Raw genomic sequence first — 55,728 nt, 5'->3', positions numbered from 1 at the left:
GCGTCTGGACGAAGGCGTTCAAACCGTATGGCGTGTCGTTGGCGATGCGCACCGCTTCTGCCTCGCTGCTGAACTTCATCAGGGACACGACCGGGCCGAAGGTCTCCGTTTGGGCCAGCGGGGACGCGTTGTCCACGCCGCCGAAGACCGTCGGCTCGATGTAGTACCCCGCCGCCAGCTCACCGCTCAATCTGCTTCCGCCGGTGAGCAATTCACCCGCCTTGCTGGCCACCGCGTCGTCGATCTCGGCGATGATGCGATCGGCGGCGGCGCGGCTGATGACGGGCCCGAACACCACGCCGGGGTCCAGCGGGTCGCCCGCCTTGGCGTTTTTGACGACGCCGACGAGCCGCTCGGCGAACGCGTCGTAGACGGATTCGTGCACCAGGACCCGGCTCGCGCAGGCGCAGCTCTGTCCCGACTGGATCAGCGGGCCCTGGTGCGCCGACAGCATGGCCGCCGCGTCGAGGTCGGCGTCGTCGAAGACGATCATCGCCGACTTGCCGCCGAGCTCGGCGACCACCGGCGTCAGGTTCGCCGCCGCCGCCACGAGGACCTTGCGGGCGGTCGCGGCGCCGCCGGTGAAGTGCACCTTGCGGATGCCCGGGTGCCGGACCAGGGCGTCGCCGCCCTCGGGTCCGGCGGGCACCACGTTGACGAGCCCGGCCGGGAGGCCGGCCGCGATGCACAACTCGCCGAACCGCAGCGCGGCGAACGGCGCCACCTCCGACGGCTTGAGCACGACGGCGTTGCCCGCCGCCAACGCCGGGGCGACGCATGACGCGATCACCACCAGTGCGCCGTTCCACGGGGTGATGACGCCGACGACGCCGTAGGGCTCGCGTTCGACGAGGTTGACGTCGAACGATTCGGCCACCGGCGTACTGATGCCGTGCGGTTTGTCGACGTAGCCCGCGAAGTGGCGCAGAAATCTTTCGAGCAGAATCGCGTTGCCGGCCAGCGAGATCGGGACGGCGTAGTCGTGCACGTTGAGCCGGGCCAGCTCGTCGAGGTCGTCATGCACGGCGTCGGCCAGATCGATCAACTTCTCCCGCCGGCGATCGGCGGTGAGCGACATCCATTCTCGATGGGCCCGCCAGCCCGAGGCGACGGCGTCGTCGATCTCGGCGGTCCCCGCCAGTTGCACGCTCGCGTTGGGTTGGCCGGTGGCGGGGTAGATGTGCTGGTGGGCGCCGCCGGAAGACCGGGTGACGCGGTCGCCGGCGATCAACAGCCCCCCGGACAGCGGCGAGTTCACGTCGCGGTGGCTTCCGCGTGCCATTCGGCCGAGACGCGCTGCTTCTGCTCGCCGATCACCTGGCTCAGGTGGGCGGCCTTCGGCCAGCCGTAGTAGGCGGCGAAATGCAGGGCCAGTTCGTCCATCTCGTCGAAGGAGACGTCGCGGCTCTTGAGCGCGGCGTAGACGTGGCTCAGTATCGGGATGGGCGCGTCCTGGATGGCCACACAGGCGACCGTCACCAGGCGCCGCTCCTTCATTCCCAGTCCCGGCCGCAGCCACATCTCACCGAACACGAAGTTCAAAATCCCCGCACCGGAGTAGGGGTTGTCCCGAATCGGCACGAACGGAATGCAATTGACCGCCTTGAAGCATTCCTCCCCGCTCGCCAGCCGGCTCTCCGGATCGCTCGGCGTGACCAGCGGTAGCAGCGGCTCGGGCGGCGGCACCGCCAGGCCGCGCTCGCGATGGATCCGCTCCCACTGCGCGTCGACGGCCATGTTGAACCGGGACGCCTTGGGCCACCCGGCGTATACCGCGAAATGCAGCACAGTTTCGCGCATCTCGGTGATGGTCAGGTCGCCGCTGTTCAACGCCGCGTACACGTGGTCCTGCAGGGGCCCTTCGGCGTCGGCGGCCGCGACGCAGGGCAGCGTGACGAATCGCCGGTCCCTGCGGCTCAAGGTCGGCCGCGACCAGACTTCGGCGAAGACGAACTCGATCAGGATCCGGGTCGTCGGGGTCGGATCCTCCGGCGCGGGCACCGTCATCACATCGGCGAACTGACGCAGCCCCCGCTGTGAACGTTCTGTCATGAAACCTGCTCTCCGCGTTGGGGTGTGACCGCCTAGCGCAGCGTGACGCCGGCGTCCACCTTGAACTCCAGTCCGGTGACGAACCGGGACTCGTCGGACACCAAAAACAGCACCGCGTTGCTGATGTCGATCGGTTCGGCCATCAGGGTGGGCAGGGCGTTGAGGAAGATCGGGACCAAGTCGGGTCGCTGTTCGGCGAGGAGCGCGTGCATCGAATCCGGGCGCATCCCCGTCTCCACGCCGGTGGGGTGCACGGTGTTGACGCGGACGCTCTGTGCGGCAAGCTCATTGGCCAGCGCGCGGCTCAACCCGACGACGCCGTGTTTGGACGCCGTGTACGGAAGGTGCAGAGGGGTGCCCTTCAGCCCGGCCGATGAACTGACGAGGATCAGGCTGCCGCCCTGGCCGACGAGGTGGGGGAGCGCGGCGGCGCAGGTGTTCCAGGTGCCGATGAGATTGACGTCGACGACGGTGCGCCACTGCTCCGACGTCGTGGTGTCCCAGGTGCCGACGGTCAGCACCCCGGCGTTGGCCACGGCGGCGTCCAGCCGGCCGAGCTCGGCGACGCCGTCGTCGACCGCCGAGGCCAGGGCCGCCGCGTCGCGGATGTCCACCACGCGCAGGACCGCGCGCCGGTCCTGCTTTTCGACCAGCCGCGCGGTCTCCTCCAGATCCGCGCGGGAGGCGAGGGGATACTCGATCTCCGGCAGCGAGGCGCAGATGTCGACCAGGATCAGGTCGGCCCCCTCCTCGGCCAGCCGCACGGCGTGGCTGCGGCCCATTCCCCGCGCTGCGCCGGTTATCAGCACCCGCTTGCCGGCGACTCGCCCCGTGGCACTCATAGTTTGTTGCAGAAGCCGGCGTCGACGGGGAACGTCACCCCGGTGACGTACTTGGCGGCGTCGGAGACCAGGTAGGCGATGGCGGCGCTGATGTCCTCGGGCTCCAGCAGGCCGACCGGCATCGGGTTCTGCAGGTGCGGGCCGCCGTCGGGATAGTTCTCCAGGAATTCGGTCATGGCGGGGTTGACCGCCATCATGGTGTTGACCGCCGTCGGGTGCACGGTGTTGACCCGAATGTTCAGCGGCGCAAGCGCATTGGCGAGTGCCCGCATCAGCCCGACGATGCCGTGCTTGGACGCCGCGTAACCCAGGCCGCCGCCCTGCAGGCCGCCGAAACCCTTCAGCCCCGCCGTCGAGCTGGTGAAGATGATCGCCCCGCCGCGGTTACCGGCGAGCAGGTGCGGAATCGCCGCCCACGCGGTGTGATACGCGCCGTCGAGGTTGACCCCGGTCGCCGCCTTCCACTGCTCCAGCTCCTCCTCGATGGTCAGCTCGCGGAACGCCATCGGGGCGATGCCCGCGTTGGCCAGGACGATGTCGAGGCGACCGAACTGCTCGACGCCGGCGTCCACGGCCGACTTGACCTGATGGAAGTCGCGGACGTCGGCCACCAGCCCGAGCATCTTGGCGCCCTCGGCCTCGACGAGGGCCACCGTCTCGTCGAGCTCGCCGCGGCTGGCCATCGGGTAGCCGTTCGCGGGAATGTCTTCGCAGATGTCGATTCCCACGATGTTGGCTCCGTCGCGCGCCAGGCGAATCGCGTGGCTGCGGCCCTGGCCGCGCGCGACCCCGGTGATGAAGGCGACCTTGCCTTCCAGTTGGCCCATAGTTGCTGCCCTTCGGTAACGTCGTTACTCGGACGATACAGTAACATGGTTACCGTGGTTGCAGAAGGGGGTGGCCCGCCGGATCCGATCATCGAGATCGTGGTCGAGCTGCTGGACACGCAGGGCTACGAGGCCGTGCAGCTCCGCGAAGTGGCCAGGCGCGCGCGGGTGTCCCTCGCGACGATCTACAAGCGCTACGCGACGCGCGACGAGCTCATCGTCGCCGCGCTCGATTGGTGGATGGACACCCATCGCTATGCGAACCTGCCGTCACCGGCCACGGGCGCGGGCGGCGAATCGCTTTACTCCGACCTGATGGCTGTGATGCGGACGATTTTCGAGCCGTGGGAGCGGCACCCCACGATGCTGCGATCGTACTTCCGTGCGCGATCGGGGCCGGGCGGCGACAGATTGATTCAGCGCGGCGTGGACGCGGTGTTTCCGGTCGCCAAATCGATTACAGCCCAGGTAGATTCGGATTACGCGAAGGATCTCGAGCTGATCCTCACGGGCGTTGTATTCGGGTTCCTGGGGCGCTTTACGCAGGGCGAGATCGAGGTCACCGAGATCATGCCGGGGATCGAGCGCGCCGTGTTCTGGCTGACGGCGGCCTACGAGAACCGTGCCGTGACGCAATAGTTCAAGTGCCGCAGAACGTTTGGTACGCGCCGAAATCCTCCGGCGCGGGGTTGGCGTAGCGCTCGAAGCCCGGTCGTTCGTCGTAAGGGGCGGTGACGGCGGCGAGCAGGCGCCCGAGTGGATCGAGATCGCCGGCCGTCGCCGCGGTCAGCGCCTCCTCGACGAGGTGATTGCGCGGAATGTAGACGGGGTTGGTGCGGTCCATCGATTCGGCGTCCGGGCCGAGGGCCCGCCAGCGTGACATCCAGTCGTCGAAGCCGGCGAGGTTGACGAACAGGCCGCGCGCGCCTTCCGATTCGCCCCGCGCCGCCCGCCCGAGGTGGCGGAAGAAGGACGTGTAGTCGACGTCGCTCTCGTTCAGCAGCGCGAGCAACTCGTCGACCAGCGCAACGACGACGTCGGCGTCGATGTCATCGGACAAGCCGAGCTTGGCGCGCATCCCGGCCGACCAGACCGCGTCGTAGCTCGGCCGGAAGACTCCGAACGAATCCTCGGCGAGCGCCACCGCCTCTTCAATGTCGTTGGAGAGCAACGGAATAAGCGACTCCGCGAACCGGGCGAGGTTCCAACCGGCGACCACCGGCTGGTTGCCGTAGGCGTAGCGCCCCCAGAAATCGATCGAGCTGAAGACCGTGTCCGGGTCGTAGGCCTCCATGAAGGCACATGGCCCGTAGTCGATGGTTTCGCCGGAGATCGTCGTGTTGTCGGTGTTCATCACGCCGTGCACGAAACCGATCAGCATCCATCGGGCGACCAATTCCGCCTGGACGGCGACCACCGCTTCGAACAGGGCCAGGTAGGGCCGCTCGGCCTCTGCCGCCCCGGGATGGTGGCGCGCGATCGCATGGTCGGCGAGGCGCCGCAGCAGATCGACGTCGCCGGTGGCCGACGCGTATTGGAAGCTGCCCACCCGCAGGTGGCTGCTCGCGACGCGGGCGAGCACGGCGCCGGGGAGCACCGCCTCGCGCTGCACCGGCCGCCCGGTGGCGACGACGGCCAGCGATCGCGTGGTGGGGACGCCCAGCGCGTGCATCGCCTCGCTGACGATGTACTCGCGCAGCATCGGGCCCACCGCCGCCAGGCCGTCGCCGCCGCGCGCGAACGGCGTCGGGCCGGAACCCTTCAGGTGGATGTCGCGCAGGCGCCCGCCGTCGTCGACCAGCTCGCCCAGCAGCAGCGCGCGCCCGTCGCCCAACCGCGGGACGTACCCGCCGAACTGGTGCCCGGAGTAGGCCTGGGCCACCGGAGTGGCGCCGCTGGGGACGAGGTTGCCCGCCAGGAACCGCAGCCCGTCGGGACTCCGCAGCCAGCCGCCGTCGAGGCCCAGCTCGGCGGCCAGTGGGTCGTTGATCGCGAGCGGCCGCAGGTCGGGGGTCGGCTCGGCCTGCCAGCGGACGGCCATTTCCGGCAGCTGGCGAAAGAACCGGTCCTGCAGAGCAACGGTGGTGTCCGGCGCAACGCTCACATCACCGAGACTACGGAAAAGCCGTGCGCTATCCGATGGCCTTGCCGATCAGGTCCCGGGCGCGGTCGAGCATCGAGGCGAACGGCCCGACGGCGAAATTCAGCTTCGCCGATTCCACGCCAGGATGCGGGCGGGTCGGCGCTATCGCCTCGGCCGCACGCACTGCGGAACCCATCCGCTTGAGGTCGTTCGTGTCGACTTCCCGCTGCAGCACGGGGAACTCCTCGTCCTCCTCGTGCCGCGCGTGGTCGAGCACGGCGTCGCGAAGCTTGGTCAGCTCGTCGACGAACTCCTGCGAGGTGCAGTCGAGTTTCTCGATCTGCGACAGCAGTTCCTTGGCTTCGTGCTCTTCTTTCAGGCGGGCGTCGACGATCGCGTCGCCGTCGTCGCCCTCGCGGCGCATGCGGGGATGCACCACCATTTCCTCGGCTGTCTCGTGCACCGCCAGCAGTTGGCGCAGCTCCACGAACGGCTTCTCGCGTGCCTTGGGGTCCGACGCGTGCAGCACCTCGTCGAACATGTCCTCGATGAGGTTGTGCTGCGCCTTGAGGAACGCGACGACCTCCTCGGGTGATTGGACAAGCATCTCGGCCATGGCCGATACCTCCAGTGATAGGGGAATTGAAGAAATACCCGGTGGGGGACCCGGTAAACCGCGAGGCGCCCCCGCCAGACGCACGACGCACCTGACGGGGGCCTCGGCGGAAACGGCTAGACGCCGCGCCCGGGAGTCGTGGTCGTCCCCACGCGGGTGATGGTGTCGGTGTCCTTGCGGCGCTTCAGCCCCATCAGTCCGCCCAGGCCGAGCAGGCCGAGCAGCCCCCACAAGCCGGTGTTGTCGCTGTGCTGATCATTGTTCTGGCCATTGTTGTTGTCCGCCAACGTCGTTGTGCTCGATGACGGCGCCGGGGCCCCCTCGACGGTGGCGTTGGCGACGCCCGCCCCACCGAACAGCAGTGCCCCGGTGGCAGAAATGACCGCAATTGTCTTACGCATGTTTGCTCCTGAATTGAGTTCGAGACCAGTCGCCGCTAGCCCCAACGAAAAGCGACGCGAGAAGAGGGCCCGAAGCGTCGCAAGACATGGGCTACCCGGTGTCGGGGCAATGAAACGGCGACGCCGGATTTGCGAAGTGAGATCATTTGCTGATGGATCAGCAGGACCCGCAACAGCGCATCGCCGAGCTGGAGCTTCAGCTCGCGCAGCAGAAGCGCATCGCGGATCTGGAGCGTCAGCTGGCCGACGCCCGGGCCGCCGCAGGCCAACCCGTCGAGCGGCCGGCCGAGGTCTCCGCCGCACAACTGGCCGCCATCGACGAGCACGCGCGCCGGCTGGCGCAGGCGCTGCAGGCCGACCGCGGCCAGCCCTTCGGGGGACCGGGCGCGGCACCGCTTCGCGAGGCCCTTCAGCGTGCCGTCGTCGACGCGGGCTTGTCGCAGCAGCAGTACCGGGACGCCCTGGACCGCGCCGGCCTGCGCGCCGGCGGCACCGTCAAGGTCGGGGGCCAAGTGGTTTTTCAGCGTTGCGACCCCTCCGATCCGGTTTTCCTGGCACCTCGCCCGCGCGGCGGATTTTCGGCGCCGCCTCGGCGTTCCGGGCCGGGCCATGTGGGAGTGATCGTCGGCCTGCTCGGCGGGGCGGTCGGCCTCTGCGTCGGCATCGCGGCGGCGGTGACCGCCCTCATTCCGTCGAGCGCCCTGTGGATGAGCCCCATCGTGTGCCGCGGCGGTTACGCGATGGCGTACAACACCTCGCACTACAGCTACAAGCCGGGCCAGTCGGGGACCACGGTGAGCTTCCAGTGTGTCGGCGACGGCGACTTCTATGACGTCAACGACCTCGCGGTCTTCGCGCTGCAGTCGTTGCTCGCCGCGCTGCTGGTGTTCGTCGCCCTGGCGGTGGGCGGCTTACTGTGGCGCCGCTCGCACAAGCCCGCGTGACCGGTGGTTTGCCTGGCGGCTACGGTTTAACAAAGACGAATCCGCACCCACGGAATGAACATGGCGACAGATCAGATGTATGAACAGGTCGACGACCAGGCGCCGGATCCCTCCGACATCGGCTGGCGCATCGACCCCGTTCTCGCCCGCAGTTGGCTACTGGTCAACGGCGCGCACGCCGACCGGTTCCAGGCCGCGGCGCATTCCCGCGCCGACATCGTCGTCCTGGACATCGAGGACGCGGTGGCGCCGAAGGACAAGCAGGCCGCCCGCGACAACGTGGTGCGCTGGCTCGGCGGCGAAAACACCGACTGGGTCCGCATCAACGGGTTCGGCACCCCGTGGTGGGCCGACGATCTGGCGGCGCTGGCCGGCACGTCCGTCGGCGGGGTGATGCTGGCGATGGTCGAATCGGTGGACCACGTCACCGAGACCGCCCAACGGCTGCCGAACGTGCCCATCGTGGCGCTGGTCGAGACGGCCCGCGGCCTGGAGCGCATCACCGAGATCGCCGCGGCCAAGGGCACCTTCCGGCTCGCGTTCGGGATCGGCGATTTCCGCCGCGACACCGGGTTTGGCGAGGACCCGAGCACCCTGGCGTACGCGCGCTCGCGCTTCACGATCGCGGCGAAGGCGGCCAACCTGCCCAGCGCGATCGACGGGCCGACGATCGGCTCCAACGCCTTGAAGCTCATCGAGGCCACGGCCGTTTCCGTCGAATTCGGGATGACCGGCAAGATCTGCCTGACGCCGGATCAGTGCGCGGTGGTGAACGAGGGCCTGTCGCCCTCGCAGGACGAAATCTCCTGGGCCAAGGAGTTTTTCGCCGAGTTCGAACGGGACGGGGGAGAGATCCGCAACGGCTCCGACCTGCCGCGGATCGCCAGGGCCACGAAGATCCTCGAGTTGGCCCGCGCGTACGGCATCGAGGTGTCGGAATTCGACGACGAGGAGAGGGTGCACTCGCCCGCGCCGTCGGATACGTATCACTACTAGGCCAAGGAGCGCGTCCGATGAGCGGGACCGTGGACTTTCACTTCGACCCCATGTGCCCGTTCGCCTACCAGACGTCGTTGTGGATCCGCGACGTTCGTGAGCAGCTCGGCATCACCGTCAATTGGCGGTTCTTCAGCCTCGAGGAGATCAACCGCTCGGAGGGCCAAAAGCACCCGTGGGAGCGGGAGTGGTCCTACGGCTGGTCGCTGATGCGGATCGGGGCGCTGTTGCGCCGAACGGACATGTCGCTGCTGGACCGGTGGTACGCCGCCATCGGACGCGAACTGCACACCCTGGGCGGCAAGCCGCACGATCCGGCGGTGGCGCGAAAGCTGCTGGGCGACATCGGAGTCGACGCGGCGATTTTGGATGCGGCGCTGGACGATCCCACCACCCACGACGAGATCCGCGAGGAACATCAGCGCGTCATCGATGCCGGCGGGTTCGGTGTGCCGACGCTTTTCCTGTCGGGGCAATGCCTGTTTGGGCCCGTGTTGGTGGACCCGCCGACCGGTCCGCCCGCGCTGACGCTGTGGAACGTCGTCACCGGGATGGCCGAACTGCCGCACGTCTACGAGCTGCAGCGGCCCAAGGCGGCCGCCGATCTCGATCTCATCGGCCGAAGCCTGCGCCCGTATCTCGATGGGCGCGACTGGGTCAGCATCAATCGCGGCGAGGTCATCGACCTCGAGCGCCTAAGCGGCGTGTCGAGCCAGGGCGACGCCGATTCGTAGTTCAGCATCGCTGAACACGATCGTCGGCGCGCGCGGCGGTGCCGTCGACCGGTAGGTCTTGCCCGTCGGCGTGGTGAATTCCGTTGTGTGCGTGTGGTTTTCGTCCGTGCTGGTGCGGACCCGCCACCCGGCGGCCTCCTTGGCGTAGTTGCACAGCTCGCACATGCCCAGGCCGTTGTCCGCCGTGGTCTGCCCGCCTTCGGCCCACGGCTGCGCGTGGTCGCGGTGCCGGATCGGCGCGTCGCAGTAGGGCGTGCGACAACGTTGGTCGCGCAGCTCGATGAAGGCGGCCAGGCCCCGCGGGAACAGGCGCGCCCGGGACTCCATCGCCACCAGCGCCCCGGATTGCGGATGAGCGTAGAGCCTGCGCAACGTGGCCCGGGAGCGCCGGTCGGCGAGCGTGCCGGCGACCATCGCCCGGGCGACCGCCGCCGGAATGGGGCCGTAGCCGCAGAGGTCGGCCGGCGCGTCGTCGCCGCCCAGCAGCGTTGCGTCGGTCAGCACCAAGTTGACCGCGATCGGGGTTGGGACCGCCGCGTCGCGTCCGGTGACCCGTTCCACGAGGGTGTCCGCCATGACCTGGCCGCGTGAGCGCCCGTCGCAGCGGGTGTCCGCCTCGCGGCGCAGCGCCGCGTACACCGAGACTCCCTGCGTCACCGGCAGCAGCGCGGTCACATACGTCATGGTGTCGGGCGCCGGCCGGATGGTGACCGTCCGCTCGTTCTCGGCCTTGGCCGCCCGCTCGACCACCGCGTGCGGGTCCAGCCGGTAGGCGATCGCCTTGGCGGCGGCGGCTACCCGCGCGTCGCCCATGCCGTCGAGGCTGTCCGGGTCGGCGCACAACTCGGCGTCCAGGGTGCGGCGATCCTCGACGGCCAAACACGCGCTCTCGCGCACGATCAGGGTGGCCCGCCATTCCGACAGCGCCCCGCATTCCAGCGCCGCCAGCGTGTGAGGCATCTCGTGGACCAGCGCCTTGGCGAAGCCCAGGTGCCGGCCACCCCGCGCCGGGGAATCCCGTCGGGCCAGGGCGATCTCGCTGGCCAGCCCGCGGCCGCGCTGTGCCGCCGGCACGCCGGCGTCGGCCTCGTTCGAGCGGCGCAGCGCATCGAGCGCCACGGCCAATCGCGCCTGGCCCGCGGCGGCCGCCGATTTCTCCCGCTCCAGCTGGGCGATTCCCGAGATGAGCGCGGCCTCGTCGGCGTCGCATTCGAACATGTGTTCGAGTATACCCGAGCCACCGACACGATCGCTAGCCTGAGCCCATGAGCGCCAAGAACCGCATTCGGGTGGCGCGCGTGTATGACGATCTCGATCCCGACGACGGGCAGCGCGTGCTGGTGGATCGCATCTGGCCACGGGGGGTTCGCAAGGACGACCCCCGCGTGGGCATCTGGTGCAAGGACGTCGCGCCGTCGAAGGACCTGCGCGAGTGGTACCACCATGACCTGGAACGGTTCGACGAATTCCAGGCGCGCTACACCGACGAGCTGCATGACAGTGCGGCCCTGGCGGAGCTGCGAAAGCTGGCCGGACGCGGCGTCGTGACTCTGGTGACCGCCGCTCGCGAGGTCGACGGCAGTCACGCGGCGGTGCTGGCGAAGCTTCTCAAAGGCAATTGAAATGCGGTTGGGATTGCACGCGCTGGGAATCGGAACCGGTGCCGATCGGGCGGTGATCGATGCCGTCGCATCCGCCGCGGACAGTTGCGGCTTTTCCACGCTCTGGGCCGGTGAACACGTCGTCATGGTGGATCGACCCGCGTCCCGTTACCCCTATTCCGACGACGGCGTCATAGCCGTTCCAGCGCAAGCGGATTGGCTCGACCCGATGATCGCGCTGAGCTTCGCCGCCGCCGCGTCGTCCCGGATCGGCCTGGCGACGGGCGTGCTGCTGCTCCCCGAACACAACCCGGTGGTGGTGGCCAAGCAGGCCGCCAGCCTGGACCGGCTGAGCGGTGGGCGGCTGACGCTGGGCGTGGGCGTCGGATGGTCCAAAGAGGAATTCGCCGCGCTCGGGGTGCCGTTCGAACACCGCGCCGCGCGCACCGCCGAATACGTGTCGGCGATGCGCACGTTGTGGCGCGACGACGTCGCGTCGTTCGACGGCGAATTCGTCCGCTTCGATGCGATCCGGGTCAACCCAAAGCCGTTGCGGCGCATCCCAATTGTGCTCGGCGGCAACAGCGATGCGGCCCTGCGGCGCGTGGCCGCCTGGGGCGATGGCTGGTACGGGTTTAACGTCGACGGGCCGGCCGCCGTACGCGAACGCATGGACACGCTCGAGCGGCTGTGTGCCGAGGCGGGGCGCGACCGCGCGGAGCTGTCGGTGTCGGTGGCGCTGCGCGATCCGGGTGTCGACGACATCGGCGCGCTCGCCGAAGCCGGCGTCGACGAACTGGTCCTGGTGGCGGCGCCGCCTGATCGCCCGGACGCCGTCGCCGGCTGGGTTTCCGCGCTGGCCGACAAGTGGATCGGGGCGCTTGGGTAGGCTGCGCGTTTGATATGAGCGAACCCGAAGTGATCCTCCCGCGGGAACTGACCGATATCAGCGACGAGGTGCGTCGCGTGCCGGCGCCGCCCGGCGTCGCCGAGGTCCCCGCACCATACGCTTTCCGGCTTGCCGACCCGGACGCCGACGCCGAGATGATCTCGGAGTGGATGAACCGGCCCGCCCTCGCCGAATCATGGGAATACGCGTGGCCGGCCCAGCGGTGGCACCGATACCTCAGTGCGCAACTCGACGGCAGTTATTCCCGGCCCTTTTTCGCCAGCCAGGACGGGCAAGACCACGCTTACATCGAATTGTACCGGGCCGCAAAGGATTCCATTGCAACCCGCTACGAGGCAGACCCCTACGACTTGGGGATACATGCCGCCATCGCCGACGAAGAGTTCGTGAATCGGGGGATCGCCGGGTACGTGCTGCCCCACTTCGTGGCCAGCGTGCTCGGCCAGGAACCGCGGTGTCGCCGGATCATGTTCGATCCCGATTACCGGAACAAGGCGGCGCGGCGATTCTGCGAGCGCGCCGGTTGCGTATTCCTGGGCGAGCACGACATGTCGAATCGCCGGATGGCGCTGTATGCGCTGCCCCGCACCCCCGACGACGTGCCCAAGCTCCGCGAGGCCTGAGCGCCGGGCTCAAACCTGCGACGCCACCCACTGCCCGAGCACCACGGCGGCGATGCCAAGCGCGGCGCTGACGACGATGTTGGCCAGCGCCGTCCACGTCTGGCGCTCCTCGCCGAGGCGCTGCGTTTCGAGCATCCACGTGGAAAAGGTGGTGTACGCGCCCACGAAGCCGGTCCCCGCGACCAGCGCCGCGTCCTTGCTCAGCGTCAGCTCCCCGAGGAAACCCAACAGGAAGGCGCCGCTGATGTTGACCGCCAGCGTCCCGAACGGAAAAGCCCGGGCCGCCCGGCGGGCCACCGCGCGGTCGATCACGAACCGCAGCACCGAGCCGATGCCGCCGACGAGCGCGACGCCGGACCAGACCAGGACGGTCGTCATCTGCGCACCCGCACTCGGCGAACGAAAGCAGTGGCGAGGTAGACGGCCAGGAACCCCAGCACGATGCTGCTGATGGTGTAGGCCGCGGCCATGACCCAGTGGCCGTGCTCGATCATCCGCACGGTTTCGACCTGCATCGTCGAGAAAGTCGTTAAGCCGCCACAGAATCCGGTGCCGAGCAGCGGGCGGCGGTAACTCGACACCGGCAGCCGCTCCAGCAGCCGGGTGGTGAAGTAACCGACCAGCGCGGCGCCGACGATGTTGACGATGAACGTGGGCCACGGCCACTGGCCGGTGTCGCGGACCAGGACGGTGCTCAGCGCCGCGCGGGCCAGGGCGCCGATCGCGCCGCCGACGAAAACCGCGGCCAGCTCGCGATAGTCGGGTCGTGCCACGCATCGCTTCCTTTCCAGCGGATGAACGCTTCGCAGCATAGAGGGACACGCGACTGCAGCAACGCGCAGAATTGATAACCATGGCCCACCCGCGCGCCGGTCAGCCGGCCCAGCCCGAAGACCTCGTCGACCTGCCTCACCTGGTGACGGCGTATTACTCGATCGAGCCCGACCCGGACGACGTTGCGCAGCAGGTGGTGTTCGGCACATCGGGTCACCGCGGGTCGGCGCTCAACGGCGCATTCAACGAGGCGCACATCCTGGCCATCACCCAGGCCATCGTCGAATACCGCGCCGCTCACGGCACCACGGGACCGCTGTTCATCGGCCGCGACACCCACGGACTTTCGGAACCGGCGTGGGTGTCGGCGCTGGAGGTACTGGCCGCCAACGACGTCGTCGTGATGATCGATTCGCGCGACCGCTACACGCCGACGCCGGCCGTCAGCCACGCCATCCTGACCCACAACCGCGGCCGCACTGACGGGCTGGCCGACGGGATCGTCGTCACGCCGTCGCACAACCCGCCGCCCGACGGCGGTTTCAAGTACAACCCCCCCAACGGGGGCCCGGCGGACAGCGACGCGACCAACGCAATCGCCAAGCGGGCCAACGAGATTCTGCGCGCCAGGGGTGCGGAGGTGAAGCGGGTCCCGCTGTCCCGCGCGCTGGGAAGCGTCGAGCGCTACGACTATCTGGGCACCTATGTCGACGACCTACCCAACGTGGTGGACGTCGCCGCCATCCGCGAGGCCGGGGTGCGCATCGGCGCAGACCCGCTCGGCGGCGCCAGCGTGGACTATTGGGGCGAGATCGCCCAGCGGCATGGCCTGGACCTGACCGTCGTCAACCCGTTGGTCGACGCGACGTGGCGGTTCATGACCCTCGACCACGACGGCAAGATCCGGATGGACTGCAGCTCGCCGGACGCGATGGCTGGGCTCATCCGCGTCATCGCCACCTCGGACCGCTACCAGATCGCCACCGGCAACGACGCCGACTCCGACCGGCACGGGATCGTCACGCCCGACGAGGGGCTGCTGAACCCGAATCACTATCTGGCGGTGGCGATCGACTACCTCTATACCCACCGCCCCTTGTGGCCGGACGGCATCGGCGTTGGGAAGACGGCGGTCAGTTCGTCGATCATCGACCGGGTGGTGGCCGGCATCGGCCGCAAGCTCGTCGAGGTGCCGGTCGGGTTCAAGTGGTTCGTCGACGGCCTCATCGGCGGCACCATCGGCTTCGGCGGCGAGGAATCGGCGGGGGCGTCGTTCCTGCGGCGTGACGGCTCGGTGTGGACTACCGACAAGGACGGCATCATCCTGGCGCTGCTGGCCTCGGAGATCCTGGCGGCCACCGGTTTGAGCCCGTCGCAGCGCTATCGGGAGCTGACCGACGAGTACGGCACGCCGTTCTACGCGCGCGTCGACGCGCCGGCCGACCGGGACCAGAAGGCGCGCCTTGCCAAGCTCTCGCCGGACGAGGTGACCGCCACCGAGCTCGCGGGGGAGCCGATCACCGGCAAGCTGACCAGCGCCCCCGGCAACGGTGCGCCACTGGGCGGGCTGAAGGTGACGACCGCCAATGCATGGTTTGCTGCGCGGCCGTCGGGCACCGAGGACGTCTACAAGATTTACGCGGAATCGTTCAACGGATCTGAGCATTTGGCCGAGGTGCAGGAAGCCGCGCGCGAGGTGGTTAATAAAGTCATTGGGTGACTTGTTCCCTCCGACTTGCCCGCCCGGGGGGACGCGGCTCTTCTTCTGCGCGGCTTCCGCGCGAAGTCTGGATCCTCAGCTGGGCCAACATCATGGTGGCACTGGGCTACGGCGTCATTTCGCCGGCGATGCCCACCTTCGCCCGCACGTTCGGGGTCAGCATCGAGGCGGTGACTTTCTTGGTCACCGTCTTCTCGTTGACCCGACTGTGTTTCGCACCGATAAGCGGACTGTTGGCACAACGGTTGGGCGAACGGCGGATCTACATCGGTGGTTTGCTGATCGTGGCGGTGTCGACGGCCGCGTGTGCGTTCTCGCAGGCGTACTGGCAACTGTTGCTTTTCCGCGCCATCAGCGGCGTGGGGTCGACGCTGTTTTACGTCTCGGCGCTGGGACTGATGATCCACATCAGCCCGCCCGATGCGCGCGGGCGAATCGCGGGCATTTTCACCAGTTCGTTCATGATCGGCGCGGTCGGCGGGCCGGCGGTCGGCGCGCTGACCGCGGGCTGGGGGCTGACGGCTCCGTTCATCGTCTACGGCGTCGCACTGTTGGGTGTGGTGGTGGTGCTGTTCTACGGGTTGCGGAACTCGGCGCTGGCCGCGCCCCTGCCGCCGACGCGATCGACGGTGACGATCCGTGAGGCGTTGGGGTTCCGCGCGTATCGGTCGGCGCTGTTGTCGAATTTTGCGATGGGATGGTCGGCGTTCGGGCTGCGCGTCGCGCTTGTCCCGCTGTTCATTTCCGACGTCATGGGCCGAAGCGTCGGCGTCATCGGCGTGGTGCTCGCCGCGTTCGCGGCCGGCAACGCCCTGGCGGTCATCCCCAGCGGCTACCTGTCCGATCGGATGGGGCGGCGCACGTTGTTGATCGTCGGCCTGGCGGCGTCCGGTGTGGCCACCGCCGGGCTGGGCGTCGCGACGTCGCTGCCGGCGTTCATGGCGGTCGGGTGCCTGTCCGGTGTGACGACGGGCATCTTCATGTCGCCGATGCAGGCCGCCGTCGCCGACATCCTCGGCAGGGAGGCGCGCGCGGGCACTCCGGTGGCCGCGGTGCAGATGGCGTCGGATCTGGGCGCGATCGTCGGCTCGATAGCGGTCGGCTGGGTCGCCGAGCGGCTGAGCTACGGCTGGGCGTTCGCAATCAGCGGGGTTGTCCTGTTGATCGCCGCCGTCGCCTGGGTGCCGGCGCCGGAGACGCGTACGGCGCTCGAGCCCGTCTGACCAGCAACTTTGAAGGACGGTAGCGGGTGGTGTAGCTTCGATGGGCACGACTTGGGGCTATGGCGCAGCTGGTAGCGCACCACACTGGCAGTGTGGGGGTCAGGGGTTCGAGTCCCCTTAGCTCCACCAAGCAAGACAGCATTCATTCGGGCGCTCGTTGACTGACGGAGTGGCCCTTCGCGCCCCGCTCCCACCAGCTCGTCAGGCCGAGGTGAGGCGAATCGGTAGGTGAGTTGGTCCGCGCAGGGAGCTGTGGCTCGACCATTGTCGGGCCGTCCGGGGTGATTCGGGCGACGCGCTGCCGGGCACATGTGCGCGCCGGCCGACAAAGGCGATGCCTGGGCTGTCCGGCAACGAGGTCACGCCGCAATCAGCCTGACCGGCAGCGCCTCGAGCCGCCGAATCACGTTGTTGACTGCCCACTTTGGAGTCCCGTCGACCTCGATGCGCTTGACGCGTTCGAGCATCGCGGAGAGGATGGCGGCGGTCTCCATCCTGGCGAGACCCTGGCCGGCGCAGGCATGAGCGCCGTTGCCGAACCCGATGTGCCGTCCAGCGTCACGGCGGATGTCGAACACCTCAGAGGTCTCCCATTCGCGTTCGTCGCGGTTGGCCGAGGCATACAGCACCAGTAATCGGGTTCCGGCGGGGATGTTCGTTCCGGCTATAGAGGTATTGCGGGCGGTCTTCCGCGTGAACGCCCGCACAGGGGATTCGTACCGCACCACCTCGTTGATCGCGTTCGACAGCAACTCTGGTTCTGCTCTGAGGACTTCCCACTGCTCGGGGTGGGTCGCGAATAGGTGGATCGCGCTGGAGATGGCGCTGATCGTCGTGTCCAACGACGGTGCGATGTAGTCGATTACCAGCGGCGGCACGTCCTCGAACGACAGATTGCCTTCATCGACGGCAGCCAAGAGTTCGTGAGCCATGCTGCCGGGCAGGACGTTTCGGTCACGCACTACAGCACGCGCGAAGCGCAGCATCTGCATGCTGCGCGGGATGGCTCGGATCGCCTGACGGTTGAGCGGTCCGAGGAGGTCGAAGGTCGCGGCGGCCCAAGGAATCAGGTGCTCGCGTTGGTCCTGCGGCCAGCCGACCAGATCCGGGACCACAGCCAGCGGCAGCGCGGTCGCCAGATCGGCGACACCGTCGACCCGGCCCCTGGTGAGCGCGACGTCGACGATGGCGCCCGCCGCGGCTTCCACAGCGGCGGATACTCCACGCAGCGCCCTGGGCATCAGCCGGTGGGCAACGAGCTTGCGACGCCGGTCGTGGTCGGCGCCGTCGCTGTTGAGCGTGGTGCCGCGGGACAACCGGTTGGCAGCAGCGTTGGCGGCGACGCCATGTCCGGAGAGGTACGCGTCGTCGGCTCGCAGGGTGGCCTTGCACTCGGTGTACCGGGGCAGAGCGATCATCCGGCGGCGAGGTAGCCAGACGAGGGGGCCAAGTCGTCGCAGAGTCCGGTAGTGCGGGTAAGGGTCGAGGATGGCCGAGGTGCTGTAGACGTCAGGCCGGTATGACGGAATGTCGCGAGGTCGGTGCACCACAGATCGCCTTAATTGTTGAGGTCGATGCCCGCCCGCGTGCACGGACAGGACGAGGGTGCTGCGTAGGTCGCACCCGGATGACGAAATCGTCACATACGACTATATCGTCAGTCAAGGCTCGCTGACGAGGGATAACGACGCCCCAGGCTCAGGGATGTAGGTTCCACTGACCGCAATCGTCGGCAAGGACGTCGTTGACGTCGACTTCGAGTCCGCCGACTACTGGGCCAGGGTTCGACGCCGTGCTCACCACCCGTTGGTAGAGGACCGCGGCGGGGTCGACCTGACCGTGGGACCAGGCCTTCGTCTGCCACGCCCACCGGCGGCCGGGGGTCCGCGAATTACCGATGACGCCGTCCTCGGCGGCCCATTTGCAGACATCGAGACCGCCGTAGACGCCGGTGCGCTGCACTCCCAGCACCGAATTGATTCCGCGAAACCACTTGAGTGCCAGGTTGTTCCAGGTGTCGTGGTTTATGTCCTCGTCGACACTGAAGAAGATCGGGGCACTCTGACCGCCACCCGCCGCGGTATGCAGCTTCCAGGCGGTGCGAGCATCGGCGACGCCGCCGTCGAACCCGCGTCTGAAGTCCGATGGTGCTGTCCCGCCTGGCTTGCCGTACTGGTAATTGCTGACGATCATCAGCCCGGCAGCGGTCAGCTGCTCGGCGTAAGGCCGGGTGATCGGCTTGGCACCCATGGACGAGCCGGGGCGCGACAGCGAAACGTAGTTGATGACGCCGGCGTAGCCGGCAGCTCGAATCTGCTCCGCTGGAACTTGGCGCATGGCGAAGTCGATCAGTTTGGGAGTGGCGACGGCCGCCGTCGGGACGGCAGCCGCCGTCGGGACGGCGTAACCTGCCGCCGCCGCGGACAATCCTGGCAGTGCGGACATGGCGATGGTGTAGCGCAATACGTCACGCCGGGAAATTGGGCGCGGCCGCCGGAGGTTTAGACACGCCGACAAGTCCATCGCGTGATGTTAACAACGTGACTGGTGTTAAAAGATGGCGTGTTTGAAGTGATATCAAACCGCGTCCGTGTCGTGCACCGGACAGCGGCTAGCGTCGCAAGACGTCACGCGGGCGCCGCTCAAAAGCCCCGCTTGGCGGCCCGCACCTCGGCGACCACCTCGTCGTCCCCGCTGAAGTCGACGTGGACGGCGTTGCGGCCGAACGCGAAGAGCAACAGTTCTTGCGGTTCGCCGGTCACGGTTACCGGCGAACCGTTACCGACCGCCACCACCGTCTGACCGTCGGGGGTGTTCAGCGTCAGGCGAGCGGGCAGCGCTGCCATTGACTTCGACAGCCCGACCCGGCTGACCCAAGGGATGCGCCGGCGCACCGCGGCTGTGGTTTTTGCATCGAGTTCCCTTGGCTCCCAGCCGGTTTGCGCACGGCGGAGGTCCTCGTGATGGACGAACATCTCGTGGATACTTGCCAGCGGGTCGAGCGCCTTGAACAGCGAAAGAACCGGCGGGCCCGAGGCAAGCAGTTCGACCAGGTCCTCGTATGGCGTGGTGGCGGCCAACCGGTCTTGCACGCGCACAGTGTGTGACGCCAGCGGCCCGAACACGAGGCCGGGCAACGCATCAGGGCGGCGCTCGCGCACGACCAGGTGGGCGGCAAGGTCGCGGGTGGTCCACCCCTCGCACAGCGTGGGAGCATCCGGTCCCACCGCCCGCATGATTCCGACGATGGCGGAACGTTCGCGCTGGGCTATCGACATCGCCCCACGATAGGCCGAGGGCCTCGTCGATCACAGTGACGCAGAAGTTTCCGAACGTGCCACCGAGGTCCAGCGCTGAGGTCGGCACGCAGGAAGACCGAAAACCGCTGTCTGCAGACACTTTCACGTGATTCCCGCCCGTCAGGTCGGCGAGCTATGGAATCTCGTACACAACCATCTTGTCGGCGATGCCGCGCAGGGCGGCCTCCTTCCGAACCGGTCGGATCGCCTCCTTCTCCAGGATGGTGGCGACGCCCGGCGCGTCGATCACGGGACCGGTGAGGTGGATCTCCTGCGCGGTCGACAGGCTCTGCACCCGCGCCGCGATGTTGACGGTCTGGCCAAAATAGTCCTGCCGCTCGTTCAGCATCACCGCGAGACACGGCCCCTCATGGATGCCGATCTTTACGATCAGGTCGCGCTTGCCGCGCTCGGCATTGAGTTTGTCCATTGCGGAGCGCATCCGTAAGGCCGCGGCGAGCGCGTGGTCCGGCTGGATAAAGGTCGCCATCACGGCGTCCCCAATGGTCTTGACAACGGCGCCCTTTTCGGCCGCGATGATTTCCAGGAGCGCATGAAAGTGCGCGCGCACCAAGTCGAACGCCGCGAGGTCGCCAACCCGCTCATAAAGCGCAGTCGACCCCTTGAGATCGGTGAACAAAAAGGTCAACGAGGTGATTTTGAGGCGCTGATCGATCGTGAGATTGTCGGCCTTGAACACATCGCGAAACGTCTGGTTCGACAGCATCCGCTTGGCGGTGAGGAACGGCCTGCGCTTGGCCAGCACATCGTGGAGCGCGTCGGCGACGAAGACGGTGGGCAGTGTCCGCACGCTGCACCGATTGTCGAGTGCGAGCCGCAACGGACCTGGTCGCAAGGTGATCGACTCGGTCGGCGGATGGGCTTTGTCGAAGGTCAGCCCGAGTTGCTGAGTTTCCTCGATCGGCTCGCCCTGGACGTCGATGAAATGTGCGGTATGCGTCACCGGCTCGAAAACGATGATGAATTGCGGCGGAAGATCCAACGACAGCACAGCCTTTTCGCCGGCGGCCAGCTCCATCGCATCCAACGTCGCTTCCCCGGTCAGCAAAGCAAAAGAATCCTTGCCGAGATCGATGCCTGAACTCCAGAACACCTGCGTGTAGTAGTCCCATAGCGGGAGCGTGTTGGGATCGTGGGCGGCAATCCGCCTGACCTTCGGACTGACCGTAAACGCCACCTCGACCTGCTCATCGACGGAAGGCTCATAGCCGCAGGCGCATAATCCACAGCGATAGTCGTCATCGCGCAGCGATTTCAGCGTGTCATGCGCGTCGAGCACGCCACTGCAACCGGGACACAGCACGTTCCAGGTGAGATCGAACAGGCCAAGCCGCGCGGCATGCAGGAAGCCGGAAATCACCTTCTCTTCGTCGAAGCCGGTGCGTTTGGAGAAGTCCAGGGCGTTGATTCGATTCAGCTCACGATCTCCGCCGTCCTCGATCAGCCGCGCGATGGCGTCCGCGACGTCCGGATCAGCGGTTCGCTTCAGGGCCGAAAATTGAGACTGAAGGTCGCTCATGGCTCCACCTCAACATCACCGCAACCTGGCGGCTAAAGCTTTGTTGACACAGTACTCAGGACCTTCAACACGGGTCGCGTCGAATTTGATCCGATGCGGGCTCTATCAATTCGATTAGGGTTGATTCATGGGTGGCGACTTCGTCGAGATCCGCATAACCCACCCCTGGGAATCGCTCCAGTCGACGCCCGAGGCCGTCCGCCCGCGGCTGCTGGACTGGGAGGTTGACGCCAAGGGTAGGCACGTCGCCTGGCGTTACCGGATAACCCGGTATGAGCAGGACGGCCAACCGAGGTGGTCGTTGGACGGGACCGGCCAGCATCCGTGGACCAGCGACGACGTCGAGTACCTGAAAGACGTCGCCGAGCACCACGCCGGTCGACTGTTGCGCAGACAGCGATGGCAGCCCAAGAGCATGTACAACGGCCAGGAGCCGCCGCTGTGGCTGGGTGGTCGGGGGTGGTCGTCCTAGACGCGCGTCGTCTCGATGGCAGCACCCATTGCAGTCTGCGACTCCACGCGCTGACCAAGCGTGGTGGCCGTGAGCATGTACAGCGTGCGCCCGTCGGCACCGCCCAACTCGCATGCGATCGCGTGGCGACCCGGGGTGTCGACGGTTGCCGTCACCTCGCCGCCTTCGATCACGCGCACGAACCGGTCGAACGCCGGGCTCGCCACCCAGACGCCATCGTCTTCGTCGATGGCGATGCCGTCGGGAAAATCCTCCAGCTCGGCCCACACTCGGCGATTACCGAGCGAGCCGTCGTCGGCTAGGTCGAACGCGGTGATGCGACGTCCGAAACTCTCCGCCACCAGCAGGGCCGACCCGTCGGAAGTGATCACCATGCCGTTGGCGAATTGGAGATCGCCGGCCACTTCGCAAGCCGAGCCGTCCGGGTCGACGCGCAAGAGGGCGGCGGCGACCGGGGTGTCGCCCGCCGCGTAGTCGTAGCCGAACTGGCCAACGAAGGCATGGCCGTGGCGATCGACGCACATGTCGTTGATTTCGTGCGACGCGAACGAGCTCACGTCGGCGTGAACGGCGAGATCCGCACCGTCGAAGCGCATCACGCGGCGACGTGCCATCGAGGAGATCAACATCGAGCCATCGGGTAGCCAGCCCAGCCCCGACGGCTGCTCCAGCTCGACCACGGTGCGAACTTCACCGTCTTCGCCGACGCGCAGCACGGCGTCACCGTGCATGTCCGAGACGTACAGCGCGCCATCGTGCCAACGCGGACCCTCCAAGAAGGAGCGCCCTGTGACCAAAGCATGGATGTCAGGCATGGCAAGGATCCTAGAGGTACCGGGAAAGCGCTGTCTACCAATACATTTGGTCTACGGGGAGGGAGACTCTTCCGTCAACGCCTCGCTTAGCCGGCGGGTCGCCGCGGCGAGCTGCGTCCCCATGCGGGTGACCGCCGCGCCGCTCATCGGCTCGGCGCTGGGCACCAGGCTGAGCATCAGGGCGATGCGGGATTCGGCCTCCAAGATAGGGGAGTCGATGTGGCTCACCTCGTACGTGCGATCGGGTTCCAGGCTGATCGGGAACCACTCCTCCTGATGGATCAGCTCGTCGGTCAGTTCCTGCGCCAGCTGGCTCAGCCGGGTGGAACGCACCTCGGCGCGACGCACGATCTGCGCCAGTTCCCGCAGGCGCAGATCGGGCAGGATGTGCAGACCGACCGCGTAGCCGCGTTCCTTGGCAGCGCTGATGGCCCGGCGGTAGCGATCGCGCACATCCTCGGGCAATGCGGCCAGCCAGCGCTCCCGAGCCTCCGCCCCGGTCCATGCGACGGTCGACGCCCCATACGGCGGGCGATGTGGGAACTGGGTGCCGGCGGGCATCGGGTGACCGCCACCGTGGCGGCTTCGGACCTGATCGACGACGGTGGAGCAGTCCTCGCTGACCGAAAAGGCAACGCAGTGCGCGCCTGTCGCGGCCGACAGCTCGGCCATCGCGGAGCGGGCTAACACCAGGGCGGGATAGCGGCCCGCCGCCTCTCGGCCGAGCCGGACCAGGGCGGGGCCGAGATGGTAGGTCTTGCGGACCGGGTCGCGCAGCAGCCAGCCGGCCCGGAGCAGTTCGGACAGCATCGAGTGGCAGCTGGCCTTGTGGACGCTCAAGTGGCGCGAAACCTCCGCCAGCGTCATCCCCGGGCTGCCCTCGCCCGCCAGCTGTTCGAACAGTTTCACCACCCGTTCGGTCTGCGGGGAGGGACGCGGAGCCATCGGTCAATGGTCGCATAATGCGACTTCTTGCGGTGACATGCGCGACCATGTGACCATTGCCACAATGACAGACCTTCGAGGCAAGGCCGCCGTCGTAACCGGGGGAGCCGGGGGCATCGGGCAGGCCATGGGCAGGCGTTTCGGCCGGGAGGGCATGAAGGTGGTGCTGGCCGACGTCCTGGCCGAACCGCTGGATAAGGCGACCCGGACGCTCGTTGACGACGGCATCGACGCCGTCGCTGTGGTCACCGACGTCACCGACTATTCCTCGGTCGAGTCGCTGGCCAAGGAGGCGCTCGATCGCTTCGGCGCGGTGCACGTGGTGTGCAACAACGCCGGCACCGGCGGGGTCTCAGAGGGTTACATGTGGGAACACGACCTCGCCGACTGGCGCTGGGGGATCGACGTCAACGTGCTTGGCGTCATCCATGGCATCAAGGCGTTCGTGCCCATCCTGCTCGAGCAGGGCGAAGGGCACGTCGTCAACACCTGCTCGGGCAACGGCGGATTCGCACCAATTGCCCGGGGGGCCATGGGCGGGCCGGCAACGGCCGTCTACCCGATGACCAAAGCCGCCGTGCTTTGTCTGACCGAAAGCCTCTACACCCACCTGCAGATGACCGGGACGCGGGTGCGGGCGCACGTCCTTTTCCCGGGCGGCTTCTTGAACACCGGCATCTGGGAGTCGTGGCGGCACCGCCCGGAGCGGTACGCGGCGACGCAGGAACGCCGCACACCCGACCAGACACTGGAAAAGGTGGTGGCCCGCTTCGAGGCCGCGGGCGCACACGTCGAGTTCACCCCGCTCGAGACGGTCGCCGACCTCGTCGTGGAAGGGCTTCGGGCGGACCGCTTCTGGATGATGGGGCCGCCGACAGCGGGCGATCAGGTCGTGAGCAAGAAGGCGGCATCGATCCTTGGCCGCGGCGAGCCCGACTACCTGGTCGACGTCCTCGGCCAGAATGCCGAGAAAACTGAAGGAGGAACACGTTGAGCGCCAATGAAATCCGCTACGGCCCTCGCGCGCCCGAGGCGCAAGTCGACCACGAGATCGACGCCACCAAGGCGCCGATCGCCACCGAGGCGATCACCGTCACCTACCTTACCGATCCGGAGATCGTGGCGGCCGTGCTGCCCAAGCCGCTGGCGCCGGCGGCCGAACCGCTGGTGCGTGTTCAGTTACAGCGGGTGCAGATAGAGGGTAGGCCGCCGTTCGGGTCGGCAGTGTTCTCGGTGACCGCCCGGCACGGCGAACTGGACGGTGACTATCCGCTATTCATGCCCCAGTCCACCGAACAGTCGGTCACCGGCGGGCGCGAAACATTCGGCGAGCCAAAGAAACTGGCCAACATCGAGGTGCAGCGCGAGGGCGATCGCGTCAGCGCCACCGTCGAGCGGCTGGGCAATCAGCTCATCCGAGTGGGCGGCCGGGTCACCGGCCCGGCCGAGTTGCCGCCCGATCAGGTGAACACCGAGTTCTATTTCAAGTTCCTGCGCGCCCCCGACGGCAGCGGCATCACCGACCCCCATCTGGTCTACGGCGAATACCACCGCCACTACGAGCTGCTGGAGAACATCGACGGCACAGTCGAATTGGGCGAGTCACCGCTGGACCCGGTGGCCGACATCGTGATTCGCCAGATCACATCGATCACCTGGTGTCGCCGGCGCACCATCCAGGTGGGGCGGATCGCGGAGCGCGTGCCGCAGGAATGGCTGCTGCCGTACGTGCACCAGCGCTACGACGACGTGGCCCTGCTCGCGGCCCCCAGGCCCGAGCCGGCCCGGGCCTAGCGCCATGGACCGGTACACGGTCATCTCGGCCGACTGCCACGCCGGCGCTGACCTGCTCGACTACCGCGAATACCTCGATCCGCAGTACCGGGACGAATTCGACTGCTGGGCAAAGGCATACGTCAACCCGTTCGGAGACCTCACGGAGGCCGACGCCGAGCGCAACTGGAACAGCGCTCGACGAAACTCGGATCTGGACGTCGAAGGCGTCGCGGGGGAGGTCATCTTTCCCAACACCGTGCCACCGTTTTTTCCTCAGGCGAGTCTGGCCGCGCCCCAACCGGTGGACGCCCGGGAGCTCGAGCTGCGGTGGGCGGGGCTGCGTGCGCACAATCGTTGGCTTTCCGACTTCTGCTCGTTGTCGCCCGAGCGGCGCGCCGGGGTGGGCCAGATCCTGCTCGGCGACCTCGACGAGGCCGTCGCCGAGATCGCGCAGATCGCCAAGCTGGGCCTGCGCGGCGGTGTGCTGCTGCCCGGGATCCCGCCGGGCGCAGGCATTCCCCAGCTTTACGCCGAGCACTGGGAGCCGCTCTGGGCGGCGTGCGCGGAGGCGGGTTTGGTGGTCAACCACCACGGCGGCAACGCCGGACCGAACCCGACGGACGGATGGGGCAGCTCGTTTGCGGTGTGGGTATATGAGACGCATTGGTTTGCGCACCGGGCGCTGTGGCACCTGATCTTCAGCGGCGCACTGGATCGCCATCCGGACCTCACCGTCGTCTTCACCGAGCAGGGCGCCGGATGGATACCGGCAACCCTCGACTCGCTCGACGTGGCGGCGGCCCGTTACGGGCGAGAGAACTCGGCGATCGCCCGGTTCGCCGGGCCCACCGCCGGCTCGCTGACGCTGCGCCCCAGCGAATTCTGGGCACGCCAGTGTTACGTCGGCGCCAGCTTCATGCGGCCCGTCGAGTGTGCCGAGCGCGACCGGATCGGCGTTGACCGGATCATGTGGGGAAGCGACTACCCACACCTGGAGGGCACCGCCCCCTACACCCGAGAAGCGTTGCGCCACACCTTCAGCGGTGTCCCGGCCGACGAGGTGGCGGCCATGGTCGGCGGGAATGCAGCGGCCGTCTACGGCTTCGACCTCGACACCCTCGCGCCCCTTGTCGACCGCATCGGCCCGACCGTGGCCGAGGTCGCCGAGCCGCTCGCGGCCGTGCCCGTCGACGCGAGCAGCACCGTCTTCGAGCCCGACCCGATTCGTGCCTGGTAGCGAAAGGATCACCGTGGAGCCCTATCTGATCATCTCCGCAGACACCCACGCCGAGCTGCCCACTGAGCGGTACCGCGAATACATCGACCCCGAATACCGGGAGGACTTCGAGGTTTACCTGGCCGAGAAGACCGCCGCGGCCCAGGCGGGCGGATTCATCGACGAGGAGTTCGCCGAGCAGTGGTTCGACGAACACGGAGACGGCATCGCGGGTGGCTGGGACGTCGCCCAGCGCGACCGCGAACTCGACGGCGACGGCGTCGCCGGTGAGGTCATCTTTCCCGACGCCGACGCCGTCACCGGTGTCGCCGGGGCTCCGTTCGGTGCGGGCCTGGGGCAGTCTGGCGACCTGGATCCGGGACGTGCGATGGCCGGCGCGCGGGCCCACAACCGCTGGCTGGCCGAGCTGTGCAGCCACAGTCCCGAGCGGCGGGCCGGCGTCGCCGTCGTGCCGATACTGGCGGACGTCGACGCGGCGGTGGCCGAGATCGCACGAGCGGCCGAGGCCGGGTTGCGCGGCGGCATCATGATTCCGGTGCTCTGGGGTGACTATCCGCCCTACCACGACCGGCGTTACGACAAGGTGTGGGCCGCCTGCCAGGACCTGCAGATGCCGGTTCACACGCACGTCGGTCCCGCCCCGAGTGAGCAGTACGGCCCACACCTGGGTATCTACACGACCGAGGTGCGCTGGTGGGGAGTCCGGCCGCTGTGGTTCGCGTTGTGGGCCGGCGTGTTCGAGCGCTTCCCGAACCTGCGCTGGGGGGCCACCGAGTGCGGTGCCTACTGGGCCAACGATCTGTTGTGGCTGATGGACACCCGGTTCATGCGCGAACACTCGGCCAAGAAGATGAGCCGTCTGCTGGAGGGCGATCTGACGATGCCACCCTCGGCGTACTTCGACCGGAACTGCTTCATCGGTGCCACCACGACCGAGCGCCGGGAACTGGCCCGTCGCTACGAGATCGGTGTTCCAAACATGCTGTGGGGCAACGATTATCCTCACCCGGAAGGAACCTGGCCGCATACCCGCGACTGGTTGCGGCGCTCGTTCTGGGACATTCCAATCGACGAGACCCGACAAATCCTCGGGCTTACCGCGGCCGAGGTGTACAACTTCGATGTGGGTGCGCTCGCGGGTCTGGTCGAGCGCATCGGCCCCACCCCCGAGGACCTGGGACAGGACGATGCGGTGAGCGTCCCCAAGTGGGAGGCGGCGCGCCAGGCCGGACGGCATTGGCTGACGGACGCGGAGCCTATCCCCGACCTCGTGGAGAACTGATACGCATTTAGGGCCTGGTCACCCTGCCGCGGGCGGGCGTGGCATCACCGTCAGCCGGGTTCCGTATCGGGGTATGACGCCCGAGGCTCGCGCGGCCGCCGGCATTCCGGGCACGCCGGGTATACCCGCCCCGACTGCCTCCTCGGTTCCCGGCAGCGTGGTCAATCCGGTGCCCGACAGGGCAGATATGTGGCTGACCGCCGGAGTGGACCAGCTCGCCGGCACCGACATCGGCCCGATCGACTTGGCGCCGGTGAGGATCGCCGACACGCCGCCTCCGCCACTGCTAAACCCGCTCGTGGTCGCGATCGGTTGCAGCGCGATAGGAATTGGCTTAGTCAAGCCACCGATGCCGCCTGCAATGGTGTCTGCGTCGACGGCGTCTTTGCCGACAAAACTGGCAATGTTCAGCGCGGTCGGTAGCTGGAATACACCACTCGACGCTAGGTCGCCCCAGATGTTGGCGTCGGGCCCGATCAGATCGCCAATCTCGCTCCCAGGCGCCAAGCCTGCGATGCCCTGCAAAAAGTTGTTCCACAAGTTTTGGAGCGATTGAGAGATCGGCCCGGCTGCGAGCCCTTGCACTGTGTTGGCCTGCGCGACCGCGGCCGACTGGGCGGACGCGCCCGCCGGGTTCGTGGTCTGGTTCGGCTGCGTGAACGGCGCCAACGTCGCCGCGGCCGCGGCGGAGCTGGAGTAGCCGTACATCGCGGCGGCGTCCTGGGCCCACATCTCGGCGTACTGCGCCTCGGTAGCGGCGATCGCCGCGGTGTTTTGGCCGAAGAAGTTCGTCGCGATCAGCGAAGCCAGCTGGGTGCGGTTGGCCGCGATCACCGGCGGGGGCACGGTCATCGCGAACGCCTGCTCGAAGGCCGCCGCGGCGGCCCTGGCCTGCATGGCCGTCTGCTTCGTCTGCTCGGCGGTGGTGTAGAGCCAACCGATGTAGGGCGTCGCGGTGGCCGTCATCGACTCCGACGCGGGGCCGTGCCAGTTCAAGGTGGTCAGGCCCGAGACCACCGATTGGTAGGTCTCGGCCGTGGTGGTCAATTCGGCGGCCAGCGAGTCCCAGCTGCCCGCGGCGGCCAGCATCGAACCCGCCCCTGGGCCGGCGTACATCCGGGCGGAGTTGATCTCCGGGGGTAGTATCGCGAAATCCATTGTGTCACATCTCCTTAGCTTGACTTCGGTGGCAAACCCCCCCTTTTTGGCGGCGCAGGACAAGGCGCGCCGGGTGATGCGGGACAGATTGGGTATCGCGGCAGCTCCGGGTTTTCCGGGCGCCGGCGGCTTAGTTGAGTTCTCGGCGGGCCACGCGCACTGGACATGTCCAGCCACCTTTGATCGCGCTGTCCGAAACCGGCAAGGCGCACCTGGCTCGGTTTGCGGCTTTGGTGACTATCTCATGCGAACCGTATGAATTTCCGCTGAATAAAGATACTGCTGAGCTGCTAAGACGTCGAGGTCCTAGGTACTACCGCCAGCTCGCGGGCAGGTCGATGATGTGGTTTGGGCAAAAGTCCTGGGCGCCCTGAGACATGGCGTTCCGCGCGTCCTCGGCCGACATCTTGGCGCGCAGCGTCATGAACGCGTATTCGGCTGGGGCATAACCTGATTCGGGGCCGGCCGGATCGTCCATCAGCTGGCATGCCTGTTTTTCTTTTTCCTGGAAGCTATCGGCGTGGGCAACGCCCGAGCCGAACAGCAACGCCGAGACGACGAGCCCGCCGGCGGCGATTTTCGTAAGGGTCCTCACCGGTTCTTCACCTTCAGTCGCGCTTCCGCCGGCCCAGTCTAGAGGCCAACCGCGAAAGTGCCGCGGACCTGCTCGCCGTTGGCCAGAATGGTCCGGGTGCAGGTTGTTCTTCAGGGGCTGGCGTCGGCGGCGGAGGACGTCGGCAACATCGGTGCCGCGCTGGAGGAGGCCAACGCCCTCGCGGCGCTCCGGGCGAGCAGCATCGCGCCCGCGGGCGCCGACGAGGTCAGCGCGGCGATCACGCCGCTGTTCATCAATCAATCGAGGATCTATCGAGAGCTGGCCGCGGAGGGCCAAGCGTTCGAGCAGCGGCTGATACACCTGCTGACCGAGGCGGGCGTCGCCTACACCGCGACCGAGCAGGCCGCGCAGCAGGCGCTGCGCGACGCGATCGGCGAGCTGGAAGCGCCCCTCGCCTCGTTCGCCGCGCAGGCCGAGAACCCCGCCCCCACGAGCATCCCGCCGCTGAACGTGCCGTCGAACAGCTCGGTGGCGCTGATCGTCGGCGGCACCACGTTCCCCCTGCCGGACGCCAAGTACGTCAGCTCGATCATGGCCAACTTCCTCGACAACCCCACGCTGTCGCCACTGCTGGGGGCCTCGGGGCAGGCGATTTATACGCCGGAGCAGTTCTGGCCGTTCACCCCGCAGCTCGGGAACCTCACACTGGGGCAATCGGTGGCGCAGGGCGTGCAGTTGCTCAACACGGACATCAACGCCGAACTCGCGGCGGGCAACAAGGTGGTCGTCTACGGCACCTCACAAAGTTCGCTGGTGGCCACCAACGAGATCCGCAACCTCATGGCGATGGCCAACCCGCCGGATCCGAGCAAACTGTCGTTCTTTTTGACCGGTGATCCCGGCAACCCCAACGGCGGGTTCTTCGAACGCTTCCCCGGCCTGTACATCCCGTTGGTCGACGTGCTGATGAACGGGGCGACGCCCCCCAACTCGCCCTATCCGACCGTGATCTTCTCGAATCAGTACGACATGGTGACCAACCTGCCCAAGTACGTGCTGAACCCGGTCAGCGATCTCAACGCGTTCATGGGGTTCGCGCTCTTCCATGGGACGCACGACTACGTCGACCCGACGCCGGGCCAGATCGCCAACGCGATCCAACTGCCGACGTCGCCCGGCTATGCGGGCGAAACCAGGTATTACGAGCTGCTGACGCAGAACCTGCCGTTGGTCGCGCCGCTACGCCTGTACGTGCCGCAGCCGTTCGGCAACGCGCTGGCCGATCTGCTGCAGCCGGACCTGCGGGTGATCGTCGACATGGGCTACGGGTCGGGGGAGTACGCCGACATCCCCACTCCCGCCAGCCTGTTCGAGCTGCCGAACCCGTTCACGATCGTCCCTGATCTGGTGCACGGCGCGGTCCAGGGCCCGCAGGCCGCCCTGGTGGATCTCGGGTTCCTACCGCCGTCGATGATGCCCACCGGCTACCCGTTCAATCCTGCGCTCGACCCCGGCCTGAACTTCCCGCTGCCTCAGTCGCCGGTCACCGGCGTCTCGTTGCTCACCGGGTTCGAGGGCCAGCTGATGCGCACGTTGGGCCTAATACCGAGCTGGGACAGCTGAGGCGGCCTGGCACGATTAGGTTTTTGGGCCTGAGTCGCATTACTCTTGCGCGCGGTTCCTCTTCGACTCGGGAAAGCAGCCATGCCCATACAGCCCACTTTGCGGCGGCCAAACCTGATTCGCACCAGCGCTACGCGCCGGGTCGCTCGCCGCCTACAGTGCCCGACGGTCGGCCAGTGCTTCGACATCGAGGTCAGCCGCGTTACGGACGGGTGGATCGTCCGGATCCCCGAGATCGGTGGGGTCGCCCGCGTGAGCCGTCGGGCCGCGGTGGAGCTCGGGGCGCGGAAGTGCATCGCGAACCGGACCGGCATCCCGATCGGTTATGTCGCGGTCTACGTATCACGCGAGAGCGGTTAACCCCGAACAGCGGTTGCCGCGACCATGAACACCCGCCGCAGTCCGTTCCGGGCTGACCTGCTGCAGGGGAAGGTCGCGTTGGTCACCGGCGGCGCCACCGGGCTCGGCCTGGAGGTCGCCCGCGTTCTGGGCAACCACGGCGCCCGCGTCGCGATCTGCAGCCGGAAGGAACCCAATCTCGAAGCGGCGGTTGCGACGTTGCGGGACGAGGGGATTGAGGCCTGTTATGGCGTGTGCGACGTCCGCCGCGAGGACGAGGTGACGGCCGTCGTCGAGGAGGTGCTGCGAACCTACGGCCAACTCGACATCGTCGTGAACAATGCCGCCGGGAACTTCCCTGTGCCGATAAGCGACCTCAGCCCAAAGGGATTCAAGGCCGTGGTCGACATCGACCTGCTCGGAACCTTCAACGTGTCGAAGGTCGCGTACGACCTGTGGCTGCGCGAGCACGGCGGCGCGGTGGTGAACATCAGCGCCGCGATCCAGTATCGCGGCATGGCCCTGCAGGCGCACGTCGTTTCGGCCAAGGCCGGCGTCGACGCGCTGAGCCGCGCCTGCGCGATCGAATGGGGGCCCGACGGGGTGCGGGTGAATGTCGTTGCCCCCGGCGCGATGTCCGGCACCGAGGGCGTCAAGAGAATCACCGGCGATGCCCAGCACCGCACCACCCAGAACCCGCTGCGGCGTCCCGGATCCACCACGGAGGTCGCGGAAGCGGTGCTGTACCTGGCCAGCGACGCGGCGTCCTATGTGACGGGAGCCGTCCTGGTCGTCGACGGCGGAGGCTGGTTGACCGCCAGCGGGGTGCCGGACCTGCCGGGCTATCGATGATCACCCGTTGGGCTTGAAAGCGTATGTCTCACCGTGAGCGAGGTAGACGAATTTCGTGGTCGTCGCCGAGGCCTGCGCCGCCTTTTTGAAGTCGTCGAGGCCCGAGAGGAATACCGAGAAGTCGTTGTAGTGGATCGGGATGGCGGTGCGAGGTTTGGTGATTTCGACGGCCCTGACTCCCTGCTCGCCCGTCATGGTGACCACCGTGACCAGGAACGTCGTGCCACCCGTGTGAATCAGTCCGAGGTCGATGTCGGGGTAGCGGCGCGGGATCTCGTCGAGGGCATCGACGAGCATCGTGTCGCCGGTGATGTAGAGCCGGTAGAGGTGATCTGCGTTTCGGCTGAAGTCAAGCAAGTGCCCGTTGACGGGCATCAGCAGGTCGTTGACCGCCTCGTCCGTAGAGTGCTTGCCCGGCATGGCGGTGATATTCAGCGTCGCCTCGCCTTTTCGCACCACCAGGGATCCCCAGGTGTCCAGCGGATAGCCCCGCTCGAAACCCAGAGCGCTTAGCTTGTCCACGGCGTCGGCCGTCGAGACGATGGGCAGTGTTTTGTCGAGCTCCCGCGCGGCGACATCATCGAAATGATCACCGTGGTAATGCGATAGGACGATCAGGTCGATCGGTGGCAGATCGGCGATCTGGCAGGCCGGCTCGACGTCGCGCCGGGCCCAGATGCCATGCCCCAGATTCACGTGCTCGCCCTTGTGCAGGAAGGCCGGATCTGTGAGGATCGTCAACCCAGCGAAACGGATCAACGTGGTGGCGTTACCGATGAAATAAACATCGCCCCCCGCGAAATCAGCCGTCCCGCCGCTGGGCAATTCCAAAGAAGTCATCGTCGCCTCCTGGCCGATTCCGTGTCATCGTCACGCGATGTCGCGGTTTCAGTCTGATCCAGATCACGGAGACGCGATAGGGGGCGACTGCGGAGGTGACCGCACGCGGCCTGCCCGAGTTTCACATCTTCACGGTCAGCGGCCAGACGTTCCAGATCTCGTCGCAGTACTCCGTGATGGCGCGGTCCGAGGAGAACTTGCCACTGCGCGCGGTATTCAAGATGGACATCCTCGTCCACGACTCGGTGTCCCGCCACGCCGCGCTCACCTGCTCCTGGCACTTCAGGTAGGACGCGAAATCGGCGCACACCAGGAAGGGGTCGTCGTGGCGCAGGTTGTCCACCAGCGGCTTGAACACCTCGGTGTCGCCGTGCGAAAAAGTCCCGCCCGCAATCAGATCCAGCACGGCGCGCAACTCGTCATTTCCAGCTTGGGGGCCGTCGATGTAGTCGGCCGGGCGGTATCCGTTCGCCTTGGCCGCCTCGACCTCCTGCTCGGTCAGGCCGAACAGGAAGAAGTTCTCCGGACCGACCTCGTCGCGCATCTCGACGTTGGCTCCGTCGAGCGTGCCGATGGTCAGGGCGCCGTTGATCATGAACTTCATGTTGCCGGTGCCCGAGGCTTCCTTGCCCGCGGTGGAGATCTGCTCCGACAGGTCGGCGGCGGGGTAGATCATGTGCGCGTTCTGCACATTGAAGTTGGGCACGAACGCCACCCTGATGAAGCGGTTCACGTCCGGGTCCGCGTTGACCGTCTCACCGACGGCGTTGATCAGCTTGATGATCCGCTTGGCCAGGAAGTAGCCCGGGGCGGCTTTGCCGCCGAAGATGAAGGCCCGCTGCGGAATTGACGCCCCGGGATCCTGCTTGAGCCTGTGATACAGCGCGACGATGTGCAGGACGTTGAGGTGCTGGCGCTTGTACTCGTGGATGCGCTTGACCTGGACGTCGAACATCCAGTCGGGGTTGAGCTCGACGCCCGCGACCGACCGGATGTACTTGGCCAGGCGCGCCTTGTTGTTGCGCTTGATGTCGTGCCATTCCCGGCGGAAGGCCGCGTCGTCGACGAACGGCTCCAGCCCGCGCAGGCGGCTCAGGTCGGTCAGCCAGCCGTCGCCGACGGTGCGGTCCAGCAGCTCGCGCAGCCCGGGGTTGGCCAGGGCGAGGAAGCGCCGCGGTGTCACGCCGTTGGTCTTGTTGCTGAACCGTTCCGGCCACAGCTCGTAAAAGTCCTTGAGCACACTGCTTTTCAGCAGTTCTGAGTGCAGCGCGGCGACGCCGTTGATGGCGTGACTGCCCACCGTGGCGAGGTGTGCCATCCGGACGCTCTTGCCGCCGTCCTCGCCGATCAGCGACATCCGGCGCAACCGGTCCTCGTCGCCGGGGAAGCGGGCGCGCACCTCGTCGAGGAAGCGGCGGTTGATTTCGTAGATGATCTCGAGGTGGCGCGGCAACGATTCGGCGAACATCTCCAGCGGCCAGGTCTCCAGCGCCTCGGGCAGCAGGGTGTGGTTGGTGTAGCCGAACGTCGCGACCGTGATGCCCCACGCCTCGTCCCAGTCCAGCTGGCGCTCGTCGACCAGCAACCGCATCAGCTCGGCGACCCCGATCGAGGGATGAGTGTCGTTGAGCTGCAGGGCGAATCGCTGAGGGAGTTCGCGCACGCCCGCGTCCGCGAGGTCGTCCATGATGTGCAGCACGTGCTGCAGCGAGCAGGACACGAAGAAGTACTGCTGCAGTAGGCGCAGCCGCTTGCCCGCCTCCGGCTCGTCGTTGGGGTAGAGAACCTTGGTGACGGTTTCCGACGTGACCTCGTCCTCGACCGCCTTGTAGTAATCGCCGGTGTTGAAGGCCTCCAACGCGAACGACTTCACGGCCCGCGCGCTCCACAGCGTCAGCACGTTACAGGTGTTGACGCCGTAACCCTGGATGGGCGTGTCGTAGGCGACGCCCTTCAGCAGGCGCCCGGGCACCCAGCGGACGCGGTCGTGGCCGACGTCGTCGGTGTAGTGCTCGGCGTAGCCGCCCCACTTGACCAGGTAGTTGACGTCGGGTTTGGCGATCTCCCAAGGGTTTCCGCTGTCCAGCCAGTTGTCGGTCTGCTCAACCTGCCAGCCGTCGTGAATCTCCTGGTCGAAGATGCCGAATTCGTAGCGGATGCCGTAGCCGATCGCCGGCCGCTCGAGCGTGGCCAGCGAGTCGAGGTAACACGCCGCGAGCCTGCCGAGGCCACCGTTGCCCAGCCCCGGCTCCTCCTCGCAAGCCAGGACCGTCTCGAGATTCTGTCCCATCGCCGCGAGCGCCGTCTTTGCCGCCAACTCCATGTTGAGGTTCAGCAGGTTGTTGCCCAGCTGCGGGCCCATCAGGAATTCGGCCGACAAGTAGCAGGTCACCTTGCGGCCGAGGTCCAGCGAGGTCTGCGTCGAGGCCACCCGGCGGTCCTGCATGCGGTCGCGCACGGCGAGGGCCAGCGCCCGGTAGTAATGCTCGGGCCGCAGCGCGGCGGCCGGACGACCGACCGAGTAGCGCAGGTGGTCGGTGATCGCCCGCTGCAGCGCCGCCGCGCTCATCCCGGTGCGGGAGTGCTCGGTCAGGTCGGCCCGCGTGGGGCTGGGGGAAAGCCCGTCGGAGGGCGTCTGCTCGACATCGGTCATCGTGGGTCCTACTCCCTAGGGGTGGGTGGCAGGTGAGTCAGTGTGGCAGCGGTGTTTGCACATCAGGCGCGCAACTGACGTCCGTGACATGAACGCCAGCCCACGCGCGGGCGACGAAACGGCGCCAGGCGCAGAATCGTCAACCATGAACCAATTCCCGCTGGCCTCGGCTGGTGCGCGGTGGTTGATCGCCGCGGCCGTCCTCGGTTCGGGTATCGCGCTGCTGGACGGCACCGTCGTCAACGTCGCGCTGCCGGCCATCGGGCGCGACCTGGGCGGCGGTCTGACCGGTCAACAATGGGTCCTCGACGGCTACCTGCTGACGCTGAGCGCGCTGCTGCTGACCGGCGGCGCCGCGGGCGACCGCTACGGCCGCCGACGGGTTTTCGTTGCCGGGCTGGTCGTGTTCACCGCGGCCTCCGTCGCCTGCGGTCTGTCGCCGACGGTCGGATGGCTGGTCGGCGCGCGGCTGGCGCAGGGTGTCGGCGCGGCGGCGTTGGTTCCGGGCAGCCTCGCGTTGATCGACGCCGGCATCGTCGACGACGACCGGGGCCGGGCCGTCGGGATCTGGGCGGGCATGTCGGGCGTGACGACGGCGCTCGGTCCGTTCATCGGCGGCTGGCTCGTCGATGCGGCGTCGTGGCGCTGGGTGTTCTTTTTGAACCTCCCGCTGGCCGCGGCGGTGCTGTGGATCGCCGTCCGGCGTATCCCCGAATCGCGCGATCCGACCGCACCGGGGCGTCCGGACGTCCTGGGGACCGCCGCCGTCAGCGTCGGGCTGTCCGGGGTGATCTACGCGCTCATCGAGGCGCCTTCGCGCGGTTGGACATTCGTCACCGCGACGGCCGCCGTCGTCGGCGCGGCGGCGCTGCTTGCGTTTCCGGTGATCGAACGGCGCGCGCAATCGCCGCTGCTGCCGTTGCCGCTGTTGCGATCCCGGCAATTCACCGGCGCCAACCTCACGACCTTGGCCGTCTACACGGCCATCGGCGGCGCGCTGTTCCTGTTGGCCCTGCAGCTGCAGCAAAGCCTGCACTACTCGGCGCTCGCGGCGGGTTCGGCGATGATGCCGATGACGATCATCATGCTGATCGGCTCGCCATGGGCGGGCGCGCTCTGGCAGCGGGTCGGTCCGCGGTTGCCCATGACGGTCGGCCCGCTGATCGCCGCGGCGGGCCTGGCGTTGATGGCGCGGATCGCGCCCGGGGCGACCTATCTCGGCGCGGTGCTGCCCGCCGTCGTCGTGTTCGGCGTCGGGCTGGCGATCACCGTGGCGCCGTTGACCGCCGCGGTTCTCTCCGCCGTCCCGGACAGCTACGCGGGCACCGCCTCCGGCGTCAACAACGCCGTCGCGCGCCTCGCCGGGTTACTTGCCGTCGCCGTGCTGCCGGTGGCGGCCGGCATCAGCGCCGGGCCGGGGCGGCCGCTGGGCCCCGGGTTCTCGGTGGCGATGATCATCGCCGCCGCCGTATGCCTGGCCGGCGCGGTCATCGCGGCGCTGACCGTCCGCACCGGCGCGGACTTCGCGCATCAGATGCTGCCCGGCATCAACCACTCCTGCCAGGACCCGTGCACGCGGCTTTAACGGTGCGCCGCTGCGGCTCCCGTCCCTAACCGGTGACCGTCATCTGCTCGTCGCTGCTGGCCCACGACCGGGCGAAGACGTCGATCGGGACCTGTTCGTCGCGACCCTGTTCAGTGCCGCTGTCGTTGAGATGCACGACGCCGGCCGCGGTGTCGACGCCGGTGACCACCACGGCGTGATTGGCTTCCGGTTGGCCGTCCGGGGTCTTGTCCTCGACGGGCTCGCGCCAGATGACTTCGGAGTTGACCCCGACGATCGCCTTGCGGCCCTTGCCCAGAGCCTGCTCAAGCGCCGACATCCCCGTCGGGACACCGGCCTTCGCGGCGTTGTCCGAGTCGGTCGAGGTGGCGTGGATGCCGTAATGCGCGAGCAGCGCCGGCTCGTCGTCGAACGCGGTGCCGCTGCCGGGCTTGCGCTTCTTTGGCTTCGTGTAGATCGGTCCGGGGTGGACGGTGCTCGGGGTGGACTGGGCCAGCTTCACGATGGCCTGCTCGGAGGGCGGCTTGCCGGTCAGCTCCCCGACCACGTCGGCGACCGCCATTTCCACGCAGTCGTCTTCATATCCCTGGTAGCGCCAGAACGGCGCGGCCGCCGCCGGGTTGCCGTAAAGCGTGCCCTCGCCGCGAGGCGGGTCGGGCGCGGCGTGCGCGGTGCCCACCGCCAGGCCCAGCGCGGTGGCGCCGGCCAGCATGGCGACGCCGGCGGCCCGGGCCGCGGCCGCAGTGCGGGTGCCGATCATGCCGTGAATATCTGCGGAGGGCGGCGTGGCGTTACTTTGTGGGGGTGCCCCGGCCCATGCGGTTCGACGTCAGCGACGTCGTCGGCGAGCGGGCATGGTTGGCGGCGACCTATTACCCGGCGCCCCGTGGCGCCGACGCCATCCTCGTCTGCCTGCCGGGCGGCACCTACAGCCGCGACTACTGGGACCTCAGCTACCCGGGCCGCAGCGGCTACAGCTTCGCCGACTTCGCCACCGGGAACGGCTACGCCGTCGTGACGATCGATCCGCTGGGCACCGGCGAAAGTTCCCAGCCGGCACGCGATTTCGATTTCGCGGACATCGCCGCCGCGCTCGCGCGGGCCGTCTCGGCGCTGCCGGAGGTGACCGGCGAGCGCGCCCCCGCGCTGGCCGTGGCGCATTCCCTGGGCGGGTACCTCGCGATTGTTCAGCAGTCGCTGTTTTCCAGCTACGCGGGCCTGGCGGTCCTCGGCTGCACCAATCAGCACGTCGCGCCGCTGAACCTGGATGCCGGGTTCATCGCCCGGGCGGCCACCGCCGAGGGCCGCGCCGAGCTGGCCCGGCAGATCCTCGCCGCACTTCCCGAGCCCTATGCCGAGGGGCCGCGCGAATACCTGCAGAGCTGGTTTCACCTGGCCGATGTGCCCGCCGACGTCGTCGCGGCGGACTGCGTCACGGCAAAGTCGGTGGTACCGCGGGTATTCGGCACCGCGATGATCGCCGGCGTGGTCGCCGAGCACGCCGCGCGGATCGACGTTCCGGTGCTGGTCGGCTTCGGCGTCGTCGACGTCTCACCGGACCCACGCGCGGAGGCGGTCCTGTACCGCAGCAGCACCGACATCACGACCGTCGTGCTGCCCGACAGCGCGCACTGCCACAACATGGCGTCGAGCCGCCAGCGGCTGTGGGGTCGCGTGCTCGATTGGGTTGCGACCGTAAGGTATGCGTCGTGACGAACACTCTCGACGAACGTCTCGCCCACTATTCGCCCGCCGTGCTGAGCCTCTACCGTCTGGTCTACGGCTTGCTCTTCGCCGCGTGTGGCTCGAATATCCTGTTCGCCTGGCCTGTCCATCCGGCGTTTTCCGTCGCGGCCGGAAGCTGGCCCGGCTGGTACGCCGGTGTGATCGAGTTTGTCACGGGGCTTCTGATCGCGGCCGGATTGTTAACCCGCGCGGCCGCTTTCATCGCGTCGGGGCAAATGGCGGTCGCCTATTTCTGGATGCATCAACCGAAAGCGCTCTGGCCGGTCGGGGATCCACCGGCGGGCAACGGCGGGCTCCTGGCGATCCTCTTCTGCTTCGGCTTCTTCCTGCTCGTCTTCGTGGGCGGTGGGAGCTATTCGCTCGACGCCCTACGCGCCGGACGCGCTACGTCTCGCAGTGGCGGTGCGGTTCCGGGTCGAAGCACGTGACGGTTCCATACGGGCACCGGGGCAGGTAGACGCCGCCGCCCTTGCGCCAGCCCTTCCTGACCAGCTTTCGGGCCAGGTAGCGCGACGCCGTCAGCGCCTTGGCCTTCTCCGGCGCGGGATAGAGGCGGGGGTTGTCGTAGGCGTCGTAGATGTCTTCGGCGAGCGCGTCGATGAGTTCGATGACCTCGCGGGGTGTGGCCATGCGTCATCAGGTTCCCGTTTGGGTGACCAGGGAATCTTGTCAGCGACAGGTTCCCCAACCGGGCCGTGCTTCCGATCGACCGGCGATAATGGCATTCTCTGTATCGGAGAAGCCATTTCCATAGACGGAGGGTGTTGCATATGGGCGCAGACCGACGATGCGACGGGATGGTCGCGCTCGTCACCGGAAGCAGCCGGGGCCTGGGCAAGGCGATCGCCGCGCGGCTCGCCGCCCACGGCGCCACGGTGGCGCTCACCGCCCGAACGATGCAGCCCGACGCCAAGTATCAGGGATCGCTGACCCAGACCCGTGATGAGATCGCGGCCGCCGGCGGCCGCGCCGTCGCGTTCCCGGCGGACCTTTCCCAATCGGAGGCGCGCGAACGGCTTTTCGCGGAGGTGGTGAGTGCCGTCGGCGCGCCGGACATCCTGGTCAACAACGCCGCGGTCACCTTCCTGCGCCCGCTCGACGGGTTCCCCGAGCGGCGCGCCCGGCTGATGATCGAGATGCACCTGCTCGGCCCGTTGCATCTGAGCCAATTGGCGATCCCCGCGATGCGCGAGCGCGGGCGCGGCTGGATCCTGAACCTGACGTCGGTGGGCGGCGACCTGCCGCCGGGACCGCCGTTCTCCGAATTCGACCGGACCGCGGGGTTCGGCATCTACGGAACGGCCAAGGCCGCGCTCAACCGGCTCACCAAAAGCCTTGCCGCCGAACTCTACGACGACGGCATCGCCGTCAACGCGGCCGCCCCGTCCAACCCGGTGGCAACCCCCGGGGCCGGGACCCTGGACCTAGCCAAGACCGACACCGAGGACATCGAACTGATCACCGAGACCGCCCTGCGATTGTGCACCGGCGACCCCAAGACCCTGACGGGGCGCATCGCGCACACCCAGCCCTTCCTGGCCGAGGTCGGCTGGTCGAAGCCGGCCGGTTGAGTGACCGAGCTCGACCTGGACGAGCTGCGGCGGCGACTCGCGGCCGCGGGCGTCGCCGATCTCGCGCCACTGGCGGGTGGCGCGTCCAGCCTCACGTTCTCCGGTGCGCGCGACGGCCGGGCGGTGGTGATCAAGGTCGCGCCGCCCGGCGTGGAGCCGGTGGCGCACCGCGACGTGCTGCGCCAGGCGCGGATCATGAAAGCGCTTGCGGGAAGCCGGGTTCCGGTCCCGGAGGTGCTGTGGGAGGACGCGGGCAGCCCACCGCTCTTCGTCATGTCGCGGGTCGGAGGCGACTGTGTGGAGCCGCTTTTCGACGGTTGCCCGCCGGTCGTCGATCTCGCCGCGCGCTACCGCAACGCCTGCCGCGCGATGGCCGCCCTGCACCGGGTGTCACCGGTGGACCTCGGGCTGGGCGATGAACCGGTCATGGAACCGGTCGCGGAAGTGCGGCGCTGGTCTCACACGCTGCAGACCGTCGACGCGGCGCTGGTGCCCGGCTGGCCGCGGGTGCGGGACGCGTTGCTGGCATCCGCGCCGGCGGCCATGGACCCGAGCGTGATTCACGGCGACTTCCGGCTGGGCAACCTGCTGGCCGCCGGTGCCGGGATCAATGCGGTGATCGATTGGGAGATCTGGGCGATCGGTGACCCGCGGATCGATGTGGGCTGGTTCCTGATCAACTGTGACCCCGACACCTACCGGCGCGTTCCGGCGTCCGGCATGGTGCCGCCGACCGCCGAGCTCGCCGAGATCTACCAACGTGAGTTGGGTTGCCGGGTCGGCGACCTGGGCTGGTTCACCGCGTTGGCGTGCTTCAAGTCGGCCGCGACCTGGTCGCTGATCGTCAAACACAACCGCCGAAGGCGTTCTCCGCGAGCCGAATTGGAAGCCATGACGCCGAGTCTGCCGAGATTGCTGGAACGCGCGCGCTCACTGCTGGACTAGCGGTGGCCTACCGGCACCGTGCATACAGGTTTTGGCAGACCATCCCGATACGATCCGAACGCCCCGACGGGCCGACCTCGTCGCGCGGAGACGCGTACAGATCGGGTGTCTCCGTGAGTATTCGATCGATCACCCCGGGCCCCGGCGTGAAGGGGTCCACCGGGTCCGCCTGTGCGGTGCCGGCGCCGCCCACCAGCGTCATGGCCGTCATGCCACCGGCCACGAGCGCCAGGACGAACGGGCGACGTTTCATAGCAAACGATCGTAGCCCTCCGGAGCGGGAAATGGGCGGCCCCCAGCATTCCTGCCCGAAGTCGCATTTCAATCACGAATGCAAAACAACTGCGGCGGTTCGGCCAGCAAATGCCGTGACGTGAATTCGGCGCTGCCTACGGTGTCGTCCGTGAGGCCCATCGCCGTGGTCGTCCGCCGCGCCGCGGCTTTCGCGGTTTGCCTTGCCATGCTCGTGACGAGCGCGGCGCGATCCGGCGCCGACCCCGAAGTCGACCCGGCCGCCGCCACGGCTCCGGCGGCCGACGGGCTGGTCCCCTCGAACCCTCCAGCAACCCTCAATACCCCCGACGGCTGGACCCTGGGCCTCGGCGCGAAGGACGAGTCGCAGGTTCCGGTGGCGCCGTTGACGACCGCCGTCTCGTCCCGCGAATACCTGTCGAGCGGAACCTTCGTCGGTTCGCTGATCGGGCCGGAACAGCCCCGCGGCGAGCTCGAGGTGGGGTACGAGATCGGCTGTGGCATCGACATGAGCACGTCCAACGGCGTCACGATGGCGGGCAGCGCGGGCGTCACGCCGTCGCTCGGCACGACGGCACTGATCCCCGGTGTGACGACCGGCATCCTGCCGTTGATCTCCACGCCGGTTAACGGTGTGCTCAGCGTCGGCCTCAAGCCCGGCCTGGTGATCGTTGTGCCGGTGATCAAGAAGGAGTTCAAGGGCGCGAGTCCCTGGGTGATGATCAGCAACTTCCACGTCAAGATCGACGGCTGCGTGGGACAGTCGTTCATCCGCTCCTACGCGACGCTGACGCGGATCACCGACCAGTCCGACGTGATCTTGTCCTACGTCGGCGTCACCAAATCCGTTTAGCCGCGCGGGATGCCCGCCAGCTTGTCGGCGAACTTCGCCTCGGCGGCCGCGCGCAGCCGGAGCAGGTGTTCGGACGGGAACAGGTCCGGCGCCGGCGCGCGGTCCTTCAGCAACAGGCGGGCCAGCGTCACCTTGTGGACCTCGGTGGGACCGTCGGCGAGGCCGAGCACGAACGACTCGACCAAGTACTGCACGAACGGCATCTCGTGCGTGGTGCCCAGCGATCCGTGCAGCTGAAGCGCCCGCGACGACACGTCGTGCAGCACCTTCTGCATCATCGCCTTGACCGCCGAGATGTCCGCGCGCACCGCCTTGTAATCGTTGAGTTGGTCGATCTTCCAAGCGGTTTGGAGGGTAAGCAGCCGAAAGGCCTCGATCTCCATCCACGAGTCGGCGACCATCTCCTGGACCAGTTGCTTGCTGGCCAGGACCTCACCCTGGGTGTAGCGCGACACCGCCCGCTCGCAGATCATGTCGAAGATGCGCCGGACCAGCCCCACCGTGCGCATGGCGTGATGAATTCGCCCGCCGCCCAAGCGGGTTTGCGCGACGACGAACGCCCCGCCGCGCGGGCCCAGCATGTGATCGGCGGGCACCCGCACGTCCTCGTAGCGGACGTACCCTTCGCGCCCGCCACCCAGCGGTTGGTATCCCAGCCCGACGTCGCGCATCACGTTGATGCCCGGGGTGCCGCCCGGCACGACGAACATCGAGTATCGCTCGTACGGTGGCGCCTCGGGGTCGGTCATCGCCATCACGATGATGAACGACGCCATCGACGCGAACGACGAAAACCACTTCTCTCCGTTGATGATCCAGTGATCGCCGTCGGGCACGGCGGTGGTGCGGAATACCTTGGGGTCCGCGCCGCCCTGCGGCTCGGTCATCGAGAAACACGACACGATGCGGTTGTCCAGCAGCGGCTCGAGGTAGCGCGCCTTGAGCTCGGGCGTGCCGTAGTGGGCGAGGATCTCGCTGTTGCCCGAATCGGGGGCCTGCGAGCCGAAGACGATCGGCGCGCATTCCGAACGACCCAGAATCTCGTTCAGCAGCGCCAGTTTCACCTGGCCGTAGCCGGGCCCACCGAGATGAGGGCCCAGGTGGGTGGCCCACAGCCCCCGCTCCTTCACGATCTCCTGCAGCGGCGGGATGAGCGCTTGGCGCACCGGGTCGTTCAGGTCGTGCGACTCCTTGACGATCAGGTCGATCGGTTCGCACTCGGTGCGCACGAACTCCTCGACCCATTCCAGTTGTTCGGCCCACTGCGGGTCGGTGGAGAAGTCCCACGACATCCGTCGTCCCCTCTCGGTTCGGTCACCCGGACCACTTTTTCCGGCGTTCGGCCGCTTCCTCGGTCGCGTGCGAGAGCACCTGGTTGCGGTTCTCCAGCTCCAGGGCCGACGACAGGCTCGCCGCGTCGGTATTCACCTGCAGCGCACGCTTTGTCAGCTGCACGCCGAGCGGGGCCAGGCCGGAGATCAGCGACGCCAGCTCCACCGCGCGCTCGAACAACCGCTCGGGTTCAACGATCTCGCTGACCAGCCCGCGCCGATCCGCCTCGGCGGCCGACACCGTGCGCCCGGTGAGCATCCAGTCCGCCGCGACGCTGGTGCCGACGACGCGGGGGAGGTGATAGCTCATGCCCATCTCGGCGCCGGACAGCCCGAGCAGGATGGCGGCGTTGCCGAACGACGCTTCGGCCGAACAGATCCGGATGTCGGCGGCCAGGCACAGCGCGAACCCCGCGCCGACGCACGGGCCGTTGACGGCGGCGATGACGGGCTGCGGCAACCGCCGCACGGCCTCCGCGAGCGCGGCCATGCCCTCCTGGAAGCGCATCCGGTCCAGGGCCGGGGCGGTCGCTTCCGGCACATCGGGCCCGAAGTCGCGCATGTCGATCCCCGCGCAAAAGCCGCGACCGGCGCCCGTGAGCACGACGGCACGCACCGACCGGTCGGCCGCCAAATCGCCCAGGGCCGCGCCCAATTCGGATCGCATGACCTCGTTGATGGCGTTGAGCCGCTCCGGGCGGTTCAACCGGACGACCACGACCCCGTCGCGGGGCCGGTCGAGTTCCAGCGTGTCTGACACCCACCGATCGTAAAGCGTCTCTCGATCTAGGAGAATAACCTTCTCCGAAATCGCGAAGCAATTCTCTTCACGATGTCGAGCGTGCGGCCAGCCGCACATTCGATGCCGAGCGTGCGGCGAGCCGCACAGTCGGACCGCGCGGCTGAGGTTCAGTCGAAGTTCGTGCCGCCGCTGAGCTCTTCCCATTTCGCGATCTCGGCCGCGCGGGCGTCCGCGACATAGCGGTAGAGGCCCAGGGCGTCCGGGCCCAGCAGCAGGAATCCGGGCGGCTCGCTCGACTCGACCGCCGCGATGACCGCGGCGGCCGCCTTGGCGGGGTCGCCCGCCTGGTTGCCGTGCATCGTGTCGTTTTCTTTGCGGCGCTGCCCGGCGGTGCCCGCGTAGTCGTCGATGAACGTTGCCGTCTGCGCGAGCGAGCGCCCGGCGAAGTCGGTGCGGAACGCGCCGGGCTCGACGACCGTCACCGAGATGCCCAGCGGCGCGAGCTCCCCGCGCAGGGCCCCGCTCATCCCCTCGATTGCGGCCTTGGCGGCCGCGTAGTACCCGGATCCCACCGGGGTGACGGTCGCGCCGATCGAGGAGATGTTCACGATCGCGCCGCTGCGGCGCGCCCGCATCCCCGGCAGGACGGCCTTGATCATCGCCACGCTGCCGAAGAAGTGCGTCTCGAACAACTCGCGCACCGCGGCGTCCTCACATTCCTCCACCGCGGCGCGATAGCCGTAGCCGGCGTTGTTGACCAGAACGTCCACGCCGCCGAACCGCTCGTCGGCGGTCTGCACGGCCGCGGCGACCTGCGCGGGGTCGGTCACGTCGAGCGCGGCGGCGAGCACCCGCTCGGGCGCCGCGCCGGCAAGGTCGGCGACCTTCGCGGGGTCGCGGGCGGTGACGACGGCGTTGTGCCCGGCGGCGATGACGGCTTCGGCGAGCGCGCGGCCGAGCCCGGTCGAGCAGCCGGTGATGAGCCAGGTGGACATGACGTGCCTCCTTCGGTCGGGCGCGGCTCAGTCCATCAGCGCGCGCCCCACGATCCGCGGGTCGGGCTCGCCCACGAGTTGATGATCCTTGTCCTCGTAGTCGGACTTGGCGAGAACGTAGCGCATGGCGTTGATCCGGGCCCGCTTCTTGTCGTTGCTGCGGACCACGATCCACGGGGCGGCGTCGGTGTCGGTCGCGGTGAACATCGCCTCCTTCGCCGCGGTGTAGTCGTCCCAGCGGGTCACCGACTCCATGTCCATCGGCGAGAACTTCCACTGCCGCACCGGGTCGACCAGCCGGATGGCGAACCGGGTGCGCTGCTCGGCCGGCGAGACCGAGCACCAGAACTTCGTCAGGCTGATCCCGTTGTCGACCAGCATCCGTTCGAAAAGCGGTGCCTGCTCCATGAATTCGGCGTACTCGTCGGGGGTGCAGAAGCCCATCACCCTTTCGACCCCGGCGCGGTTGTACCACGAGCGGTCGAACAACACGATCTCGCCGCCGGCCGGCAGGTGGCCGATGTAGCGCTGGAAATACCACTGCGATCGTTCGCGATCGCTCGGCTTCTCCAGCGCCACCACCCGCGCGCTGCGCGGATTGAGATGCTCCATGAACCGCTGGATGGTGCCGCCCTTGCCGGCGGCGTCGCGGCCCTCGAACACGATCACGTGCCGGCCGCCGGTGCGCTTGGCATGGTTTTGCAGCTTCAGCAGCTCGATCTGCAGCCTGCGCTTCAGCGGCTCGTATTCGTCGCGCGGCATCCGGTGGTCGTACGGGTAGCGCTCGCGCCACGTGTCGATGCGGTTGCCGTCCCGGTCGAGCAGGACCGGGTCGTCGTCGTCCTCGTCGTTGACGGTGTAGCCGTGTTCACGGGTGGAAAGGGCGTCCAAATCTATTTCTGGCATAGCCCGGGGTATTCCCGGTGAGCCGTCGATTCATCAACCCGCCGCGGCGCACCGCTCCAGCCGGAAGGTGCGCTCGAAGCCGGCCGGCCGCGTCGTCAGCGTCACCTCCACCGCGCCGCTGGGGGCGACGACGTAGCGCTCCTCGACATCCGGACCCTCGCTCCACCGCCCGACGGGCTGGTGCCCGAGGTCGTCCCGGTCGCGCAGGGCCGGGTCGAACGGGAAGAGCACCGGGTCATACGGCGTGACGTCGCCGTCGGGCCGCCCGTTGACCAGGCGGCTGCACTCCACGAACCGGAAGTGACCGATGTTGTGCGCCGCTCGGTAGGTCCGCCTGACCACCAGCGGGGTGCGCCCGTCGGCCGGCAGCGACGCGTCCTTGGGCACGATCGGGTCGAATACCACGTCGGTCCCGGCCTGGGCCTCGCGGAAGACCCCGAAGTGCCGCGAAAAGCGTTCGGACAGCGCGAAGCCCGCCTCCTTGTCGAGGAAGACCGCCAGGCCGATGGCCGTCGCCGCGAACGGGTGCGGGGAGCGTTTCACTCGCTTTTCGCCGAAGGCCGTGCGCAGCATCCGGGCGACCAGCGGAAAACCCCCGGCCCCGCCCACCACGTAGATGCCCGCCACCTCCGACCAGGCCACGTCCTTGCCACCCCGGGTCGGATCGCGCAGGGCGCGCTGCAGCAGTTCGATCGTCCGGTCGACGAGCGGCGCACACACGGAGTAGACGTCGTCGATCCCGCAGGAGAACGGGGGACGGTCGACCGGGTCAATTCCCGTGAGGTCCACCAGGAAACGGCGCGTCTGGGGCCCGACCGCCTCCTTGCGGGCGGCGCACTCGTCCTTGAGCAGCTCGCGCGTCGCGGGATCCACCCCGCGCAGGCTCAACCGGTCGAGGACCAGGTCCACGATCGCCTCGTCGAAGTCGTCACCGCCGAGGCGCTGGATGCCCTCGCTGACCACGACCTCGTTCTCGTGCCCGGTCATCCTCAGCAGCGACGCGTCGAAGGTGCCGCCGCCGAGGTCGTAGATCAGGACATGCTCACGCTTGGCGGTGATGGTGGACCGGTACCGGTGCGCGTACTCGAGGCTGGCGGCGGACGGCTCGTTCAGCAGCGCGACGACGTGAAAACCCGCCGCGACGAAGGCGTCCAGCGTCAGCAGGCGCTGGGCGCTAGAGGCGTTGGCGGGCACGCTGATCGCGGCCTCGACGGTCTCGCCGGGCGCCAGGGTGGCGTTCGAGCGGCCTTGCAGGTCGGTCTTCAGCGCGGCCAGGAAGCCGGTGAGCAGGTCGGCCAGCCGGTGGTCGCGGCCCGCCAGGCTCACCTCGGTCTGCGGGCCGGCGTCGTTGAGGAGGCGTTTGAACGATCGCAGCACCGACCAGCCCGGCTCGTGGCGCACGGCGGCGGCGTCCACCCCGAACCGCAACTGCCCGTCGGGATTGGCGGCGATGAGCGAAGGCCAGGCGTCCAGGCCGTCGAAAGAGATGACCGGATAGTTGCCCCGGTCGACGGCCGCAACGACGGTGTGGGTGGTGCCGAAGTCGATACCGAGCCTCATCGCGCAATTTTAGGACCGCGCCCCGGCCCCGGGCACCAACCGCGACCGGCGTGGGCGGTCAATCCTCGAAATGGCGGTTGTAGTCAGCGCGCTCGAGCCGCCATTGCAGGCTGTAGGTGCCCATCGCGATCATCAACATCACGACCGCGGACGCGAGAGTGACGACGACGTTCATAGTCTTTCCATTTCGCGAGCCATGAGGGCGTTCTCGAGGAACCCGTAACGCTTCGGGTAGTGCCTTCTCGGCGGGCCTGCGCTGTCGCGGCGCGCGCCCAGGGCCGCCGCGGTGCTGAAGACCACCTGCTGCGTGCTGATCAGGACTTCGGCGGGCGACACCTCGACCGCGGGGGGTTGACTTATGCGCTCGTCTGCGGGATCAGTCGTGCTATCGAGTCCCGCTGGTGATACCAACATTTCGTCCATCTCTTTTCCGATGTGGTCCCGGGACCGGACGAACCGGTCGTTGGTGAAACCACCGTAAGAGCGACGAGCGGCTTTCGTCGTGAGTAGTCGACTACCCCTTTGCCTGGGCGGCGGACTTCGCGCCCCACTGCCGTTGCAGCTCCCGCTCGGCGGGGGTGGGAATCAGCCCGGCGGGCGCGAACCGCTTCGACGGCACCGGGTCCTCCTCGGTCAACGGCCTGCCACCACCGCGAATCGCCCTGAGCGCGACGGCGATTCCGGCGACGAACACGATGACGACCACCAACGCGAAGATGACCGACAGGGTGCCTTGGATCCAGGTGTTCCTGATGACCTCGTCGAGCTGGCGGGCGTTCTTCGCCGCACCGAACGCGGTCTTGCCGGCGTGTTTCGCCGCCAGGTACTGGGAGTGCTGCGTCCAGTAGCCGACCGCGGGATCGCCGGAGAAGATCTTCTGCCACGACGCGGTCAGCGTGACGGCCAGGTCCCACAGCAGCGGAACCCCGGGAATCCAGGCCCACCTCAGCAGGCCCTTCTTGATGACCACCACGGTGATGACGGTCAGCGCGATCGCCGCCAGCAACTGGTTGGCGATGCCGAACAGCGGGAAAAGGGTGTTGATGCCGCCCAGCGGATCGGTCACGCCCATCAGCAGGGTGCTGCCCCACGCGGCGACGACGACGAGGCTGCAGATCCATACGCCCGGGCGCCAGCTCGGATTGCGCAGTTTGGCCAGCGGTCCGCCGAAGTTGCCGAGCGCGTCGGACAGCATGAATCGGTTGACCCGCGTCCCCGCGTCGAGCGTGGTCAGGATGAACAGCGCCTCGAACATGATCGCGAAGTGGTACCAGAAGGACTTGAGGCCGGCGCCGCCGAACACGCGCTGCAGCACCTCGGACATTCCCCAGGCGAGCGTGGGCGCCCCGCCGGTGCGCGACACGATCGACTTTTCGCCGACGCCGGCGGCGGCCTGGCTGATCTGGTCGGCGGTGGCCGGGGCGCCGGACAGGCCGAGCCTGTTGACGTATTCCGCGGCGGTGGCCGCGGTACCACCGGTCTTCGCGGCCGGCGCATTGATGGTGAAGTACAGGTGCTGGTTGATGATCGACGCGGTGATCAGCGCCATGACCGCGACGAACGACTCGGTGATCATGCCGCCGTAGCCGATCAGCCGCATCTGGCTTTCCTTCTCCAGCAGCTTCGGCGTCGTCCCGGACGAGATCAGCGAGTGGAATCCGGACAGTGCGCCGCACGCGATGGTGATGAACAGGAACGGGAACAGCGAGCCCGCGAACACCGGCCCATTGCCTTTCGCGGCGAACTGCGAGATCGCGGGGGCCTGCATGAGCGGCCGCGCGATGCAGATGCCGATCGCGAGCAGCGCGATGGCGCCGACCTTCATGAACGTCGACAGGTAGTCGCGCGGCGCCAGCAGCAACCACACCGGCAGCACCGACGCGGCGAAGCCGTAGATGATCAGGCACCAGCACAGGGTGACCGGGGACAGGGTGAACCAGGATGCGCCCCAAGATGTTTCGGCCACCCAGTTGCCGGAGGCCACGGCGATCAGCAGCAGCGCGAAGCCGATCACCGATACCTCGGTCACCTGCCCCGGGCGCAGGAACCGCAGGTAGGCGCCCATGAACAGCGCGATGGGGATGGTCATGGCGATGGAGAACACGCCCCACGGGCTCTTGGCCAGCGCCTGCACCACGATCATTGCCAGCACCGCGATCAGGATGACCATGATGACGAGGACGCCGATGAGCGCGGCGGCGCCACCCACCGCACCCAGCTCGTCGCGGGCCATCTGGCCCAGCGAACGGCCGCGCCGGCGGGTGGAGATCCAGAGCACCAGGTAGTCCTGCACACAGCCGCCGAACACCGCGCCGGCAATGATCCAGATGGTCCCGGGCAGGTAGCCCATCTGGGTGGCCAGCACCGGACCGACGAGCGGCCCCGCCCCCGCGATCGCGGCGAAATGATGCCCGAACAGCACGCGCCGATCGGTGGGCACGTAGTCGGTGCCGTCGTCGAGCACCTCGGCCGGCGTGGCGTGGTCGTCGCGGGGACGGACGATCTTCATCTCGATCAACCGGGCGTAGAACCGGTACCCGACGATGTACGTGCAGATCGCCGCGATCACGAACCAGACGGAGTTCACCGTCTCGCCGCGAGCCGTCGCGATGATCGCCCACGCGACGGCACCGGCGACGGCGATCGCCCCGAAGATGATTCGGTGCCGGACGGTGATGGGGGAGCGGTCGACGATTGCGACCGGCGGTAGGTCTTCGTGGGTGCGGATGAAGCTGACGTCGTCGTCGTGCTCTTTGACTGCCACGGCGAAAAACCCTACGCGCCGAAAACCGACAACGCGTGTTTTAGTACAGCGCCCGCACCGCGTCGATGGTGTCGGCCTCCGCCGGGCCCTTGTCGTCGCGGTAGCGCACCACCCGGGCGAACCGCAGCGCCAGGCCACCGGGGTACCGCGACGACTTCTGCACGCCGTCCAGGGCGATCTCGACCACCTGCTCAGGGCGCAATCGGACCACGTACTCGTCGGTTCCGCCGAGCGCGAGCTCGCTGAACCGGGCGGTCTGCCAATCCAGCATGGCGTCGGTCATTCCCTTGAAAGTCTTTCCCACCATGACGAATTCGCCGGAGGCCGGATCCCGCGCGCCCAGGTGGATGTTGGAGAGCTTGCCGCGACGGCGCCCGGAACCCCACTCCACCGCGAGCACCACCAGGTCCAGCGTGTGCACCGGCTTCACCTTCAGCCAACCCGCCCCGCGACGGCCCGCGAGGTAGGGGGCGCCGGGCGCCTTGGCCATCACCCCCTCGTGGCCGGCGGCCAGCGTGGCGGCCAGGAAGCCGGCGGCCTCCGAGGGGTCCGACGTCATCAACCGATCGACCCGCTGCGTTGGCGGCACCAGCGCGTCCAGCGCGGCCAGCCGGTCGGTGGTCGGCGCGTCCAGCAGGTCGAAGCCGTCGCGGTGCAGAACGTCGAAGAAGAACACCGAAAGCCGCTGCGCGGCAACCGCGGCCCCCACGTCGACGGACCGGCCGAATCGCGAGGCCGTGACCTGAAAGCGGTGCGGTGAGTTGTCGGGCCGCAACGCGATCGCCTCGGCGTCGGCGATCAGGTCGGTCACCGGCAGGGCCAGCGTCGCCTCGACGACCTCCGGGAGCCGGGCCGTGACGTCGTCGAGGCTGCGGGTGTACACCGTGACCTCGTCGCCGGCCCGGTGAATCTGCACGCGCGCGCCGTCCAGCTTCGCCTCGAAAATCGTTGTGCCGTCGTGACGTTCGATCGCCTCGGCCACACCGGTCGCGGTCTGGGCCAGCATCGGGCTGACCGGCCGGCCCACCCGCAGGGTGAACGCCTCCAGGGCCGCGGCCGACCCGGACAGGGCGGCCGCCGCCACCGCCGGCAAGTCACCGCCCAGCATCGCGGCGCGCTGCACCGACGCGACGGGGATTCCCGCGGCCTTGGCGACCGCGTCGGCCATGATCCCGGCCAGCGCCCCCTGGCGCAGCTCGCCGCCGAGGAGGCGCACCAGGAAGGCCTGCTCGGTTTCGGTCGCCGCGGCGAACAACGCATTGAGGAGTTCGGCCCGCCGCGCCTGCGACCCCTTGCCCGAAACCGCCCCGATCTCCGAGAAGGCGGCGTCGACGCCGGGGACCGTCAGGACCGGATCGCTGGCCGGCGGTGGCCGGGAGCGCAGCGACGCCCAGCCGACCCCGATCTGGCGCTGGCGCAGCTCACCCGAGAGCCACGAGACCACGATCGCCACCGCCTGCGGGTCGGCGGCGGCGCGGCGCAGCAGGTCGGCGATGTGGGCGACCTTGGTCAGCCGCGACGACGTGCCGCCGACATTAAGCGAGGTGCTTGCGACGTCGAGAAGGAGCACGCAACCGAGCTTGGCATGGCTCGCCGACAACCCCGCCGGGCCGACACGCTAGCGTGCCTAGGAAACGTTACAAATTTCATCGATTCTGACAAGCCTGGAAAAGGAGGCCCGGATGGAGATCAACGGGAAGAAGGTCGTCGTCATCGGCGGCGCGTCGGGGATGGGTCGCGCCAGCGCCGAACTGCTGCACGAGCGCGGCGCGGACGTCGCCATACTCGACCGCGAGGGCTCCGACGGCAAGACCGTCGCCGAGGCCGTCGGCGGTTCGTTCTACCCGGTCGACGTCACCGACTTCGCCGGCACCGAGGAGACGCTGCAGACCGCGGTCGACAAGCTCGGCGGCCTGCACGTCGTCATCACCACCGCCGGCGGCGGCATCGCCAAGCGCACGATGACCAAGTCCGGTCCGCACGACCTGGAGTCCTTCCAATCCGTCATCGACCTCAACCTCATCGCCTCCTTCAACATCAGCCGGCTGGCGGCCGCCCACATGGCCAAGAACGAACCCGAGGACGAAGAGCGCGGCGTCATCATCAACACCGCGTCGATCGCGGCGTTCGAGGGCCAGATCGGGCAGGTCGCCTACACCGCCGCCAAGGCGGGCATCGCGGGCATGTGCCTGACCATGGCGCGTGACCTGGGCTCGCTGGGGATCCGGGTGCTGGCGATCGCGCCGAGCCTGTTCGCCACGGGGTTGACCCAGGGCATCCCGGACGAATTCGCGGCGGCGCTCACCAAGGACGCGGCCTTCCCGAAGCGCCTGGGCCGGCCCATCGAGTACGCGAAGCTGGCGGCGGCCATCGTGGACAACCCGATGCTCAACGGCCAGTGCCTGCGGCTGGACGCCGGGCAGCGCTTCGCGCCGAAGTAAGCACCCCCGGCGCGGGCCCGCTCCGGGGAATAAGTACACTCTTTAGGCAGCCGCCCCGCTCCCCCTCGGAGCGGGGCAGGCAGTCAGCCCGGTAGCGAGGAGGCCCCTCATGGGTATCGCCCTGACCGACGACCATCGCGAACTCGCCGAGGTGGCCCGCGCGTTCCTGACCGCACAGAAGGCGCGCTGGGCGGCCCGATCCCTGCTCGACGCGACCGACGAATCCCGGCCCCCGTTCTGGCACAACCTGGTGGAGCTCGGCTGGCTCGGGCTGCACGTCGACGAGGAACACGGCGGCTCGGGCTACGGGCTGCCCGAACTCGTCGTGGTCGTCGAGGAGCTCGGGCGCGCGGTCGCACCGGGGCCGTTCGTGCCGACCGTGATCGCCTCGGCGGTGCTCGCGAAAGACGGCACGCCCGAGCAGAAGTCGCGACTGCTGCCCGGCCTGATCGACGGCACCGTCACCGCGGGGATCGGCCTGGACGGCGACGTGCGGGTCGACGACGGCGTGGCGGACGGCGACGCCGGAATCGTGCTGGGCGCCGGGCTCGCCGAGCTGCTGGTGGTCGCCGCCGGTGACGACGTGCTGCTGCTGGACCGGGCCCGCGACGGCGTGTCGGTGGAGGTGCCGGAGAACCTCGATCCCACCCGGCGCTCCGGGCGCGTGCGCCTGCGGGGCGTGGCCGTCACCGCCGACGACATCCTGCCGGGCGCGCGGCTGTCCGCGCTGGCCCGGGCCCGGACGTTGCTCGCCGCGGAGGCCGTCGGCGGGTCGGCGGACTGCGTCGACGCCGCCGTCGCCTATGCCAAGGTGCGCCAGCAATTCGGCCGGACCATCGCGACCTTCCAGGCGGTCAAGCATCACTGCGCGAACATGCTGGTGGCCGCCGAGTCGGCGACCGCCGCCGTGTGGGACGCGTCGCGCGCGGCGGGGGAGGACGAAGAGCAATTCCGCCTGGTCGCCGCCGCGGCCGCGGCCCTGGCGTTCCCGGCCTACACGCGCAACGCCGAACTCAACATCCAGGTGCACGGCGGCATCGGCTTCACCTGGGAGCACGACGCGCATCTGCACCTGCGCCGCGCGCTGGTCACCGCGGCCCTGTTCGGCGGGGACGCGCCGGCGCTGGACGTCTTCGAGCGCACCGCCGGCGGCGCCGCGCGGGACAACAGCCTGGACCTGCCGCCCGAGGCCGAAGAGCTGCGCACCCGCATCCACGCCGACGCCGCCGAGATCGCCGCCCTGGACAAGAAGGCGCAACTCGACAAGCTGATCGAGACGGGCTACGTGATGCCCCACTGGCCCAAGCCGTGGGGCCGCGCGGCCGACGCGGTGGAGCAGCTCGTGATCGAGGAGGAGTTCCGCGCCGCGGGCATCAAGCGCCCCGACTACTCGATCACCGGATGGGTGATCCTGACCCTGATCCAGCACGGAACCCCTTGGCAGATCGAAAGATTCGTGGAGAAGGCGCTGCGTCAGGACGAGATCTGGTGCCAGCTGTTCTCCGAACCCGAGGCCGGGTCGGACGCGGCATCGGTCAAGACCCGCGCCACGCGGGTCGAGGGCGGCTGGAAGATCAACGGGCAGAAGGTCTGGACGAGCGGGGCGCAGTACTGCGCGCGGGGCCTGGCCACTGTGCGCACCGACCCGGACGCCCCCAAGCACGCCGGCATCACCACCGTGATCATCGACATGAAGGCCCCCGAGGTCGAGGTGCGGCCCTTGCGCCAGATCACCGGTGGCTCGGAATTCAACGAGGTGTTCTTCAACGACGTGTTCGTGCCCGACGAGGACGTCGTCGGGGCGCCCAACTCCGGGTGGACCGTCGCCCGGGCGACGCTGGGCAACGAGCGCGTCAGCATCGGCGGCAGCGGCTCGTTCTACGAGGGCCTGGCGGCCAAACTCGTCGAACTGGCGCAGCGGCACGCAGATCGGTTGGCGGGCGCCGAAGTTCGGGTCGGCTACTACCTCGCCGAGGACCACGCGCTGCGCCTGCTGAACCTGCGCCGCGCCGCCCGCAGCGTCGAGGGGGCGGGCCCCGGCCCCGAGGGCAACGTCACCAAGCTGAAGCTGGCCGAGCACATGGTCGAGGGCGGAGCGATCTCGGCGGCGCTGCTGGGGCCCGAGGTGGCGGTGCTCGACGGGCCTGGCGCGGTGGTCGGCCGGATGATCATGGGCTCGCGCGGCATGACGATCGCCGGCGGCACCTCCGAGGTGACCCGCAATCAGATCGCCGAGCGGATCCTCGGGATGCCGCGCGACCCGCTGATCAATTAATCTCCCCCCGGCGAGTGTGCGTGTCTGCACGGCGACACGCCGCTCGGGCT

General features: G+C 68.2%; 55 protein-coding genes and 1 tRNA gene (1 of these 56 only partly in view). 26 read left to right on the top strand and 30 right to left on the bottom strand.

Annotated elements, in window-relative coordinates; all coding sequences use genetic code 11:
* The 4 genes in view from A5655_RS23635 to A5655_RS23620 are tightly spaced (at most 32 nt apart) and all read right to left on the bottom strand, a layout consistent with a single transcriptional unit that may run on beyond the window.
* Positions 1-1,282, bottom strand: partial view of an aldehyde dehydrogenase gene (locus A5655_RS23635; RefSeq protein ID WP_067014362.1) — the 5' portion only. 191 nt of this gene lie to the left of the window's left edge; 1,282 of the gene's 1,473 nt are visible here — the first part of the coding sequence; the start codon lies at positions 1,280-1,282; its stop codon lies off the left edge, out of view.
* A complete protein-coding gene (locus A5655_RS23630) occupies positions 1,255-2,052 on the bottom strand; it encodes a carboxymuconolactone decarboxylase family protein (RefSeq protein ID WP_067014359.1) in 798 nt (265 codons plus the stop codon). Before A5655_RS23630 ends, A5655_RS23635 begins: the two co-directional genes overlap by 28 nt.
* A gap of 32 nt (positions 2,053-2,084) precedes the next feature.
* Complete coding sequence (locus A5655_RS23625) at positions 2,085-2,894, bottom strand: mycofactocin-coupled SDR family oxidoreductase (RefSeq protein WP_067014356.1); 810 nt, start codon at positions 2,892-2,894, stop codon at positions 2,085-2,087.
* The gene (locus A5655_RS23620; protein ID WP_067014354.1) at positions 2,891-3,721 is read right to left on the bottom strand and encodes a mycofactocin-coupled SDR family oxidoreductase; all 831 of its coding nucleotides are present in this window, start codon (positions 3,719-3,721) and stop codon (positions 2,891-2,893) included. Before A5655_RS23620 ends, A5655_RS23625 begins: the two co-directional genes overlap by 4 nt.
* Positions 3,722-3,766: 45 nt before the next feature.
* On the opposite strand from A5655_RS23620, the gene A5655_RS23615 reads away from it, so the two are divergent.
* Positions 3,767-4,360, top strand: a complete 594-nt coding sequence (locus A5655_RS23615) for a TetR family transcriptional regulator (protein WP_067014351.1) — start codon at positions 3,767-3,769, stop codon at positions 4,358-4,360.
* Between the two features lies 1 nt (position 4,361).
* Here the strand turns inward: A5655_RS23615 and A5655_RS23610 are convergent, their stop codons facing one another.
* From A5655_RS23610 to A5655_RS23600, 3 genes are all read right to left on the bottom strand, one after another.
* Positions 4,362-5,825, bottom strand: a complete 1,464-nt coding sequence (locus A5655_RS23610) for a YdiU family protein (RefSeq protein WP_067014348.1) — start codon at positions 5,823-5,825, stop codon at positions 4,362-4,364.
* A 28-nt stretch (positions 5,826-5,853) separates the two neighbouring features.
* Positions 5,854-6,420, bottom strand: a complete 567-nt coding sequence (locus A5655_RS23605) for a hemerythrin domain-containing protein (protein ID WP_067014345.1) — start codon at positions 6,418-6,420, stop codon at positions 5,854-5,856.
* A gap of 116 nt (positions 6,421-6,536) precedes the next feature.
* Positions 6,537-6,821: a WGxxGxxG family protein gene (locus tag A5655_RS23600; RefSeq protein WP_067014342.1), complete on the bottom strand. Its 285-nt coding sequence runs from the start codon at positions 6,819-6,821 to the stop codon at positions 6,537-6,539.
* A gap of 152 nt (positions 6,822-6,973) precedes the next feature.
* Between A5655_RS23600 and A5655_RS23595 the strand changes: the two genes are divergently transcribed.
* From A5655_RS23595 to A5655_RS23585, 3 genes are all read left to right on the top strand, one after another.
* Positions 6,974-7,765, top strand: a complete 792-nt coding sequence (locus A5655_RS23595; RefSeq protein WP_067014339.1) for a hypothetical protein — start codon at positions 6,974-6,976, stop codon at positions 7,763-7,765.
* 75 nt (positions 7,766-7,840) lie between these two features.
* Positions 7,841-8,761 carry a CoA ester lyase gene (locus tag A5655_RS23590; RefSeq protein ID WP_067014502.1) on the top strand — a complete coding sequence of 307 codons (921 nt, stop codon included), beginning with the start codon at positions 7,841-7,843 and terminating at the stop codon, positions 8,759-8,761.
* Between the two features lie 17 nt (positions 8,762-8,778).
* Positions 8,779-9,495: a DsbA family protein gene (locus tag A5655_RS23585; protein WP_067014336.1), complete on the top strand. Its 717-nt coding sequence runs from the start codon at positions 8,779-8,781 to the stop codon at positions 9,493-9,495.
* Here the strand turns inward: A5655_RS23585 and A5655_RS23580 are convergent.
* The gene (locus A5655_RS23580) at positions 9,457-10,713 is read right to left on the bottom strand and encodes an HNH endonuclease signature motif containing protein (RefSeq protein WP_067014333.1); all 1,257 of its coding nucleotides are present in this window, start codon (positions 10,711-10,713) and stop codon (positions 9,457-9,459) included. The genes A5655_RS23585 and A5655_RS23580 overlap by 39 nt on opposite strands.
* Before the next feature lie 47 nt (positions 10,714-10,760).
* On the opposite strand from A5655_RS23580, the gene A5655_RS23575 reads away from it, so the two are divergent.
* From A5655_RS23575 to A5655_RS23565, 3 genes are read left to right on the top strand one after another with little or no spacing between them, the layout of a single operon-like run.
* On the top strand, positions 10,761-11,117 hold the full coding sequence (locus tag A5655_RS23575; protein ID WP_067014330.1) for a DUF488 domain-containing protein: 357 nt from the start codon (positions 10,761-10,763) through the stop codon (positions 11,115-11,117).
* 1 nt (position 11,118) lies between these two features.
* Positions 11,119-11,985, top strand: a complete 867-nt coding sequence (locus tag A5655_RS23570; RefSeq protein ID WP_067014328.1) for an LLM class F420-dependent oxidoreductase — start codon at positions 11,119-11,121, stop codon at positions 11,983-11,985.
* A 14-nt stretch (positions 11,986-11,999) separates the two neighbouring features.
* The gene (locus tag A5655_RS23565; RefSeq protein WP_067014325.1) at positions 12,000-12,629 is read left to right on the top strand and encodes a GNAT family N-acetyltransferase; all 630 of its coding nucleotides are present in this window, start codon (positions 12,000-12,002) and stop codon (positions 12,627-12,629) included.
* A gap of 9 nt (positions 12,630-12,638) precedes the next feature.
* Here A5655_RS23565 and crcB (A5655_RS23560) read toward each other — a convergent pair whose 3' ends face one another.
* Both crcB (A5655_RS23560) and crcB (A5655_RS23555) read right to left on the bottom strand, forming a co-directional pair.
* Entirely contained in the window at positions 12,639-13,007 is a 369-nt protein-coding gene (gene crcB / locus A5655_RS23560) for a fluoride efflux transporter CrcB (RefSeq protein ID WP_067014322.1), read from the bottom strand.
* Positions 13,004-13,402: a fluoride efflux transporter CrcB gene (gene crcB / locus A5655_RS23555; RefSeq protein ID WP_067014499.1), complete on the bottom strand. Its 399-nt coding sequence runs from the start codon at positions 13,400-13,402 to the stop codon at positions 13,004-13,006. The genes crcB (A5655_RS23560) and crcB (A5655_RS23555) overlap by 4 nt, the downstream gene beginning before the upstream one ends.
* Before the next feature lie 80 nt (positions 13,403-13,482).
* Between crcB (A5655_RS23555) and pgm the strand changes: the two genes are divergently transcribed.
* The 3 genes from pgm (at position 13,483) to A5655_RS23540 (ending at position 16,475) form a co-directional block, all read left to right on the top strand.
* Positions 13,483-15,123 carry a phosphoglucomutase (alpha-D-glucose-1,6-bisphosphate-dependent) gene (pgm, locus tag A5655_RS23550; protein ID WP_067014318.1) on the top strand — a complete coding sequence of 547 codons (1,641 nt, stop codon included), beginning with the start codon at positions 13,483-13,485 and terminating at the stop codon, positions 15,121-15,123.
* Positions 15,124-15,194: 71 nt separating this feature from the next.
* Entirely contained in the window at positions 15,195-16,346 is a 1,152-nt protein-coding gene (locus A5655_RS23545; protein WP_369807242.1) for an MFS transporter, read from the top strand.
* Between the two features lie 53 nt (positions 16,347-16,399).
* A tRNA-Ala gene (locus A5655_RS23540) sits at positions 16,400-16,475 on the top strand.
* A 230-nt stretch (positions 16,476-16,705) separates the two neighbouring features.
* On the opposite strand, the gene A5655_RS23535 is transcribed toward A5655_RS23540, so the two are convergent.
* The 4 genes from A5655_RS23535 to A5655_RS23520 all read right to left on the bottom strand — a co-directional run bounded on the left by A5655_RS23535 (position 16,706) and on the right by A5655_RS23520 (position 21,185).
* A complete protein-coding gene (locus A5655_RS23535) occupies positions 16,706-17,764 on the bottom strand; it encodes a cytochrome P450 (RefSeq protein ID WP_369807241.1) in 1,059 nt (352 codons plus the stop codon).
* 280 nt (positions 17,765-18,044) lie between these two features.
* Positions 18,045-18,869 (bottom strand): DUF1906 domain-containing protein, encoded by an 825-nt coding sequence (locus A5655_RS23530; RefSeq protein WP_067014312.1) that lies wholly within the window; start codon positions 18,867-18,869, stop codon positions 18,045-18,047.
* A gap of 119 nt (positions 18,870-18,988) precedes the next feature.
* Positions 18,989-19,624, bottom strand: coding sequence for a TIGR03085 family metal-binding protein (locus A5655_RS23525; protein ID WP_067014309.1), 636 nt, complete (start codon positions 19,622-19,624; stop codon positions 18,989-18,991).
* A gap of 154 nt (positions 19,625-19,778) precedes the next feature.
* Positions 19,779-21,185, bottom strand: a complete 1,407-nt coding sequence (locus A5655_RS23520; RefSeq protein WP_067014307.1) for an adenylate/guanylate cyclase domain-containing protein — start codon at positions 21,183-21,185, stop codon at positions 19,779-19,781.
* A 127-nt stretch (positions 21,186-21,312) separates the two neighbouring features.
* On the opposite strand from A5655_RS23520, the gene A5655_RS23515 reads away from it, so the two are divergent.
* Positions 21,313-21,657 (top strand): hypothetical protein, encoded by a 345-nt coding sequence (locus tag A5655_RS23515; RefSeq protein ID WP_067014303.1) that lies wholly within the window; start codon positions 21,313-21,315, stop codon positions 21,655-21,657.
* On the opposite strand, the gene A5655_RS23510 is transcribed toward A5655_RS23515, so the two are convergent.
* Together A5655_RS23510 and A5655_RS23505 are read right to left on the bottom strand one after the other, a co-directional pair.
* A complete protein-coding gene (locus A5655_RS23510) occupies positions 21,654-22,472 on the bottom strand; it encodes an SMP-30/gluconolactonase/LRE family protein (RefSeq protein WP_067014301.1) in 819 nt (272 codons plus the stop codon). The two genes, A5655_RS23515 and A5655_RS23510, sit on opposite strands and share 4 nt — an antisense overlap.
* A gap of 51 nt (positions 22,473-22,523) precedes the next feature.
* Positions 22,524-23,417 carry a helix-turn-helix domain-containing protein gene (locus tag A5655_RS23505; protein WP_067014298.1) on the bottom strand — a complete coding sequence of 298 codons (894 nt, stop codon included), beginning with the start codon at positions 23,415-23,417 and terminating at the stop codon, positions 22,524-22,526.
* 64 nt (positions 23,418-23,481) lie between these two features.
* Between A5655_RS23505 and A5655_RS23500 the strand changes: the two genes are divergently transcribed.
* From A5655_RS23500 to A5655_RS23485, 4 genes are read left to right on the top strand one after another with little or no spacing between them, the layout of a single operon-like run.
* Complete coding sequence (locus tag A5655_RS23500) at positions 23,482-24,411, top strand: SDR family NAD(P)-dependent oxidoreductase (RefSeq protein WP_067014493.1); 930 nt, start codon at positions 23,482-23,484, stop codon at positions 24,409-24,411.
* Complete coding sequence (locus A5655_RS23495; RefSeq protein ID WP_067014295.1) at positions 24,408-25,211, top strand: acetoacetate decarboxylase family protein; 804 nt, start codon at positions 24,408-24,410, stop codon at positions 25,209-25,211. The genes A5655_RS23500 and A5655_RS23495 overlap by 4 nt, the downstream gene beginning before the upstream one ends.
* Before the next feature lie 4 nt (positions 25,212-25,215).
* The gene (locus A5655_RS23490; protein ID WP_067014292.1) at positions 25,216-26,430 is read left to right on the top strand and encodes an amidohydrolase family protein; all 1,215 of its coding nucleotides are present in this window, start codon (positions 25,216-25,218) and stop codon (positions 26,428-26,430) included.
* Between the two features lie 13 nt (positions 26,431-26,443).
* A complete protein-coding gene (locus A5655_RS23485; RefSeq protein ID WP_067014288.1) occupies positions 26,444-27,712 on the top strand; it encodes an amidohydrolase family protein in 1,269 nt (422 codons plus the stop codon).
* Between the two features lie 18 nt (positions 27,713-27,730).
* Here the strand turns inward: A5655_RS23485 and A5655_RS23480 are convergent, their stop codons facing one another.
* A complete protein-coding gene (locus tag A5655_RS23480; protein ID WP_067014285.1) occupies positions 27,731-28,870 on the bottom strand; it encodes a PPE family protein in 1,140 nt (379 codons plus the stop codon).
* A 313-nt stretch (positions 28,871-29,183) separates the two neighbouring features.
* Positions 29,184-29,465, bottom strand: a complete 282-nt coding sequence (locus A5655_RS23475; protein ID WP_067014282.1) for a hypothetical protein — start codon at positions 29,463-29,465, stop codon at positions 29,184-29,186.
* A gap of 96 nt (positions 29,466-29,561) precedes the next feature.
* Here A5655_RS23475 and A5655_RS23470 point away from each other — a divergent pair, with 96 nt between their 5' ends.
* From A5655_RS23470 to A5655_RS23460, 3 genes are all read left to right on the top strand, one after another.
* Entirely contained in the window at positions 29,562-31,049 is a 1,488-nt protein-coding gene (locus A5655_RS23470) for a PE-PPE domain-containing protein (protein ID WP_231999257.1), read from the top strand.
* 117 nt (positions 31,050-31,166) lie between these two features.
* A complete protein-coding gene (locus tag A5655_RS29470) occupies positions 31,167-31,409 on the top strand; it encodes a long chain fatty acid-CoA synthetase Faa4p (RefSeq protein WP_067014490.1) in 243 nt (80 codons plus the stop codon).
* 24 nt (positions 31,410-31,433) lie between these two features.
* The gene (locus A5655_RS23460) at positions 31,434-32,240 is read left to right on the top strand and encodes an SDR family oxidoreductase (RefSeq protein WP_067014277.1); all 807 of its coding nucleotides are present in this window, start codon (positions 31,434-31,436) and stop codon (positions 32,238-32,240) included.
* Here the strand turns inward: A5655_RS23460 and A5655_RS23455 are convergent, their stop codons facing one another.
* Positions 32,241-33,080: an MBL fold metallo-hydrolase gene (locus A5655_RS23455; RefSeq protein WP_067014275.1), complete on the bottom strand. Its 840-nt coding sequence runs from the start codon at positions 33,078-33,080 to the stop codon at positions 32,241-32,243.
* A gap of 121 nt (positions 33,081-33,201) precedes the next feature.
* Positions 33,202-35,649 carry a glycogen/starch/alpha-glucan phosphorylase gene (locus A5655_RS23450; protein WP_067014487.1) on the bottom strand — a complete coding sequence of 816 codons (2,448 nt, stop codon included), beginning with the start codon at positions 35,647-35,649 and terminating at the stop codon, positions 33,202-33,204.
* A gap of 229 nt (positions 35,650-35,878) precedes the next feature.
* Between A5655_RS23450 and A5655_RS23445 the strand changes: the two genes are divergently transcribed.
* Positions 35,879-37,318: an MFS transporter gene (locus tag A5655_RS23445; RefSeq protein WP_067014272.1), complete on the top strand. Its 1,440-nt coding sequence runs from the start codon at positions 35,879-35,881 to the stop codon at positions 37,316-37,318.
* A 25-nt stretch (positions 37,319-37,343) separates the two neighbouring features.
* On the opposite strand, the gene A5655_RS23440 is transcribed toward A5655_RS23445, so the two are convergent.
* Positions 37,344-38,057, bottom strand: coding sequence for a hypothetical protein (locus A5655_RS23440; protein ID WP_067014270.1), 714 nt, complete (start codon positions 38,055-38,057; stop codon positions 37,344-37,346).
* Positions 38,058-38,113: 56 nt separating this feature from the next.
* Between A5655_RS23440 and A5655_RS23435 the strand changes: the two genes are divergently transcribed.
* Both A5655_RS23435 and A5655_RS23430 read left to right on the top strand, forming a co-directional pair.
* On the top strand, positions 38,114-39,010 hold the full coding sequence (locus A5655_RS23435; protein ID WP_067014267.1) for an alpha/beta hydrolase: 897 nt from the start codon (positions 38,114-38,116) through the stop codon (positions 39,008-39,010).
* Positions 39,007-39,471, top strand: a complete 465-nt coding sequence (locus A5655_RS23430; protein WP_067014264.1) for a DoxX family protein — start codon at positions 39,007-39,009, stop codon at positions 39,469-39,471. The genes A5655_RS23435 and A5655_RS23430 overlap by 4 nt, the downstream gene beginning before the upstream one ends.
* Here the strand turns inward: A5655_RS23430 and A5655_RS23425 are convergent.
* Entirely contained in the window at positions 39,428-39,673 is a 246-nt protein-coding gene (locus A5655_RS23425) for a hypothetical protein (protein WP_067014262.1), read from the bottom strand. The two genes, A5655_RS23430 and A5655_RS23425, sit on opposite strands and share 44 nt — an antisense overlap.
* Before the next feature lie 140 nt (positions 39,674-39,813).
* Here A5655_RS23425 and A5655_RS23420 point away from each other — a divergent pair, with 140 nt between their 5' ends.
* Both A5655_RS23420 and A5655_RS23415 read left to right on the top strand, forming a co-directional pair.
* The gene (locus A5655_RS23420) at positions 39,814-40,614 is read left to right on the top strand and encodes an SDR family NAD(P)-dependent oxidoreductase (protein WP_067014259.1); all 801 of its coding nucleotides are present in this window, start codon (positions 39,814-39,816) and stop codon (positions 40,612-40,614) included.
* Positions 40,615-41,559, top strand: coding sequence for a phosphotransferase family protein (locus tag A5655_RS23415; RefSeq protein WP_067014257.1), 945 nt, complete (start codon positions 40,615-40,617; stop codon positions 41,557-41,559).
* Positions 41,560-41,566: 7 nt separating this feature from the next.
* Here the strand turns inward: A5655_RS23415 and A5655_RS23410 are convergent, their stop codons facing one another.
* Positions 41,567-41,812, bottom strand: coding sequence for a hypothetical protein (locus A5655_RS23410; protein ID WP_067014256.1), 246 nt, complete (start codon positions 41,810-41,812; stop codon positions 41,567-41,569).
* 165 nt (positions 41,813-41,977) lie between these two features.
* On the opposite strand from A5655_RS23410, the gene A5655_RS23405 reads away from it, so the two are divergent.
* Positions 41,978-42,664: an MspA family porin gene (locus tag A5655_RS23405; protein ID WP_231999261.1), complete on the top strand. Its 687-nt coding sequence runs from the start codon at positions 41,978-41,980 to the stop codon at positions 42,662-42,664.
* Here A5655_RS23405 and A5655_RS23400 read toward each other — a convergent pair.
* From A5655_RS23400 to A5655_RS23365, 7 genes are all read right to left on the bottom strand, one after another.
* The gene (locus tag A5655_RS23400) at positions 42,661-43,956 is read right to left on the bottom strand and encodes an acyl-CoA dehydrogenase family protein (RefSeq protein WP_067014254.1); all 1,296 of its coding nucleotides are present in this window, start codon (positions 43,954-43,956) and stop codon (positions 42,661-42,663) included. The two genes, A5655_RS23405 and A5655_RS23400, sit on opposite strands and share 4 nt — an antisense overlap.
* A 22-nt stretch (positions 43,957-43,978) precedes the next feature.
* Positions 43,979-44,755, bottom strand: coding sequence for an enoyl-CoA hydratase/isomerase family protein (locus A5655_RS23395; RefSeq protein WP_067014252.1), 777 nt, complete (start codon positions 44,753-44,755; stop codon positions 43,979-43,981).
* Between the two features lie 149 nt (positions 44,756-44,904).
* The gene (locus A5655_RS23390; protein WP_067014251.1) at positions 44,905-45,732 is read right to left on the bottom strand and encodes an oxidoreductase; all 828 of its coding nucleotides are present in this window, start codon (positions 45,730-45,732) and stop codon (positions 44,905-44,907) included.
* Between the two features lie 27 nt (positions 45,733-45,759).
* On the bottom strand, positions 45,760-46,638 hold the full coding sequence (ppk2, locus tag A5655_RS23385) for a polyphosphate kinase 2 (RefSeq protein ID WP_067014249.1): 879 nt from the start codon (positions 46,636-46,638) through the stop codon (positions 45,760-45,762).
* Positions 46,639-46,671: 33 nt separating this feature from the next.
* Positions 46,672-48,198, bottom strand: a complete 1,527-nt coding sequence (locus tag A5655_RS23380; protein ID WP_067014248.1) for an Hsp70 family protein — start codon at positions 48,196-48,198, stop codon at positions 46,672-46,674.
* A 514-nt stretch (positions 48,199-48,712) separates the two neighbouring features.
* Complete coding sequence (locus tag A5655_RS23370) at positions 48,713-50,962, bottom strand: carbon starvation CstA family protein (RefSeq protein WP_067014244.1); 2,250 nt, start codon at positions 50,960-50,962, stop codon at positions 48,713-48,715.
* Between the two features lie 40 nt (positions 50,963-51,002).
* Entirely contained in the window at positions 51,003-52,532 is a 1,530-nt protein-coding gene (locus A5655_RS23365) for an ATP-dependent DNA ligase (protein ID WP_067014242.1), read from the bottom strand.
* 112 nt (positions 52,533-52,644) lie between these two features.
* Between A5655_RS23365 and A5655_RS23360 the strand changes: the two genes are divergently transcribed.
* Complete coding sequence (locus tag A5655_RS23360) at positions 52,645-53,403, top strand: SDR family NAD(P)-dependent oxidoreductase (RefSeq protein WP_067014240.1); 759 nt, start codon at positions 52,645-52,647, stop codon at positions 53,401-53,403.
* A 109-nt stretch (positions 53,404-53,512) separates the two neighbouring features.
* Positions 53,513-55,678 (top strand): acyl-CoA dehydrogenase, encoded by a 2,166-nt coding sequence (locus A5655_RS23355; RefSeq protein WP_067014238.1) that lies wholly within the window; start codon positions 53,513-53,515, stop codon positions 55,676-55,678.
* Positions 55,679-55,728: the final 50 nt, after the last annotated feature.

Source organism: Mycobacterium sp. 1081908.1 (genome assembly GCF_001673535.1).
Taxonomy (GTDB): domain Bacteria; phylum Actinomycetota; class Actinomycetes; order Mycobacteriales; family Mycobacteriaceae; genus Mycobacterium.
This window is presented reverse-complemented; position numbering and strand designations above follow the sequence as displayed.

Excerpts from the sequence above, each read along its gene's own strand:
- A5655_RS23630 (WP_067014359.1), bottom strand. The coding sequence starts at position 2,052 with ATGACAGAACGTTCACAGCGGGGGCTGCGTCAGTTCGCCGATGTGATG.
- A5655_RS23625 (WP_067014356.1), bottom strand. The coding sequence starts at position 2,894 with ATGAGTGCCACGGGGCGAGTCGCCGGCAAGCGGGTGCTGATAACCGGC.
- A5655_RS23620 (WP_067014354.1), bottom strand. The coding sequence starts at position 3,721 with ATGGGCCAACTGGAAGGCAAGGTCGCCTTCATCACCGGGGTCGCGCGC.
- A5655_RS23615 (WP_067014351.1), top strand. The coding sequence starts at position 3,767 with ATGGTTACCGTGGTTGCAGAAGGGGGTGGCCCGCCGGATCCGATCATC.
- A5655_RS23605 (WP_067014345.1), bottom strand. The coding sequence starts at position 6,420 with ATGGCCGAGATGCTTGTCCAATCACCCGAGGAGGTCGTCGCGTTCCTC.
- A5655_RS23600 (WP_067014342.1), bottom strand. The coding sequence starts at position 6,821 with ATGCGTAAGACAATTGCGGTCATTTCTGCCACCGGGGCACTGCTGTTC.
- A5655_RS23595 (WP_067014339.1), top strand. The coding sequence starts at position 6,974 with ATGGATCAGCAGGACCCGCAACAGCGCATCGCCGAGCTGGAGCTTCAG.
- A5655_RS23590 (WP_067014502.1), top strand. The coding sequence starts at position 7,841 with ATGTATGAACAGGTCGACGACCAGGCGCCGGATCCCTCCGACATCGGC.
- A5655_RS23585 (WP_067014336.1), top strand. The coding sequence starts at position 8,779 with ATGAGCGGGACCGTGGACTTTCACTTCGACCCCATGTGCCCGTTCGCC.
- A5655_RS23580 (WP_067014333.1), bottom strand. The coding sequence starts at position 10,713 with ATGTTCGAATGCGACGCCGACGAGGCCGCGCTCATCTCGGGAATCGCC.
- A5655_RS23575 (WP_067014330.1), top strand. The coding sequence starts at position 10,761 with ATGAGCGCCAAGAACCGCATTCGGGTGGCGCGCGTGTATGACGATCTC.
- A5655_RS23570 (WP_067014328.1), top strand. The coding sequence starts at position 11,119 with ATGCGGTTGGGATTGCACGCGCTGGGAATCGGAACCGGTGCCGATCGG.
- A5655_RS23565 (WP_067014325.1), top strand. The coding sequence starts at position 12,000 with ATGAGCGAACCCGAAGTGATCCTCCCGCGGGAACTGACCGATATCAGC.
- crcB (WP_067014322.1), bottom strand. The coding sequence starts at position 13,007 with ATGACGACCGTCCTGGTCTGGTCCGGCGTCGCGCTCGTCGGCGGCATC.
- pgm (WP_067014318.1), top strand. The coding sequence starts at position 13,483 with ATGGCCCACCCGCGCGCCGGTCAGCCGGCCCAGCCCGAAGACCTCGTC.
- A5655_RS23535 (WP_369807241.1), bottom strand. The coding sequence starts at position 17,764 with ATGATCGCTCTGCCCCGGTACACCGAGTGCAAGGCCACCCTGCGAGCC.
- A5655_RS23530 (WP_067014312.1), bottom strand. The coding sequence starts at position 18,869 with ATGGACTTGTCGGCGTGTCTAAACCTCCGGCGGCCGCGCCCAATTTCC.
- A5655_RS23525 (WP_067014309.1), bottom strand. The coding sequence starts at position 19,624 with ATGTCGATAGCCCAGCGCGAACGTTCCGCCATCGTCGGAATCATGCGG.
- A5655_RS23520 (WP_067014307.1), bottom strand. The coding sequence starts at position 21,185 with ATGAGCGACCTTCAGTCTCAATTTTCGGCCCTGAAGCGAACCGCTGAT.
- A5655_RS23515 (WP_067014303.1), top strand. The coding sequence starts at position 21,313 with ATGGGTGGCGACTTCGTCGAGATCCGCATAACCCACCCCTGGGAATCG.
- A5655_RS23510 (WP_067014301.1), bottom strand. The coding sequence starts at position 22,472 with ATGCCTGACATCCATGCTTTGGTCACAGGGCGCTCCTTCTTGGAGGGT.
- A5655_RS23505 (WP_067014298.1), bottom strand. The coding sequence starts at position 23,417 with ATGGCTCCGCGTCCCTCCCCGCAGACCGAACGGGTGGTGAAACTGTTC.
- A5655_RS23500 (WP_067014493.1), top strand. The coding sequence starts at position 23,482 with ATGACAGACCTTCGAGGCAAGGCCGCCGTCGTAACCGGGGGAGCCGGG.
- A5655_RS23490 (WP_067014292.1), top strand. The coding sequence starts at position 25,216 with ATGGACCGGTACACGGTCATCTCGGCCGACTGCCACGCCGGCGCTGAC.
- A5655_RS23480 (WP_067014285.1), bottom strand. The coding sequence starts at position 28,870 with ATGGATTTCGCGATACTACCCCCGGAGATCAACTCCGCCCGGATGTAC.
- A5655_RS23460 (WP_067014277.1), top strand. The coding sequence starts at position 31,434 with ATGAACACCCGCCGCAGTCCGTTCCGGGCTGACCTGCTGCAGGGGAAG.
- A5655_RS23455 (WP_067014275.1), bottom strand. The coding sequence starts at position 33,080 with ATGACTTCTTTGGAATTGCCCAGCGGCGGGACGGCTGATTTCGCGGGG.
- A5655_RS23450 (WP_067014487.1), bottom strand. The coding sequence starts at position 35,649 with ATGAGCGCGGCGGCGCTGCAGCGGGCGATCACCGACCACCTGCGCTAC.
- A5655_RS23445 (WP_067014272.1), top strand. The coding sequence starts at position 35,879 with ATGAACCAATTCCCGCTGGCCTCGGCTGGTGCGCGGTGGTTGATCGCC.
- A5655_RS23440 (WP_067014270.1), bottom strand. The coding sequence starts at position 38,057 with ATGATCGGCACCCGCACTGCGGCCGCGGCCCGGGCCGCCGGCGTCGCC.
- A5655_RS23435 (WP_067014267.1), top strand. The coding sequence starts at position 38,114 with ATGCGGTTCGACGTCAGCGACGTCGTCGGCGAGCGGGCATGGTTGGCG.
- A5655_RS23425 (WP_067014262.1), bottom strand. The coding sequence starts at position 39,673 with ATGGCCACACCCCGCGAGGTCATCGAACTCATCGACGCGCTCGCCGAA.
- A5655_RS23420 (WP_067014259.1), top strand. The coding sequence starts at position 39,814 with ATGGGCGCAGACCGACGATGCGACGGGATGGTCGCGCTCGTCACCGGA.
- A5655_RS23410 (WP_067014256.1), bottom strand. The coding sequence starts at position 41,812 with ATGAAACGTCGCCCGTTCGTCCTGGCGCTCGTGGCCGGTGGCATGACG.
- A5655_RS23400 (WP_067014254.1), bottom strand. The coding sequence starts at position 43,956 with ATGTCGTGGGACTTCTCCACCGACCCGCAGTGGGCCGAACAACTGGAA.
- A5655_RS23390 (WP_067014251.1), bottom strand. The coding sequence starts at position 45,732 with ATGTCCACCTGGCTCATCACCGGCTGCTCGACCGGGCTCGGCCGCGCG.
- ppk2 (WP_067014249.1), bottom strand. The coding sequence starts at position 46,638 with ATGCCAGAAATAGATTTGGACGCCCTTTCCACCCGTGAACACGGCTAC.
- A5655_RS23380 (WP_067014248.1), bottom strand. The coding sequence starts at position 48,198 with ATGAGGCTCGGTATCGACTTCGGCACCACCCACACCGTCGTTGCGGCC.
- A5655_RS23360 (WP_067014240.1), top strand. The coding sequence starts at position 52,645 with ATGGAGATCAACGGGAAGAAGGTCGTCGTCATCGGCGGCGCGTCGGGG.
- A5655_RS23355 (WP_067014238.1), top strand. The coding sequence starts at position 53,513 with ATGGGTATCGCCCTGACCGACGACCATCGCGAACTCGCCGAGGTGGCC.